Raw genomic sequence first — 57,671 nt, 5'->3', positions numbered from 1 at the left:
GATGGCTTTGGCGACGACCGAAACGGCTTCTGCTGTTGCATGCGCAACCAAGCGTAGCGCTTCAGCTTCACCTGAGGCGCGATTGATTTGTGCTTGACGCTCGCCTTCTGATTGATTGATATTGGCTTGCATATCACCTTGTGATTTTTGAATTGCAGCTTCTCTTTGTCCTGTAGCTAAGTTAATTTGTTCTTGTTTAACGCCTTCGGATTGGGCGATACGGGCGCGTTTTTCACGTTCTGCAGTAATTTGCTGTTGCATCGAATGCAAAATAGCTTGTGGCGGAGTCAGATCTTTGATTTCGTAACGGAGTACTTTGACCCCCCAACTCGTGGCAGCTTCATCTAGAGCCGCGACAACGGTGCGATTAATGTCGTCACGCTCTTCAAAGGTTTTATCCATTTCAAGCTTGCCGATGACCGAGCGCAGGGTCGTTTGCGCTAGCTGACTGATTGCCATTACAAAGTCTGACGTGCCGTAGGATGCCATTTTTGGGTCAACAACTTGAAAGTATAAAATGCCATCAACTTGAAGTTGTGTGTTGTCACGAGTAATACAAACTTGGCTGGGAATATCCAGTGGGATTTCTTTGAGGGAATGTTTATAGGCGACACGATCTACAAAAGGAATGACAAAATTTAACCCAGGGGCAAGTACTGCATGAAATCGGCCTAATCGTTCAATGATGAGGGCTGTTTGTTGCGGCACGATTTTGAATGTTTTGGCGATAAAAATAATAACGGCAATGAGCAGAATTAACGTGAATTGAAATGGCATAACGTTTCCCTTGGCTGATTAAAGTGGCTTCTTATTTGATATTTCTAGTGTTGCGCCGTGTTGTGCTGTGATGTACCAATGGTCATCATGGCCGCGTTGGCAATCATGAGCGAGAACGGCATCCCATTGGCTGCCTCGGTAGCGAACACGGGCATGATTTTCATCTTGCCAAGTTTCAATGCTGACGCGTTGGCCAATTTCATCATGGATATCATTGACGTCGTTTTGTAAGTGAGTCAGCTTCCAGTGGCGAATAAAAAATGCGCTCACTAATGCAAAGAGTGCGCTCGTGACTATTTGCAATGTAAGGGCTTAGCCGTTCCACCTCAATTATCGTTTTAATTCAGGCATGCTGCGCTTTTGATTTTTGGGAGCGCAGCATGGGACGGTGGATTGATGCTTTGCAATGGGTGCAACGTTGGCAGGCTAGCGGTTTAACTCAAGCCGAGTTTGTCCGAGTGCACCAGCTTAAACGCACTACTTTTTCCAGTTGGCTGCGCCGTAGCCGCCTCGAATCTGCCGACGCATCTTCAGCTGCAATCACCGAACCGCAGATCGCCCCGAAACCATCGGCGTCAAGCATCGTGCCCGCACAATGGCCCGCACCCGTTGCGGCGCAGTTGCAGTTGAATTTCCCCTCCGGCGTGACCCTGACTTTGCCAGCGGCGACCGATCCGGCTTGGGTCGCAGCTTTATTGCGCGCTTTGACATGATGCCGCCACTCACTTCGCTGCAATTGGTCGTCGAACCGGTCGATATGCGCCTTGGTATCGAGGGTTTGTCGGCCAAGATTCATGCCCGTTTGCAGCGTTCCCCCATCGAAGGTGTGGCGTATGCGTTTCGCAATCAGCGCAGTAATCGCTTGAAGGTGTTGCTGTGGGATCGCACCGGTGTGTGGTTGGCACAGCGGCGTTTGCATCAAGGTCGGTTTGTTTGGCCGCAAGCGGGCGATGTGATCTTTACGCTGGATGCGGCGCAGTGGCAATGGTTGGTGAGTGGGGTCGATTGGCAACGACTCGCGCCGCCACCGCTACCAGAATACGCCTACTAATTCACGATGAGGATGGATAAAATAGTTGTCGCAGTATTGCGCTATACAGCATGTAATATATAATTCTTATGGCAATACCCTGTAAAATCAACACATGGATCTCGCTCAAGAACTCGCCAATTTAGACCTACCCGCCGCAGTCCGCGCGGCGATTTTGGCGCAGTCGGTACTCCTTGCTCAGCATACTGAATTAGTCACTCAGCAAGATCAACAACTCAAACAATACGTCTCCGACATCCAAAATAAAACGCAAACCATCGAAGCGCTAACGATGGAATTGGCCTATCTGCGCCGCATGCGTTATGGCGCTAAGACCGAAGTGATGAATCGCGAGCAGCGAGATTTGTTTGAAGAAGCCCTCGATGCCGATATGGCGGCGCTGGAAGCCAAACTCGCCGCCGAGCAAGCCAACAACACCCCCGAGGTCAGCGATAAAAAGCCGCGCATTCGTGCAGGTCGCCAAGCCTTACCGGCGCATTTGCCGCGTACCGATATGGTTCACGAGCCTGAATCATGCAGTTGCGGCCAATGTGGTCAGGGTTTAGTTAAAGTCGGCGAAGACATTAGCGAGCAACTGCATGTGCAACCGGCGGTGTTTAGCGTGTTGCGCCACATTCGCCCGCAATACGCTTGCCGCAGCTGTCAAACGATGAGCGCCGCGCCGATTCCGCCGGCGATCATCAATGGCGGTTTACCCACTGCGGCCACTTTGGCGTGGGTGATGGTCAGCAAATACATTGATCATTTACCGCTGTATCGGCTACGGCAAATCGCCGAACGCAGCGGCGTGCCGTTAGCAGAAAGCACGCTGGCCAGTTGGGTCGGCACAGTCGGCTGGTGGTTGCAGCCGTTGGCGGATCGATTGCGTGAACGATTGAAAGGCGAAACGGTGCTGCATGCCGATGAAACGCCAGTCAAACAGCTTGATCCGGGCAAAGGCAAAACCAAAACCGCGTATTTATGGGGGTATCGCAACACGCCTTTGAGTGGCAGTGCGCCGATCATTTTGTTCGACTACCAAGGCGGTCGCTCGGGTCAACACGTCCGCGATTTCTTGGCCGATTGGCAAGGTCAATTGATGGTCGATGACTATGGCGGCTACAAAGCGCTGTTCAAAACCGGCGTGATTGAGCTGGGCTGCTGGGCGCACGCACGGCGCAAATTCTTCGAATTGCATCAAGCCAACGGCAGCCCGATTGCCGCAGAGGCGCTGCGCCGTATTGGCGAACTGTATGCACTAGAAGCGCAGGCCAAAGATTTAAACCCCGAACAACGCCGAGCGCTACGGCAGCAACAAGCGCAACCTAAACTGCTCGAATTCAAAATTTGGCTGGATGAAACCGGTAGCAAAGTTGCGCCCAATAGCGCACTCGCTAAAGCGATCATTTACAGCCAACGGCGTTGGACGGCGCTTGAACGCTACGCCCAAAGCGGCATTGCGCCAATCGATAACAATCCGGTCGAAAACAGCATTCGGCCGATTGCGATTGGCAAAAAGAACTGGTTATTTGCGGGGAGCGAGCGCGCCGGTCAACGCGCTGCCGCAATTCAAACGCTACTGGGCACCGCCAAACTCAACGACCTAGACCCGATGGCCTGGCTCACCGACACCCTAGAAAAGCTCCCCACTTGGCCGAACAGCCGCATCGACGAATTATTACCGCTAAGAGCGCTAGCAGAAACTTAAGCGTCAAGGCGGTGGAGCGGCTGAGCGCTTACTTTGCAATGGCAGGGGTAATTGGAAGGCAGCAGCCGCGGCGCCAGCAAGAAAACCAATTGCGATGGCGATCATATAAAAAGTACTTGAGAATATTTCGAGAATACAGAGTACTACAGCTAGTGTAAGCCATATGCTGGTCGAGCTCATGAACGGTGCCAGATAGGGATGGTTGAGCCTACAGAGTAGCGGAGCTTGGAGTAAGGTGCAAAAAAAGCGCACGTAAACGTGCGCTTTTGTGTAATTCCTTAATTAATTCAGGCGCTCAGTAGCTCACGACCACCAAGGTAAGGGCGAAGCACTGCAGGTACGGTAATTGATCCATCTGCATTTTGGTAGTTTTCAAGTACGGCGACTAAAGTGCGACCGACTGCCAGACCAGAGCCATTTAAGGTATGGACTAGTTCATTTTTGCCTTGCTCATTTTTAAAGCGTGTTTGCATGCGGCGAGCTTGAAATGCGCCCATATTTGAGCAGCTTGAGATTTCTCTAAAGGTATTTTGTGCAGGCAGCCAAACCTCTAAATCATAGGTTTTTTGGCTGCTAAAGCCCATATCTCCAGTGCAAAGTAATACTTTTCTGTAGGGTAGTTCGAGTAGTTGCAAGATTTTTTCTGCATGACCTACGAGTTCTTCAAGGGCATCATCAGAATGATCTGGATGAACAATTTGTACCATTTCTACTTTGTCAAATTGGTGCTGGCGAATCAAACCACGGACGTCACGGCCGTAAGAGCCAGCCTCTGAGCGAAAGCAAGGCGAGTGGGCGGTCAGTTTAATTGGTAGCTGCTCAGCTTTGAGCATATCGCCAGCGACGGTATTGGTTAAGGTAATCTCAGAGGTTGAGATCAGGTATTGGTCTACATTGCCGTCTTCATCACCACCGCGAGTGACTTTGAACATGTCCTCGGCAAATTTTGGGAGTTGACCCGTGCCAAAGAGCGCCGAATCGTTAACGATGTAGGGCGTGTACATTTCTTCGTAACCATGTTCATTGCTGTGCGTATTTAGCATGAATTGCGCGAGGGCGCGATGAAGTTTAGCAACTGAGCCACGAAGCAAACTAAAGCGACTACCAGATAATTTTGCGCCGGTTTCGAAATCGAGGCCCAATGGTGCACCTAAATCAACATGGTCTTTAATTTCGAAATTAAATGCGCGCGGCGTTCCCCAGCGACTCACTTCAACATTGTCGGTTTCATCTTTACCGGCGGGAACTGATTCATTGGGCAAGTTTGGAATCAATTGTAGTAATGTATTGAGTTGTTCAGCGAGTTGGGCGAAGGCCGACTCTGCTGCTTTTAGCTCGTCACCCAGACTCGCGACTTCTGCCATGATGATGCTGACGTCTTCACCTTTGGCTTTGGCCGCACCAATTTGCTTGGATGAGGCGTTGCGTTTGGCTTGCAAATCTTGCATTTGAGTTTGCAAGACTTTTCGCTCATCTTCTAGTTTTTGGAATGTGGCCGCGTCAAGTACGAACTTTCGTTCAGCTAAGCGAGCGGTGACTGCGGCGAGGTCGGTTCGTAAAAGTTGGATGTCGAGCATTTTATTTATCACTGAAATAGGGTTAGCTGATTTTACACCAAGGCATGCTTGGCTCGAAGCCTATTGCGTGATTTTGCTATATTTACGGTGTTTGGCTGTGTGTGCGATATATGTATTGATTATTTGTTATGCAATAAAAAAGCGGCGCCAGATTGTTACTGATGCCGCTTTGATTGTTATATGACGATTCAATGTGTTGAGAGGGGGTTAGCCTCGGCGACTTGATTCAAATAGAAACCAAGTACGCCGTTCTGCTTGATCAATCCATTCTTCGAGCATGCTAGCGGTAGCGGTATCGTTGTATTCATCACAAACGCTATGTGCTTCTCGCATGCGAGCGACTAGATTTTTACTGTCGTCACAAAGTTCGGCAAGCATATCCAGTGGTTGTACATATTCAGCATCGTTATCTAGAACGCGCTGAGTACGTGCAATATGCCCGATCGAAGTGAGTGTACGTCCGCCAACTTTTCGTACGCGCTCAGCAATTGGATCAGTCATTGCATAGAGTTCGTCACCTTGCTCGTCGAGCATTAGATGGCAATCACGAAAGTGTGGTCCACTTACATGCCAATGAAAATTTTTGGTTTTTAAATAAAGTGCAAAAACATCGGCCAAGATTAAGTTCATGGCCGCTGTGATGTCGCGGGTGGCATCTGCGCCAAGATCGGTCGGAGTTGCTAATGGCGCTACTAGTGCGCGTTCACCATTGCGTTCAGCTGTGCTCATAATATTTACCTTCCACTTTCATTTTTAGAAAAGTACTGACGCAAAATTTACGAATGAATCAGTACAAAGGATATAAAACGGCAAAACAATTTACAGTTCAGTACTTACACGTATTGAAATTTACAGCAGCGGACCCGTAGTTACTAGGCAACAATTAACAAGATCTAGGTCTTGTTTTCTAATGCTTGCATTTGCTTTTGTTGTTCAAAATTGAATGCACTACTTTATTGTTTCTTGCCTATTTCTAGAATGTTTTATGTGCAAATAAATATAGCCATGAATAGACGTTAAGCAAGTTTGAACAGAGTGAATGGGCCAATCTATGTATCGGATGGTTTTTTTGCGGTCCTATTTTGTTCTAACCAGATTGCATCAAGCTCAGCAAGATGCGCCATCTTGGTGCTTATTTTTTGTTCTAGGCCTCGCGGGCTAGGCTGATAAAATTGTATTTTTTCAAGGCCATCAGGTAGATAGGTTTCGCCTGCAGCATAGGCTTCATCTTCGTCATGTGCGTAGCGATATTCGTGGCCATGTCCTAGCTTTGCCATTAATGGGGTTGGTGCATTACGCAAGTGCAAAGGTACTTCGCGAGACTTGTCTTGCTTGACGAGTGACTTTGCTGCTTTGAAGGCGAGATAGCCTGCGTTGGATTTTGGTGCAACTGCTAAATAGATGACCGCCTGAGCGAGGGCTAATTCACCTTCTGGCGAGCCCAATCTTTCATATGTTGTGGCAGCATCGTTGGCAATTTGCATTGCACGAGGGTCGGCAAGTCCGATGTCTTCCCAAGCCATGCGTACAATCCGGCGCGCTAAGTATTTTGCATCTGCTCCACCGTCGAGCATTCGGCTTAGCCAGTAGAGTGCGCCATCAGGGTTAGAGCCCCTTACCGATTTATGTAAGGCTGAAATCTGATCATAAAAATGATCGCCGTTTTTATCGAAACGACGGCTGCCTATGCTAAGCACTTCGCTTAAAAATGCTGCGTCTATGTCTGTTCTGTTACAGGTGTGAGCGGCTTGGCTGGCTTGTTCAAATAAATTAAGTAAGCGTCGTCCATCGCCATCAGCAAGGTCAACTAGAACGGGAAGTGCATCTGCGCTGAGCGTGAGTGCGGGAGTAAGGTGTGATTGGGCTCTTTCTATGAGTTGCGTTAGTTCATGTGCATTGAGCGGATTTAAAACATAAACTTGGGCGCGAGAAAGTAATGCCGCATTGACTTCAAATGAGGGGTTTTCAGTTGTCGCACCAATGAAAGTGATCAGCCCCGACTCAACAAACGGTAAAAATGCATCTTGCTGCGATTTATTAAAGCGATGCACTTCGTCAACAAACAAAATAGTTTGACGGTTGATTTTCTGATTTCGTTCAGCTTCGTCCATTGCTAGGCGAATGTCTTTTACACCAGAAAAAACAGCAGAGAGTGCAATGAGTTCGCAATCGAAGGCGTCGGCCAATAAACGAGCCAAGGTGGTTTTTCCGACCCCAGGTGGCCCCCAAAAAATCATTGAGTGCGCTTTTCCTCCAGCGAGAGCAAGGGCAAGGGGTTTGCCTGGTGCGAGTAAGTGCTGTTGCCCAACAATGGCGTCAATTGACTTGGGGCGCAATATTTCAGCAAGGGGTTGTATCGGTTTGCGGGTAAAAAGATCACTCACGAATGATATCGCTCCCGTTGGGTGGGATGAAATTAAACTGTTTGCTATCTATCGCTTGGTTTCGAATGATTTGCTTGAGCTGTATTTTAGTGGTTTGACCAAAATGATCATCTAATTCTAATAGATTGAGATTGTTGTCGCTAAAGCCAATCCGAATTCGAGCAAAACTACTGTCATTTTGCTTAGGGATTAATTCAATCCAATCTAGTCCCGCACGGCTAGGTAAATTTTTGATATTGAAATTGGTTTCCAGTTTGTTGTCGCCTGCCAAAATTGCAGCAGGACTTGCCTCAAGGGCTTTGCTCACTGGTTTTATCGTTACTTGTGCTAAGTCGGCATCGTAGAGCCAAACTTGTTTACCATCGCTGATGATTTCTTGTGGATAGGGCTTTTCGTAGATCCAGCGAAACTTGCCTGGACGCAGTAAGCTAAGTTGCCCACTTGAGGTTTGGGTTTTATTGTTTTTAGAGATTACTTCTTGAGTAAAGCGAGCGTTTAGTGACATTGTACCGCTGAGGTATTGTTGTATTTTTGATACGTTATCAGCAAAAGCCGGTTTAGATGTAAGGAATAGAGTGATTATTCCCACTAAAACGAGCTGAAGTAGTTTGTTCATTATCGAATCGCTTATCCGTTTGAATAATAAAAAAGCCCCGCCGAGGCGGGGCTTAGTATTGTTGAATGCTAATTACTTAACAACAACTTGAGTGCCAGTGATTTCAACAACAACGCGACGATCTGGTGCCAAGCACTCGATCAATTTAGCGCGATTTTTTTGTTGGCAAGTGTCGCCAGTTACTGGATCAGCTTTACCTTTACCGATTGCAGTTACTTTGTCTGCTGGAGCGCCTTTGCTCAAGAGGTAGTCACGTACAGTGTTTGCACGTTTTTCAGATAGAACCATGTTGTATTTGTCTGAACCGATGCGGTCAGTGTAACCAACTACAGTCGCAGTACCATCTTTAGGATCCATTGCTTGAACTTCAGTAAACAGCGCATCCAATGCATCTTTACCAGCTGGTTTCAACGTAGATTTGTTGAAATCAAACAAGTAATCCGCTTTCAATTCGAAAGTTTTAGTTGTTTTAACTGGAGCTGGAACAACTGGAGCAACAGCAGCTTTAGGTGCAACTGGAGCCACGTAACCTTGGCAACCTTTAACACTCTTAGCTGCTTCTGCAGTCCAAGAGCCAGTTTGTACACAAGTACCATCAGAAATCTTTACAGCGCCTTCTGGGTTTGCTTCAGAAACGTTGGTGCTATTAGTTACGTAGATTTCAGTAGCAGCTTGAGCGCCAGCGGCAGCAAATGCAGCAACGATAGCGAATGATGTCAGAGTTTGCTTGATTGTCAGCATGTGGATTCCCCGTTTATAAATCAAAAATGAATGTAACTTACTATTGGTTATAGTAAACCATAATACTGTACCAGTACCTATTCTACTGTCTTAGGTAATTTTGACGCAAATAAAATGCTTGCGGTGGCGCAATCTTAAAGATTTTGTAATATTGCACAATGTAATACTGCATCATTTACGCAAAAATTGGATCAGAGGCATCCACGTGGTAAACTTGATGTTAACTATAGAATAGTTAAACGTGACTAGTCAGTGTTTATTTGTAACCAAGTTTCCAAAAGACAGTTAAAATTTCGCCACACTGAATTCAGATTTAGTGTTGGCTTTGATAGTCCCTACGTTTTTCACTAACCGGCCTTATCAATGCACGAACAATTCAGCTTTGCCAAAGAAACGATCCCCGTCAGCCTCGAAGAGGAAATGCGCCATTCCTATCTCGATTACGCCATGAGCGTTATCGTAGGACGAGCGCTGCCTGATGTACGCGATGGTTTAAAACCCGTTCACCGTCGTATTTTATTTGCGATGCACGAAAGTAGTAATGTGTGGAATCGCCCTTACGTTAAATGTGCTCGCGTGATTGGTGATGTGTTGGGTAAATATCACCCACATGGCGATTTTGCTGCCTATGAAGCATTGGTGCGGATGGCGCAAGGCTTCTCCTTGCGCTACACCTTGATCGATGGTCAGGGTAACTTCGGTTCGATTGATGGAGACCGCGCGGCGGCCTATCGATATACCGAATGTCGTTTGCAAAAAATATCAAGTGAACTTTTGGCCGATATCGATAAAGAAACCGTCGATTTCACGCCAAACTATGATGAAAAAGAACTTGAACCAACCGTTCTTCCTACGCGTATTCCTAATTTATTAGTGAATGGCTCGTCAGGGATTGCGGTGGGTATGGCGACCAATATTCCGCCGCACAATATCAATGAAGTAATCGATGCCAGTCTGGCCTTGCTCGATAATAGCGAGCTAACGATTGATGAGTTGATTGATTACATTCCAGCGCCAGACTTCCCAACTGCCGGTATTATTTACGGTATTCACGGCGTGCGTGAAGGCTATCGCACTGGCCGTGGCCGCGTCGTGATGCGTGCTCGGACCCATTTTGAAGAATGCGGTAAAAATGGTGATCGTCAAGCCATTATCGTCGATGAGCTACCGTACCAAGTCAATAAAGCGCGTCTATTAGAACGTATCGCCGAATTGGTTCGCGAAAAAACCATCGAAGGTATTTCTGACCTACGTGACGAGTCAGACAAATCGGGTATGCGAGTAGCGATTGAGCTCAAACGCGGTGAAATGGCCGATGTGGTGCTTAATAACCTCTACAAACACACCCAGCTGCAAGATAGCTTTGGTATCAATATGGTGGCGCTGGTTGATGGTCAGCCGCGGTTATTGAACTTAAAGCAAGTTTTAGAGTGCTTCTTAAAGCATCGCCGTGAAGTGGTGACTCGCCGTACCGTATTTGAACTGCGTAAAGCGCGTGATCGTGGTCATGTGCTTGAAGGTTTGGCGGTTGCATTGTCCAATGTGGACGAAATCATCGCGATGATTAAAGCCGCGCCAACGCCAGCGGAAGCCAAAACTGGCTTGATGAGCCGCGTTTGGAAATCGGGCTTAGTCGGTGAAATGCTGGCACGTGCTGATGCCAATGCATCACGCCCAGAAGGCCTACTCGAATGCTTCGGTTTGTCTGATGACGGTTACCGTCTTTCTGATGTGCAAGCGCAAGCGATTTTGGAGCTGCGTTTACAGCGTTTAACTGGGCTTGAGCAAGACAAAATCATTTCTGAATATAAAGAAGTGGTTGAAAAAATCCTTGATTTACTCGATATCTTGGCGCGCTCAGAGCGTGTGACTGAAATCATTCGCAATGAAATGCTGGAAGTTAAAGCCAATTATGGCGATGCCCGTCGCTCAGAAATTATCGCGCATGGCGAAGATATCTGTTTGGAAGACTTAATTACCCCGCAAGACATGGTGGTGACGCTGACGCATGGTGGCTATATGAAAGCCACTGCGGTAGATGAATATCGCTCACAAAAACGCGGTGGTCGTGGCAAGCAAGCGGCAGCAACCAAAGACGATGATTTTATTGACAGTCTATTTGTTGCCAACACGCATGATTACATCTTGTGCTTTAGCTCACGCGGTCGCGTGTATTGGCTCAAAGTCTATGAATTGCCACAAGGTGGTCGTACCAGCCGTGGCAAGCCGATTGTGAACCTGTTGCCACTAGAAGAGGGCGAAAAAATCAACGCCATCTTGCCAGTTAAAGAGTTCGTAGAAGATCAATATATCTTTATGGCAACGGCTGACGGTACGGTGAAGAAAACCTCATTGGCTGACTTCTCTCGTCCGAAACGTAATGGCATTATTGCTATCAACCTGGATGAAGGTAACTACTTGGTTGGTGTGGCGCTTACGCACGGTGAAGATCAAGTGATGTTGTTCTCTGATGCCGGTAAATCGGTGCGCTTTGCCGAGGGTGATGTTCGCGCCATGGGCCGAACTGCCGCTGGTGTGCGTGGGATGCGATTGGCTGAAGGACAAAAAGTCATTTCGCTCTTAGTCGCTAATTCAGACGAGCAGATGGTGTTGACGGCCAGTGATGGTGGTTATGGTAAACGCACTCCGGTGGGCGACTTCCGTCATACCAGCCGAGGTACGCAAGGCGTGATTGCGATGGACTTGACCGACAAAACCGGCTTGAAACTGGTTGCCGCAAGTCTGGTTGAAGAATCGGATGACGTCATGTTAATCACCACGGGTGGCGTATTGATCCGCACTAAGGTCAATCAAATTCGTGAAACGGGCCGCTCGGCACAAGGCGTTCGTTTGATTAATCTGGATGAAGGTGAGCATTTATCTGGCTTAGAAAAAGTCGCCGAAGTGGATGAACCAGAAGGTGATGAATCTGAGTTGATTGAAGAGGGTGCTGACGCAATAGAAGGTATTGCAGCAGATGCTGCAGTGGCACCAACCGACGTAGTCGATATTGATCCAGCAACCCCTAGCGAATAAAGGCCAGCGATGAACGGACTGTGGTTACCTGTTGCAGTACCTGAGTTTTTTGACCAAGTTGCGCCATGGTTTATGGCGTTACCGCATTGCAAAACATTAGGCTTGGAATTGGTTACCGCAGGACGCGGTAAAGTAACGCTGAAATTGCCATTTAAAGACACGCTGATCGGCAACCCCGAAACGCGCGTTTTGCATGGCGGCGTGGTCACTTCTTTGATTGATACCGCCAGTGGCATTTCGCTATATACCTTGCTCGATCAACCAGAGGCTGCAGCAACGCTCGATTTACGTATCGATTACCTGCGGCCAGCTAAGCCCGACTTACCGCTGTATTGCACTGCAGAATGCTATCGCCTGACTGAGTCGATTGCATTCATGCGGGCAACGGCGTATCAGGCCGACCCTGATAAGCCGATTGCGCATTCAGTGTCTACTTTTGCGCGGATGGCAATCACCAAGGAGTCTGCATAATGGCTGAGGGTATTGCTTGCTTCGATAGTCTAAATAAAGCCTTGGATCAAATACCCTATGCCAAATTGCTAGGGATTCAAGCCATTGAAAAAAATGGACAGCCTGAGTTTTATCTTCCCTTTGTTGAACACAATATCGGCAATGTGCTTTTACCTGCCATTCATGGCGGTGTCATCGGTGGCTTTTTAGAAAACGCCGCCGTACTTCATTTAATGTGGGCGCAAGAAAGCGATGGCATTCCCCGCGTTATCGACTTTTCGATTGATTATTTGCGTTCGGCCAAAGCACTGGATTTACACGCGCGTTGCGAAATTGTTCGCCAAGGCAAGCGGGTGGCCAATGTATTAATGACCGCATGGCAAGAGGATGAATCCAAACCTGTCGCCACGGCGCGGGCGCATTTCTTGTTGAGCTAATCGGCTAACACTCACCACGAGTCTTTTCAAAGTTCAGCGCAAAATATCTTGGTGTGCTTATTTGGGCTGGCAGCAGAATACAAAACCGCGACGATGTTCCAATGAAGTGATTTGGTTTTGCCGCGCTTTTGCTAGCCTCAATCATTTCGTTATTCATGTTTTAAGAGAATACCCATGACGCAAGTGTTTAATTTTTCCTCTGGCCCTGCGGTTTTACCGCATGAAGTGCTGCTGCAAGTCCAAGCCGAAATGCTCGATTGGCATGGTTCGGGCATGAGCGTGATGGAAATGAGCCATCGCGGGCCTGAATTTGGGCAAATTTTGGCTGAAGCCGAAGCGGATTTGCGTACGCTGATGGCGATTCCTGAAAACTACAAAGTACTGTTTTTACAAGGCGGGGCGCATTTGCAATTTGCGATGTTGCCGCTCAATTTCGCTCCTGTTGGCAGTACGGTGGATTTTGTAAATACGGGTCATTGGTCAAAAGTGGCGATTAAAGAAGTGAGCCGCTACGCCAACGTGAATATTGTCGCCAGCAGTGAAGATAAAAACTTTAGCTATGTGCCAGATGAATCGTCTTGGCAGCGCACGCCGGATGCCGCGTTTTTGCATTACTGCAGCAATGAAACCATCGGCGGCGTTGAGTTCAATCACATTCCGCAAGCCAATGGCGTGCCGCTGATTTGTGATATGTCGAGCAATATTTTGTCGCGTCCGTTCGATGTGAGCCAGTTCGGAATGATTTATGCTGGCGCGCAAAAAAACATGGGACCATCCGGTGTGGCGGTGAGTATCGTTCGCAGCGACTTGCTGGGCAAGGCGCGCAGCGATACACCTACGATGCTCAATTACAAATCGTATGCCGATAACGGCTCGATGTATAACACGCCACCGTCGTTTGGTATTTACGTGGCGGGCTTGGTCTACAAGCACGTGTTGCAGCAGGGTGGCGTGGCGGCGATGGAGGCGAAAAACATCGAGAAAGCCAATGTGATTTACGCGGCGATTGATGCATCCAATGGCTTCTACCATTGCCCAACGGCGTTGGCGAATCGTTCGCGAATGAATATCCCGTTTACTTTGGCCGATCAACAGCTCGATCAAGCCTTCCTCGAAGGGGCCGAAGCACGGCATTTATTACAGCTTAAAGGGCATCGCTCGGTGGGCGGCATGCGTGCTTCGATTTATAACGCCATGCCATTGGCCGGCTGCCAAGCGTTGGCCGACTATATGAATGAATTTGCAAAGATGAAGGGTTAATCGATGGCGGGTCCAGGTTCTGGCGGCAATGTACTTGCCGCATTAGCCAGTTTTTTTATTCCCGGCTTGGGGCAGTTGTTACAAGGTCGGGTATTAAAGGCGGCGCTGATGTTTGTTGCAGCGGCGATACTTTGGTTTATTTTGCTCGGTTGGATCATTCATTTTTGGTCGATTATTGACGCCGCACGCTTTAAACCTGAATAAAATGCCAGCTAAAGCGCGGCGCGCTGAAGGCTTTAAATCACTCTTACTGAGCTTTAGACATGTCAGATCATTTGTTAAAACAACACCGTGATGCAATTGATGCGATTGATCAGCAAATTCTCGCTTTGATCAATCAACGTGCCCAGCATGCCCGCACAATAGGCGAAATTAAAGGCAGCGGCGTGGTTTACCGCCCAGAACGCGAAGCGCAAGTGCTCACGCGCATTAAAGAAACCAATCCGGGGCCGTTGTCGGGTGAAACCTGCGCACGCTTATTCCGTGAAATCATGTCGGCGTGCTTGGCACTTGAACGCCCATTAACCATCGCCTTTTTGGGGCCAGAGGGCACATTTACTCAAGCGGCAGCGATTAAGCACTTTGGCCATGCGGCATCCACCTTGGCATGCGCTTCAATTGACGAAGCGTTTCGCGTGGTTGAAGCGCGCGGTGCGGATTATGTCGTTGCGCCAGTGGAAAACTCGACCGAAGGTGCTGTCGGCCGCACGCTGGATTTAATGGTGACTACACCACTGCAAATCTGTGGTGAGGTGGTGCTACGGATTCATCATCATTTCTTGCGACAAACGCCCGATATGGTGAGCATTAAGCGGGTGTATTCGCACGCACAAAGCTTGGCGCAATGCCATGAATGGCTTAATAAACATTTGGGTGATGAGGTCGAGCGTATTTCGGTGGCCAGTAATGCCGAAGGTGCGCGTTTAGCCAGCTTAGACCCAAGCAGCGCGGCGATTGCGGGTGATTCGGCTGCGGAGAAGTTCGCCCTGAATAAACTCGCTGTCAATATTGAAGACGAACCGAATAACACCACCCGATTCTTGGTGCTGGGTTATCAGCAAGCTGCGCGCTCAGGTAAAGACAAAACATCGTTGGTGATTTCAGCGCCTAATCGTCCTGGTGCTTTGCATACCTTGGTGGAGCCGCTAGCCAGAAATGGCGTTTCGATGAGTAAATTTGAATCGCGCCCAAGTCGAACCGGCCTGTGGGAATATGTATTTTTTGCCGATGTCGATGGCTTTATCGATGACGTGCCATTGCAAGCGGCGTTAAAAGATTTGCAAGACGTAGCGGCATTTGTCAAAGTCTTGGGCTCATACCCGCAAGCTGTCATTTAATGGTGATGTTGGCGTCGTAGTGTAGTACCGTCAATTTCAATCCGCTAAGTAGGTATGTCATGAAATCAGTCGTCGTTTTTTGTGGTGCGCGCTTTGGTAGCAAAGAAGTCTATCGTCACCAAGCGCAACAACTAGGTCGCGGCTTGGCCGAACGTGGCTTAACCTTAGTGTATGGCGGCGGTCATGTTGGCTTAATGGGCGCTGTCGCTGAGGCGTGTTTAGATGCCGGTGGTCAGGTGATCGGCGTGATTCCGCAGTTTATGGTTGAGCGTGAGCTGGGGTATGGCGCGTGCAGCCAATTAGAAGTTGTCGATTCGATGCATACCCGCAAGGCGCGAATGGCGGAATTAGCCGATGGCTTTATTGCCATGCCGGGCGGATTTGGTACGTTTGATGAGTTATTTGAGATTTTAACTTGGGGGCAAATCGGTCTGCACGAAAAACCTGTTGGTCTACTCAATACCGCGAATTATTTTGCGCCATTGCAAACCATGGTGGCACAAGCGGTAGAAGAGGGCTTTGTGAGTGGCAGTGATGCGGCTCAATTGCTGTGCGCCAATGATCCCATCGAGCTGATTGAGTTATTGCAAAGTAAACCTTCTCGTCGCGCAGGTGAATGGTGGAAAACTTAACGCATGCTTTACCCAGTGATGCCAAGCGGGCTGCGGCACTGATTTATCAGTCAGATGCGCCTTTTTATGACTATTGGTTTGCCTTGCCGCCTGAATTGGTGGTGCTCAATTTAGCGCAACTTTGGCAAGCTGAAACCGGCAGTTACAGCTATCGAAACGCGCAAGTGTTGCGTAATAGCGACGATGAGCTGATTGCCTTGGTGTTTCATTATTCGGCAGGTTTTGGTGCGCAATTGCAAGTGAGTGATGCGTTTGAATTAGGTACTTTAGCGCTCGACTTACAAATTTTGCAGGATCGCCAATCGCAGCTGGATTTTTTATTCCCACATGTACCTAAAAACGCGTGGTATTTGCGCACGATTGCTGTGCATCCGGATTGTCGTCGCCAGCACTTAGGCGAGCGCATGTTGGCGCAAGTTTGTATGGCGGCTCGCCAAGCGGGTTATTTTAGCCTGCATTTGGATGTCGACAGCGCCAATACGGCAGCGGTGCGCTTTTATCAGCGCTATGGCTTTGAAGTATTAGTTGAATCGACGGTGCAGCGCTTGGCGATGTTTAAGCTACCGGCGAGCTTTCGAATGATAAAAAAATTAAACCTCGGCCATGAGCTTGCCACGGCCGATAGCTTGAACGACTAAGGATGACGATGTTGACGCTTGCCCCCGAATATATCCGCGCGATTGCGCCGTATCAACCTGGTAAACCGGTTGCTGAACTGGCGCGTGAAATGGGGCTTGATCCCGCCCAAATCGTTAAACTAGCATCGAACGAGAACCCACTGGGCATGGGGCCTAAAGCCCGCGCGGCAGTTGAACAAGCAATCGCTGACTTAGCGCGCTATCCCGATGGCAATGGCTTTGAGCTCAAAGCTAAAATCGCCGAAAAATACCACGTAGCCAGCGAGCAAATTGTGTTGGGCAATGGCTCGAACGACGTGCTGGAATTGATCTCACATGCCTTTTTGCAGGCGGGTGATACTGCGGTGTACTCCGAATACGCATTCGCCGTCTATCCTTTGGCCACACAGGCCATGGGGGCGACAGGACTGTGCGTCAAGGCGCTTGATTACGGCCATGATTTAGACGCCATGCGCGCTGCCATTTTGCCCAGCACTAAAATCGTTTGGATTGCTAATCCGAACAATCCCACGGGTACCTTGGCGCGCCCGGGTGATTTGATTGAATTTTTAGAGTTATGCCCAAGCCATGTGCTGGTGGTGCTCGACGAAGCGTATACCGAGTTTTTACCCGCCGCCAAACGTAGTGATTCGATTGAATGGCTAAAAAAATTCCCGAATTTAATCGTCGTTAGAACCTTCTCCAAAGCCTTTGGTTTGGCGGGTTTACGCGTTGGTTTTGCGCTAGCCAGCCCTGAAATCATTGATATGCTCAATCGCGTTCGCCAAGCGTTTAACGTTAATAGTTTGGCACAAGCCGCAGCGACTGCTGCGCTGGACGACGAGGCTTTTTTACAAGAGTCGGTTCGGATCAATAACCAAGGTATGCAGCAAATCACTGCTGCATTTCGCCAAATGGACATTAGCTTTATTGAGTCAGCCGGTAACTTTGTGACTTTCCATTGTGGCGACGCGCGGATGCTCAATCAATTTATGCTCGAACGTGGGGTGATTGTGCGGCCATTGGCGGGCTACGGCATGCCCAATAGCCTACGGGTGTCGATTGGCTTGCCCGCTGAAAATGCGCGTTTTATTGAAGTCCTGCAGCAAGCAATGAATGATTGATGGGGTATAGCCAGCTAGCTATCAAATTTTATGGCTTAGCTGGTAATACCTATGAATTTAACGCATCGGTTTAAAAACAACGCAGTCAGTCATCAATCGCGGCGGCGTTGGCGCAGAGAGTTTGGACAAGTTGTAATCAAACTGCCGACCGAACATCGCCTCGGTTATAATGGCGACAAAATAAATTACCTCGGGAGAGCACCATGTTCGGCAAAGATAATTGCTACGTTTCTGAATACACCCATTTTATTGAAGATGTTTTGGCAAAAAATCCAGAGCTCAAACAAGGCCAAATCGACGGCCGCGCTTTATTGTGGGATAAAGAACCCATCAATTTGGATGAACGCAGTCGAATTGATGCATCGACAGTGAATAAATAAATCGTTCGAGCGCAATAACAAAACCGCCTAATTTAGGCGGTTTTGTTATTGGGTAATACAGGCTTAGCAGCTTGGTAATAGAGTGTTTTTGACCCGAAGCAGATGCTCAATGAAATAGGTAGGTACGATTAGCGTAGCGTAATCGTACGCATGCCATTCCTCCGATTACGCTGCGCTAATCGGAGCTACGGTGCTGATGTTAAGTAGTTAAGAGAAATGCTTTTGACTCGTCATAGAGTTTGCTCAGCCAGCATTGCATTCGCTGGCAAGCCAGCTCCTACAAGTTCCAATCCCTTATTCGTGACCACTTAGTAGAGTAAATTTGGATTTTTAGATAAGTAGTCTCTTGCCCATATTGCAACTCTGTATCCACGTTTTTGATCGGATTTAATTTCGCCAGTGTCATGTAATATTTTACAAGATAGTAACCAATCAATACTTGGATTTGAAGGAGCCAAAAAGATCTGACGTTCATTGTTTGTAATGAAATTATTAAGAATTAGTTTGTCAGCTGGCTTTAGATTTCTTAGTATTTTTTCTAAACGTTGTAGCTGAAATTTTTCAGTAGTTATAGAGATAATCCATTCGCATAAATTAGATATTAAACTGAAAATAGATGCCGTAATTAGTACGGAATAAACAAGCAAACATTCAGTTTTATATTTTTTTACCCAGTTTGAAAGAGTTGAGTCTATTTCAAAATGTGCAATAATGAAAATTATGCTAGCTAATAGTAGTAAAAATTGAAATATTTTCTTAATTAAATTTAGGTTTAGATGATTCATGATTGTTCTGGTATAAAAGTCAGGTTAAAGGGAAAGATTAAATAAATATTTATTGAGCACACGTTGTCATATGACTTTACTTTTTAAATCGAAGTATTTTTCCAGTAGGTTGGGCTAAATGAAATGCAGCCCAACGTTTACCGCGATTGTTGGACTTGGCAAGTTCAGCGCCAACAAATTCAATTTCCGCTTCGGCCGATTACTGGCTATCCCTTATCCGCAATTTAACGCCATCAACCAACGCTAAATAAGAAATAGCCAAAAGATTTTATTTTTTAAACGCGCCCAGTATTTTTCCAACGATGGTCACAACGAGTAATGTCACTGCCCCAGCGATGACACCGGCAATCGCATTTAAAAATGACGGTGCTAATGCGGCCAGTACGCCGCCAATGACGGGGAGGGTACTGGTGCTGTGGGCTGCGGCTTCGATGAGGTGGTGAATGACCGGAATGCCGTGGGTGATAATGCCACCGCCGACCATAAACATTGCTAACGTGCCGACTACGGCTAACACGCGCATTAAGACCGGTGCGCCGGCGAGCAATAAGCGACCGATGCTGCGGCTAATTGCGTTGGCGTTGGGTTTTTGGCTGAGATAAAGGCCAGCATCGTCCATTTTCACTATGGCGGCGACCAAACCATACACGCCGACGGTCATGATGATGGCGATGCCGGTGAGCACGGCGACTTTGCTGCTAAAGCTGACGGCGGCCACAGTGCCAAGGGTGATGACGATGATTTCTGCTGAAAGCACAAAGTCGGTGCGAATTGCACCTTGGATTTTTTCTTTCTCAAACGCGACCAAATCGATTGCAGGGTTGTTCACTGCATCGCTCAATGCCTGATGCTCGGCGGCGTCTTCAGCGTGCGTGTGCAAAAAAGGGTGGGCGATTTTTTCAAAGCCTTCAAAGCACAAATACAATCCACCCAGCATTAACAGCGGCATAATCAATGGAATATTGATGCCATTGGCGCGCAATTGGTCTTCGATAAAGCTAATTAATAGTGCAGCAGGCACCAAAATCAGTTTGTTTTTGAATGAGCCTTTGGCCACCGCCCAAACGACGGGCAGTTCGCGCTCGGCGCGCACACCAGAGACTTGTTCGGCATTGAGCGCGAGATCGTCACCTAATACGCCGGCGGTTTTTTTAGCGGCGACTTTGGTCATCAGCGCCACGTCATCGAGCACTGCGGCGATGTCATCGAGTAATACTAAAAGGCTAGTTCCGGCCATGGTTTAATCCAGCTGTAATTTGAGCGTTAATATACCCGAAGTTGGCGTAATTCTCGATTGACTGATCTGATTTTGGCCAAAAAAAAGCCAGCGCGAACGCTGGCGATGGGAAGTGCGGCATGCTTAGCAGCAGAATAAGCCTTTGCTGCTAAATTGGGCGCGCACGCGCTCGACCATTTCTTGGCTTGGCGGGCGAGTGTCGGTCAGTTCGTATTTCATGCCCAGATCAACCCATTTGTTTTCGCCCATTTTATGAAAGGGCAAAATTTCCACGCGTTCAATCAAGCCCGGTGCTCGGGTATTGAGATCACTTAAGTAATTGGCTAGGCCGGCAACATCTTGCTCATCGTCGCTAATGCCGGGTACCAAGACATAGCGAATCCACAGTTTCTTTTTGAGGTGAATCATGCGTTCCGCAAATTCCAGTGTGGGCTGTAGCGGCTTGCCTGTGAGTGCTTCGTATTTAATTGGATCAAATTGTTTGATGTCGAGTAGTACTAAGTCGATATTGTCGAAGTATTCATCCGGTAAGTGCGCCGCCAAAAAGCCTTGGGTATCGAGTGCCGTATGCACTTTAAGCTCGTTTTTGACTCGGCGGAAAATCTCGCCAACAAAATGGGCTTGCATCAAAGGCTCGCCGCCAGAAATAGTCAGACCACCCGCGATGCGTAAAAAGCTGGCGTATTTGGCAATCTCAGCAACGATGGCATCGACAGTGTATTGCTTGCCGTTGTGTAATTTCCATGTGTCAGGATTGTGGCAGTACAAGCAGCGAAATTGGCAGCCGCTAACAAATAGCGCAAAGCGCATCCCCGGGCCATCAACGGCGGCGCCGGTTTCAATTGAATGGATATAGCCGTATTGATTGCCGTCGGCATCAAAGGCGGCAGGGACGATTTCGCCTGCAGGTTTGTCGAGTGCCATGATGATTTCCAGTGGTTTTTTTAGTTTTAAGGTTTTTATCGATTACATGTAAAAACGGACCGCAGGCGATGCCTTGCGATCCGTGTTTGCGCTAGATTTCAATCAGCATTTATCGTGGAAAGTGCGATTGATTACGTCTAGCTGCTGCTCGCGAGTCAGTTTAACAAAGTTCACTGCATAACCCGATACGCGCACGGTTAGTTGTGGGTATTTGTCTGGGTTGGCCATTGCATCTTCGAGTGTTTCTTTGTTTAAAACATTCATGTTCAAATGAAATAATTGAGCCATTATTGCCGTCCTCTTAGGTATGTGCTTGTAGCTATGATTAGCTGATGCTTGCATGGCAATACCCTTTAGGATGTTGTCATGATTCATAACTGCAAGAATGTGAATTAAAAGTAGCGTGCCTGCGTGATGTTGATTTTAAGTGCTACTCAAATCAGCATCACCAGGCGGCGCTACGCATTCTTAGCACTTAGCGTGGAAAGTCCGGTTGATCACGTCCATTTGCTGTTCGCGAGTCAATTTAACAAAGTTCACCGCATAGCCTGAAACACGAATCGTCAATTGCGGGTAGTTTTCTGGATGTTCAACCGCATCGAGCAAGGTGTCTTTATCCAATACATTCATGTTCAAGTGGAACAATTGGTCCATTTGTTCATCAATCGCATCGGTGGTCATGCAAGTTGAGCATTCTTCGCCGTGTGGGCCAAACAAACCGTCAATCGATGCTGCCAAGGTTTTAACGCGGTCTGCTGCGTTGTGGCCTAAAGCGTCTGGTGTCATTGATGCAGTCCAAGACACACCGTCCAGTGCTGATTCGTATGGAATTTTCGATACAGAGAAACCTGCAGCGATAAAGCCATTGGTATCACGACCATTCATCGGGTTTGCACCTGGCGAGAATGGGGCACCTGAACGACGACCGTCAGGGGTGTTACCAGTTTTTTTGCCGTAAACCACGTTCGAAGTGATGGTCAATACCGATTGAGTTGGCATTGAATCACGGTAGAACACCGGTTGCGCTTTGATTTTTTCCATAAACGCAGTCGACAACCAAACAGCGATATCATCAGCGCGATCATCGTTGTTACCGTAAGCTGGGTATTCGCCTTCGATTACATAATCCACGGCTAAACCAGCTTCGTTACGTTTGATATGCACTTTAGCGTGTTTCACTGCTGACAATGAGTCAGCTGCTACGGATAGACCCGCGATACCGCAAGCCATTGTGCGCAAGATGTCACGATCATGCAGGGCCATTTCAATACGCTCGTAAGCATATTTGTCGTGCATGTAATGGATTGAGTTCAGCGCAGTCACATAAGTTTTTGCCAACCAATCGAGCATTACATCGTATTTGCTCATCAATTCGTCGTATTCAAGTACGTCGCCAGTAATTGGGGTGAAGCCTTTAGCCACCACTTTACCGGTTTTTTCGTCCACGCCGCCGTTGATCGCGTACAACATGGCTTTAGCCAAGTTCACACGAGCGCCAAAGAATTGCATTTGCTTACCAACGCGCATCGCTGAAACGCAGCAGGCAATCGCGTAATCGTCGCCCCATTTTGGTTTCATCAAATCGTCGTTTTCGTATTGGATCGCAGACGTGTCGATCGATACTTTCGCGCAGAATTCTTTAAAGCCTTGTGGGAAGGCAGTTGACCACAATACGGTCAAGTTAGGTTCTGGTGCTGGGCCAAGGTTGTACAGTGTGTTCAATACACGGAAGCTGGTTTTGCTAACCAAAGTGCGGCCATCTTCACCAGTACCACCGATTGATTCAGTCACCCAAGTTGGGTCGCCAGAGAATAGATCATCGTATTCTGGGGTGCGCAAGAAACGCACGATACGCAATTTCATCACCAGATGGTCGATCAATTCTTGCGCTTGAGCTTCAGTCAATGTGCCTTCAGCAAGATCGCGCTCGAAGTAAACGTCAAGGAAGGTCGAGATACGACCGATCGACATTGCAGCGCCATTTTGCTCTTTTACTGCAGCCAAGTAGCCGAAGTACAACCTTTGCACCGCTTCTTGAGCTGTGTTGGCTGGCTGAGCGATATCAAAGCCATATTTCTTGGCCATGATTTTGAGTTCGTTCAGTGCTTTGATTTGTTCTGATAATTCTTCACGCAAGCGAACAACGCTTTCAGTGAATGGAACGTTGTCGAGTTCAGTTTTTTCGCGTTTTTTGTCGGCAATCAAGAAATCAACACCGTACAAAGCTACACGGCGATAGTCACCAATAATACGGCCACGGCCATAGGCGTCTGGCAAACCAGTAATCACGCCCGAGCTACGGCAAGCCATGATTTCTGGTGTGTAAACGTCAAATACCGCGTTGTTGTGGTCTTTACGATATTTAGTAAAGATCTCTTTGATTTCTGGGTTCATTTCAAAATGGTAAGCCTTGAGGCCGTTTTCAACCATTTTCAAGCCGCCATTTGGCATAATAGCGCGGCGTAAAGGCGCATCAGTTTGCAAACCAACGATGGTTTCCAAATCTTTATTGATGTAACCAGCGCCGTGGGCGGTGATGGTTGAACCAAATTGTGCAGAAACTTCGAGCACACCGCGTTTGCGCTCTTCTTTGAGCAAGACTGATAGTTCAGTCCACAATTGAGTCGTGCGTTCAGTCGGGCCGGCTAGGAAAGAATCATCACCCACATATGGTGTGTAGTTCGCTTGGATAAATTCACGAACCAATACTTTATTCTGCCATTCGCCAGCGCTAAAACCGCGCCAAGCTGTCAATTGCAAGTTGTCTTGAGGTGCATTCATTTGGGTGAGACTCCTTTGTGGCGATGTCTGTTGGACCATCTTTAAGCCGAATTTTCAGTTGCTAACTGAAAAGAATGTCGCTGTTGCCAGATAGGGCAAACAGCAGCAAGTTTTATTAAGGCATCGTAACAATAATGCAATTTCAAAAATTGATTTAGATCAGTTTTAAAAATATGTTATTGAATATTTTCAACTACATAAGACAATGACTTTATTGTTGCGACGCAGTAAAGTTTGCATTGCAAACCTCACTTTCATGACAATATCTTATGCCTTTGAGGCGCCGAATGGAATGTAAAAATTGGCAAAATGGACTGATGGGTGATGTAAAAATTTGACGTAGGTCAAGTTTAAAAGATAAACAAGACGTAGAAATTTTTTGAAAAAATGCTTAGAAATTTTATGGGTGGTATGTCTCGCTAGCGCATTATTTATATGTACTAGCGAGGTATACCTAGAAGCGTGGTTCGGCCGACTGTGGACCAAGCCAGTTACGCAAATCATTCAGTAATTCATCGCGCAAAATGACTCGCCACGCATGGCCTAGCGTCATTTGACATTGCGCGTTGCTATTTTGGTAGTCAACCTCGACCGCGCAGCCGTGATCGGCCGCATGCGGTTGCAAAATTTGCTTGAGCTTGTCGGCGTCGCCTTGTTGCCCCAAATTGATTTTGAGTGCACGCGCAAAGTGGCTACGCGCCTCAGCTAAGTCAAATACCCGATCGGCAATAATCCGTTGCCCGCCCGAAAAACGATCTTCCGACACCTTCGCTTCGATGACTAATAAAGTGTCTTCTTTGAGCTTGGTGCGATTGGCTTCAAACGACTCGGAATACAACGTGAGTTCCACTTTGGCATGGCCATCATCGAGTTGCAAAAAACACATCCGGCCGCGATCGCCATTTTTAATTCGCATGCCAGCCACAATCCCAGCAATAAATTGCGGCTCGCGCTGGTTATTGAGTCGATCGAGTCGGGTGCGAATCAAGCCTTTAATCGGTCTGGCGTGCGCATCAAATGGGTGGCCAGAAAGATAAAATCCGAGTGCTGATTTTTCTTCTGCCAGTTTGATTTTGTCGTCCCACAGCGGCGCATCAAGGTGTTCGATTTGCGGTGCGGCAGCGGGTTCTAGCATGTCGAACAAGCTAATCTGATTGGCATTGGCGATTTCAGCTTCGGCCACGGCCATCGCTTGCTCAACATTGGCCATAATGCGCGCGCGATTCGGTTCGAGCGCATCAAAAGCGCCGCCACGAATCAAGGCTTCGAGAACGCGTTTATTGACTTCTTTTTTGTCGGTTCGGCTGCATAAATCGTAAATATCTTTAAATGGCCCGTTGGCAGTGCGCTCGGCGACAATCATATTCACCGCGCTTTCGCCAACGCCTTTAATCGCGCCTAAGGCATAACGAATTTGTTTTTTACCTACCGGCACGAAGCGATAAAAACTTTCGTTAATATCGGGCGGCAAGATTTCAAGCTTGTTTTTTTTGTTTAAGCAATCGTCGTAAAACACTTTGAGCTGGTCAGTATTGTCCAACTCGGACGACATCGTTGCCGCCATAAAGGCCGCAGTATGATGCGCTTTGAGCCAAGCCGTGTGGTATGACACCACGGCATACGCCGCGGTATGCGACTTATTAAAGCCGTACTCGGCAAACTTGGTCATCAAGTCAAACAAGGTTTCGGCGAGCTTTGGATCGTAGCCTTGCTTGGCGGCCCCTTCGGCAATGGTTTCCCTATGCTTAGCCATTTCTTCAGGCTTTTTCTTACCCATTGCACGGCGCAGCATATCGGCGCCACCGAGCGTGTAGCCGCCGATAATCTGCGAAATCTGCATCACCTGCTCTTGGTACACGATGACGCCGTAAGTCGGCTCCAAGCATTTTTCAAGGTCAGGATGGAAGTAATCGGGCGCTTCGAGCCCTTTTTTACGATTAATAAAGGTGTCGACCATGCCCGAGCCGAGTGGCCCCGGACGATATAGCGCCAATACCGCAATAATGTCTTCAAAACGATCGGGCGCAAGCTTTTCGAGCAAGCGCTTCATACCGTCCGACTCGACCTGAAACACGCCGGTGGTATTGGCGTCGCGGAACACCTGATATGCGGCTTGATCGTTAAAGCCCAGACTCATTAAGTCCAGATATTCGCCGGTTTGGTTTTTGATGTATTGCAGTGCAAGTTCGATAATCGTGAGATTTCGCAAACCCAAAAAGTCGAACTTTACCAAGCCAACGGCTTCAACGTCGTCTTTGTCGAGCATCGACACCGGCGAGGCATCATCGCCCGACGCTTGATACACCGGGCAAAAATCAGTGATTTTATTCGGTGCAATCAATACGCCACCGGCATGCATACCGATATTGCGCGTTAAGCCTTCGAGTTTTTTTGCTAGCTCCCACAGCTCTTTAAGTTCTTCTTCGCGCTCAACGCGCTCAGCGAGTTCTGGCACCATTTCCAGCGCATCGTCCAAACTGTATTGCTTGCCGGGCGCAGCAGGAATCAGTTTGGATACGCCGTCACAAAACATATACGGCAAATCGAGCACACGACCAACGTCGCGTACCACCGCTTTGGCGGCCATCGTACCAAAAGTCGCAATTTGGCTCACGGCATCTGCGCCGTATTTTTCACGCACGTATTCAATCACGCGCCAGCGATTTTCTTGGCAGAAGTCGATATCAAAGTCGGGCATTGAAACGCGTTCTGGATTCAAAAAGCGCTCAAAAAGTAGCGCATACGCGGTTGGATCAATATCAGTAATACCCAGGCTGTACGCCACCAAGGAGCCTGCACCCGAACCACGGCCCGGCCCGACTGGGCAGCCGTTGACTTTGCCCCAGGCGATAAAGTCGGCAACGATCAAAAAGTAGCCGGGGAAACCCATATTAATAATGGTGTCGGTTTCAATTTTGAGTCGCTCGTAATAACGAGGACGTTCTGCTTCGCGTGTTGCTTCGTCGGGGTATAGCTGTGCAAGGCGCATCTCTAAGCCGCGCTTAGCCTCATACACCAAGAAATCATCCAGCGTCATGCCTTCAGGCGTTGGGAAGGGCGGTAAGACGTTTTTACCCAGCACGATTTCAATATTGCAGCGCTGTGCAATCGTCACCGTATTGGCGAGCGCTTCGGGCACATCGGCAAACAATTCCTGCATTTGCGCCGTGGTTTTAAAGTATTGTTCTTCGGTGAAATCTTTCGGGCGACGTTTGTCGTTCATGACAAAGCCCGCCGAAATACAAGTGCGCGCTTCGTGCGCTTTAAAATCGTCCGGATCCATAAATTGGATCGGGTGCGTTGCGACTACTGGCAGATTGAGCTCTCCGGCCAAATCGAGCTGGCGCTGCAAGCTGGTTTCGCAAGCGGCGGTGCCGGTGCGTTGAATTTCGAGGTAAAAACTATCCGGGAACTGCGCCGCCCACCACTGAGCAGCGGTGCTGGCGAGCTCTGGATTGTTCGCCAAAAACTGCTGGCCGATTTCGCCCAGCTCGGCGCCAGATAGTGCAATTAACCCGCTATTGTCCCCGCTGGTAAACCATTCTTTTTTAAGCTCGCCCCGGCCGCGATATTGATTGTCGCGAAAAGCCATCGTGATTAGCTCGCACAAACGGCCATAGCCAGCGCGATTTTTACAAATCAGCAGCGTGCGAAATGGTTTGTCGCGGTTATCTGGGTTTTCGATCCACGCATCCAAGCCGATAATCGGTTTAATCCCCGCATTGCGGCAGGCTTTGTAATGCTTCACCAGACCAAATAGATTCATTAAATCCGACATGCCAAGCGCCGGCATTTTGTCGGCTTTGGCGCGTTTAACGGCGTCATCCAGACGAACGATGCCGTCAGAAACTGAAAACTCGGAATGGAGGCGAAGATGGATATAGGCAGGTGCGTTCATTCGCGCATTTTATCATTTCTTGCGCTGATTCAGGCTGCTACCCTTCATTAAGCGTGAATAAGGCCGATAAAATAACCGTTATGGCAAAAAAGGGGTGTTGTAATGAGTGACAGCATGGTGAATGCAGCCAGTAGTGCCAGCGCCAACAATCCAGTTCCATTGGTGATGCTGCGCAAAAGTTTGGATCTGCAGGCGCAAAGTACGCTCAGCTTGCTGCAAGCGATTCCGCAGCCAGCGACCGTTAATCCTGCGCATTTGGGGCAAAATGTAGATGTAAAAGCTTAGGGTATATCTGTCTAAGCGAATTAATGAATAGGCTCTGTGCCTATACATAAAAAAAGCCATTCCGAGATTCGGAATGGCTTTTTGTTTGTCGGGGAAGGCGACGTGCAACTTAAGGCAGTATCAGTGCAAAAGTGCTATGGCAAAACGTTAACGCCACCGGCAGTACTTTCGTCCGACAAGACGAGGCAACGCAGCCAGAATACTTTTGCCCATTTACTCAAAATGCATCATGCCGTCTTTGGCGTCGACATGAATGGTGTCTTTCGCGGCAAAATCACCATTGAGTAGCCGTTTGGCCAAAACGTTTTCCAGCTCACTTTGGATGGCGCGTTTTAATGGCCTTGCGCCATACACCGGATCAAAGCCCGCTTCGGCGATCAAATCAAGCGCAGCATCGGACACCGTGAGGCCGATTTCCATTTGTGCCAAACGCTGGCTGAGCTTATCGAGCTGAATGCGCGCGATGTGGCGAATTTGTGCTTGGCCCAAACCATGGAACACCACCACTTCGTCGATTCGGTTAATAAACTCAGGGCGGAAATGCGTTTTAACCTCAGCCATCACCGCCATTTTAATGATTTGATAGTCCGCATCGGCCAAGCGCTGGATATGATCGCTCCCCAAGTTGGACGTCATAATCACCACGGTATTTCTAAAGTCTACCGTGCGACCTTGTCCATCAGTTAAGCGGCCATCATCCAATACTTGCAGCAAAATATTAAATACGTCGGGATGCGCTTTTTCGACCTCGTCGAGCAAAATCACGCTATACGGTTTACGCCGTACCAGCTCGGTGAGGTAGCCGCCTTCCTCGTAGCCGACATAGCCCGGTGGCGCACCAATCAAACGCGCTACCGAGTGTTTCTCCATAAATTCGCTCATATCGATGCGTATCATATGGTCTTCGGAATCAAATAAATAATTCGCCAGCGTTTTGCACAGCTCGGTTTTACCCACGCCAGTTGGCCCCAAAAATAGGAATGAGCCATAAGGGCGATTCGGGTCGCCAAGGCCAGCGCGTGAACGACGGATCGCATCAGACACCAAGCGCACCGCTTCGTCTTGGCCGACCACGCGTTGGTGCAAGACGGCTTCCATATGCAGCAGTTTTTCACGTTCGCCTTGCAGCATTTTGCTCACCGGAATACCGGTAGCGCGGCTAACGACTTCGGCGATTTCTTCAGCGCCAACTTGGGTGCGTAATAGCCGAGTTTTACCTGCGGTTTCGCTGGCGTTTTCGCTGGTTTCTGCCGCTTTGAGCTTGGCTTCGAGCTGCGGCAATTCACCGTATTGCAATTCGGATGCTTTATCCCACTCGCCGGCGCGGCGAGCGGTTTCCATTGCGGTTTTAACGTGCTCGATTTCTTCGCGAATCGCTTGAGTGCCCAGCACGCTGGCTTTTTCGGCTTTCCAAATTTCATCGAGATCAGAATAGTCTTTGCCCAATTGCGCAATTTCTTCCTCGATGAGCGCCAAGCGTTTTTTACTGGCCTCGTCTTTTTCGCGTTTAACCGCTTCACGCTCGATTTTGAGCTGAATAATCCGCCGATCGAGTTTGTCCATCACTTCGGGCTTAGAGTCGATCTCCATCTTGATTTTGGCCGCAGCTTCGTCGATCAAGTCGATGGCTTTATCTGGCAAGAAGCGGTCGGTGATGTAGCGGTGCGACAATTCCGCCGCCTCCACAATCGCCGGATCGGTGATTTCAACACCGTGATGGATTTCGTACTTTTCTTGCAAGCCGCGCAAAATCGCAATGGTGGCTTCAACACTCGGTTCGCCCACCAGTACTTTTTGGAAACGCCGCTCAAGTGCCGCGTCTTTTTCAATGTATTTGCGGTATTCATCCAGCGTCGTCGCGCCAAGGCAATGCAATTCGCCGCGCGCTAGGGCGGGCTTGAGCATATTGCCAGCATCCATCGCGCCTTCGGCTTTACCGGCGCCAACCAGCGTATGTAATTCATCAATAAAGACGATAACTTGGCCGGCTTCTTTTTCCAGTTCACCGAGCACCGCTTTGAGGCGTTCTTCAAATTCACCCCGGTATTTAGCGCCAGCCAAGAGAGAAGCTAGATCCAAAGCCAATACCCGCTTACCTTTAAGCGATTCTGGTACTTCGCCATTGATAATGCGCTGCGCCAAGCCTTCAACAATCGCGGTTTTACCCACGCCCGGCTCACCAATGAGGACCGGGTTGTTTTTGGTACGGCGTTGCAACACTTGGATTGCGCGGCGGATTTCATCGTCGCGACCAATCACTGGATCAAGCTTGCCTTGCCGAGCGCGTTCAGTTAAATCAAGGCAGTATTTATTCAGTGCTTCACGCTGTTGATCGGCCTCGGGATTATCCACACCGTTGCCGCCGCGAACGGCATCCACGGCCGCTTGAATCGCTGCTTTATTGCCGCCATGGTCTTTGAGCAGGCGAGCGGCTTCGCCTTTGTCGTCACACAGCGCGAGCAAAAATAAATCGCTAGAAATAAATTGATCGCCGCGTTGCATCGCTGCTTTATCGGTTTGATTCAATAAGCGAGTCAGGTCTTTGCCAACGGTGAGATCGCTATCGCCACCGGATACTTTGGCGATACGCGCAAGCGAGCCATCGAGCGCGCTGTGTAGCGGTTGCACATTAACACCGGCGCGTGCCAGTAGTGCGGCGGTACCTGAATCGGTGTCATTCAGTAGCGCCAGCAGTAAATGTTGTGGTTCGATATAAGCATTGTCGTTCAGGTTGGCGATGCTTTGTGCATCAGCCAATGCCTGTTGGAATTTGGTGGTGAGTTTGTCAAAACGCATCTTTCAATCTCCAAAAAAGTGAAACGGTATACGAGTTAAATTGCAGCGCTTGTAATTTAATCAATAGGAAGCACTGCGGAAATATTGACAAATTAGCGATGTTTTACCCTAAGTGCGCTGTTGCTGCGGGTCTGTGCGAAACGGTACTGAAGAATTTATTTAGATCGATTGTTTTTCTGACTTTGTTATAGCCCGAGTGTGCCGTTTGCAAAGCCAGAGGCTGCGATTGCATGGCGTAGTCGGCAGCGGGCATAAAAAAACCGCCAGCAAGCTGGCGGTTGTTGAGTGCTAACCCAGATTAAGTTCGCACACAATCCATATAGTAGCGCGTTACGCCGCTAGTGGTTTCAGCGACTAGACCGTGGATATAAGTCTCAAAGCCGGGGAATTTCTGGTTGAAATCACGAGCGAATTTTAAGTAATCAACGATGGTTTTGTTGAATACTTCACCTGGAATCAATAGCGGAATGCCTGGCGGATATGGCGTGAGCATCACCGCAGTAATGCGGCCTTCCAAGTCGTCAATCGCTACGCGATCAAGTTCACGATGCGCCATTTTGGCAAATGCTTTGGCGGGTTTCATCGCCGGCACCATATCGGACAAATACATCTCGGTGGTTAAGCGAGCAACGCCGTGCTCTTTATAAATACCGTGGATTTGCTGGCAAAGATCACGCAGGCCAATGCGCTCGTATTGCGGATATTTAGCAATGAACTCGGGCAAGATGCGCCACAGCGGGGCATTTTTATCAAAGTCGTCTTTAAACTGCTGCAAGGCCGCCAGTAGCGTATTCCAGCGGCCTTTGGTAATGCCGATGGTAAACATAATAAAGAAGGAGTATAGCCCGCACTTCTCAACCACCACGCCGTGTTCAGCCAGATACTTGGTCACAATACTGGCTGGAATCCCTTGCGCGTCAAAGTCACCATTTAAATCCAAGCCCGGCGTTAAGATGGTGGCTTTGATTGGGTCGAGCATATTAAAGCCATCGGCAATTTCGCCAAAGCCGTGCCAATTATCGCCCGCTTTAAGCATCCAAGCGTCACGATGATCTAGACCTTCGTCGGTTAAATCGTCTGGACCCCAGACTGAGAACCACCAATCTTCACCGTATTCTTCATCGACTTTGCGCATGGCACGGCGAAAATCGAGTGCTTCCATTAAGGATTCTTCGACCAGCGCAGTACCGCCCGGCGCTTCCATCATTGCTGCCGCCACATCGCACGACGCAATAATTGAATATTGCGGGCTGGTTGAGGTATGCATCAAATACGCTTCGTTAAATAAATCGCGATCAAGCTGACGGTTTTCTGGGTCTTGCACCAAAATTTGCGACGCTTGGCTTAAGCCAGCCAGCAATTTGTGCGTGGATTGCGTTGAAAACACCATTGATTCTTTACAGCGCGGACGGTCTTCGCCAATCGCGTGATAGTCGCCATAAAACTCGTGAAAAGCCGCGTGTGGCAACCACGCTTCATCAAAATGCAGCGTATCGATTTCACCGTCGAGCATGCCTTTGATGTCTTCAACGTTATACATAATGCCGTCGTAAGTCGATTGCGTGATCGTCAAAATACGCGGTTTAAAGTTTGGATTTTCTAGCAGTTTTTCTCGCGCAAATGGGTTGTCCATCATTTTTTTGCGGATATTTTCTGGCGTGAATTCAGATTTTGGAATCGGGCCAATAATGCCGTAATGATTGCGCGTTGGCATCAAAAACACCGGTACTGCGCCCATCATCATGATCGAATGCAAAATCGATTTGTGGCAGTTGCGATCCACGACCACTACATCACCCGGCGCAACAGTAGAGTGCCAAACGATTTTGTTCGACGTTGACGTGCCGTTGGTGACAAAGAACAAATGGTCGGCATTAAAAATGCGCGCCGCATTGCGTTCAGACGCGGCAATCGGCCCGGTATGATCGAGCAATTGGCCGAGTTCTTCTACTGCATTGCAAACGTCGGCGCGCAACATGTTTTCACCAAAAAACTGGTGGAACATTTGCCCAACGGGGGATTTTAAAAACGCCACGCCACCCGAATGCCCCGGGCAGTGCCAAGAGTAAGAGCCGTCTTGTGCGTAATGGGTTAGCGCGCGGAAAAAAGGCGGCGCGAGGGTATCGAGATAGGATTTCGCTTCGCGAATAATATGTCGCGCCACGAACTCGGGCGTGTCTTCGTGCATATGAATAAAACCATGCAATTCACGTAAGACATCATTGGGAATATGCCGCGCAGTGCGCGTTTCACCGTAAATATAAATCGGGATATCTGGATTGCGGCGGCGAATCTCGGCGACAAAGCTGCGTAAGCTGGTTAAAGCTTCATGAGTTTCTTCAGCCGAGCCCGAGCCAAATTCTTCGTCGTCAATCGACAAAATAAAGCCAGCGGCACGACTTTGCTGCTGCGCAAAAGAGGTGAGGTCGCCATAACTGGTATAGCCCACCACATCCACACCCTCGGCCTCAATCGCCGCAGCCAGTTCACGAATACCGGAACCACTGGTGTTCTCGGTGCGAAAATCTTCGTCGATGATGACGAGAGGGAAGTAAAAGCGCATGTCAGTCCTTCGCTAAAAGTAAAAACGCCCCTGTCTGGGGGCAGGGGCGTAGTTTATATGATTTCTTGTGAATTTTATTAATATTCAGCGCTATAAAACCTGCCAATCTGTTGAAATACCATCCGTTGTTGATGTTGTTGGGGTGGTTACTTTTTCGGGTTGATTTGCTGTGGTCGCGGAGTGAATCGTTTTGCTTTTATAAATACGGCCAGAAAAGCTAACTAAATCATTAATTACATAAGGAGTTGCAACTAACCAAGGGGGCGCTGGCTCAGGACGAATTGAAGTCATTGTGACAATGTTTTGCATTTGTCCATTGCTGCCTTGCCAACTGACATCAATTTGAGCAGCAAAAGGGAGGCTACTTAAGTGTAAGTCGGGTGTTGCGGGAAAAAGACTACGTCGAATTGTGAAAGTTGTGGTCTTGTTTGTATAAATTGCGCATTTTGTTGCTGGTGTGTTTGGATCGCAATTGCCGAAGCTAATTGGCGTGGCGCCAGGAATTCCAGCATAACTAGTAGGTAGAGTGCGTAACTGAGGGTTTCGCACGATTTGCCGTAAATTATCGGCGACACCCTCAGCAAGTCGAATGGCGATTTGTCGGTCAGCGGCACTGCTTGTGCCTTGTATTAAAATTGCATTTAATTTGGCAAGAAATAAAGAGGATAAACCTAAAATAATGACTGCAATCATCACTTCGATTAAGCTGAAACCACGCTGATTTGTTTTCATCTTCTTCATTCGCCTTAAAAATCGATCCAAGAGTTTGAGCTTATTGTGGTGCCCTTAGGGTCGACTGGATTTAGTACTAGGGGTTTGTAGAAAACGTGAATTGCGCCTTTTGCATCGTGAGTTCCTGTTAAAGATCGTGCAGATGCAGGGCCGTATATTGAATCGGTAATTCCATCATTAAATAGTTGAGTAATGTCAGAGTCGTTTTTGTGGTTTGGAAATTGGTGAAAACCATTTAAATAAGTAGCTGAATTTCCAACGTCCCATTTGGATTCAATTGCAAGCGATCCTGTTATTGTCATTGCGCCATTTTGAAAAACGTTTGTAGCATAAACGAAGCCACTAGCAACGAGCGAACCAGTTACATTCCCTTCTACAATAACGATTGCTTTGCTTGATCCACTAATGGTGCAATTGTTGGCGTCGCCAGAAATCCAAATGACTTCATTATCTGTGACTGTTATTGGTCCAGTGCAATTGGGTAGTACTCTATTTGCTTTATTGTTTTTATAATCTGATTTACTTGAATTAAATATTTTTTCAAAAAGGTTGGTTTGCAAGCTTGTATCTTGCAATGGAGAGCAAGCACCACCTGCTGAACAGGTATAGACTGCTGAACCTTGATAATTATATGTGTCACCAAAAGCTACAGCACAAAGAGGTTTTGGGTCGGTTAGATACGTAGTGCCAACGTTAATTGAGCCACTGGAATCTGCGTAACCACCAATGGTGACTGCGGTATTGGGTAAATTTAAGCCACCAGCAATTGGAATTGTTCTCCTAATTTTAGCGTAGCTGTCGCTGTTATTGCCATTGTTTGTTAGTCCGGACTCTGAACCTGTCAATCCTTCGCTTGTAATGTAAAGTTTATTATTACTTAATTTTGCTTGCACGCGGTAAGCTAATTGGGGATTTACATTCGACAATGCTCCCAATAGTGGGAGCTCAGCCTTAAAATATTTGTCTGGAGCAAATTGTTGTTTGCTGCTATCAGAATAGGCGCTTGTAATTTCGTAGGGCATGTTTGAAGTTGCGGGAGCGCAACTGGCTGCTGAAGTCACAGAGTTTGTTTTTAAAATTACACCATCGCTTCCTGTCGAGTTAATTAAATCGATATCGGATTTTATTTGAGCATAAAAAGCATTAATACCCGCTTCCGCCGCTTGGTTCGCCATAATTCCTTGTGTATTGTTTATTACTGAACGTTGCAGTAATAAGCCACTGCGGTTGACATAAATTGTTGCAACGCCTGCAATTAAGGCCAACATAATTGTAACTAGTAATGCTGCAATTCCAATTTGTTTTGATCGGTTGTTGTAGTTAATTTTATTCATTTTATTTTTAGCCTAATTGAATTTGAATGGTCGATTGCGTAACTGCACCATTTCACTTGATTCAATAATTTTTGGATTCGCTGAGGTACTTGTCGGAAGGGTTCCTGAAATGCTTATTTTTACTTGATCGATTACTTCTGCTGCTGAATTAGCTACTGCAGCATTCGCTGCAAGGGCTTGGGCTGATGTAATACTTGCACCGTCGGCAATGCGAATCCAGCCGGAGCTGTATTCAAATTTAAGGGCGTCCGTACCTAGTTGAATGCTTTTTCCTGAAACTAATGGTGTCCAAGTCCCATTTGCCGAATCGCAACTTGTTGGCGCTGTTGTCGCAGTGGCTGAAGTAAGGAAGTCGATGCGGTTATTGGTGCTATCTAGGCGTATTCCTCTGATTTCATCGTTGCTAATCAGTCCATTTCCAGGTGGCAATAGAGGATCTGCATTGGTGTCGCTGTCATAGCGATAAACGATGCATGTTGTGCCGCCAAAGGTCCATATTTTACGGAAGGTTGTTGTAGATTTTGCGTTTTCGGCAATTTCTTCTACTGGCGTCATTACTGGGGAGCGATATCCAGAACGTCGAATTTCACGTGTTACTGTCGTTAAAATAGTTTGGAGTTCTTGCTGTGCTGCAGTGTTTTGTAATGTGTCTTTGCTACTACTTAAGCTTGCCAAAGCCATAGTTGCAGCTGCAGTGAGTAGTGCTAAGCTAATTGCCATTGCGACTAAAATTTCAATGAGTGAAATACCACTTTGATTTAATAGCGATTTTTTTAGCATGGAAGGTATCCGCCGATAGCTGGTTTTCCTGTTGGTATGCATATGGTGGTTAATCCAGTAACGCTAACTTGAGTATTTAATTGATAATTGCCAGATTCAAAGGTGACATATTGAACGGATGTATCTGTAGTAGCATTTGAAAAATTCAAAATTGGGTTTGCTGGATTGATTCGTGTGTTATTTAAATTGTTATTGGTTCCCGCTGCATTTTTAATTGCTTTTACTTTTGTTTCTTTGTAATTGCTAGAGAGCATATTTCGTAAATCACAAGGGTTTAATGCGGTGCAAGTTGCTTGTTGATCGCTACTCATAAGAGACCAGTTGGTGTCGCTAATACGTGTTGTTTGCAGAAAAATATTGGCATTACGTTTAATGGCTTCACTACGAGAAAATTGTATTAATGCAGCAAATTCATTAGCTACGCCAATTACACGTTTTCTTTGCATCCATTCCGTAAAGCTGGGAACGGCAATTGAAAGTAATATGCCTAATATTAAAAGTGTGATCATTAATTCTATTAAAGTAAAACCACGATTTTTAAAACATTTCATTTATTTACTCCAGCAGCTGGTTGGAGTAGCAGTTGTATTGCCATTGCTTATTGTCATCGTGAGTGTTTTGCAATTTGTATCTGAATTTTGTTGTTTTGTGCTATCGGCAACGGCGTTAATGCAATAGTTTGTACCGGTTGGTGTGCCTGTAGCATCTGTATTTGCCGCACAAGTTGTGCCTATTGTGAGTTTGTAATAAGTATTTTCACTCGTCATGTTTAGGCTGTTTGCGTCGCTTACTAAGGCTAAGCCGTTAGTGCTGCCAAAATTGTTGGTGTAAAGCGCGTTATTTGCCCGCCATTTTTCTTGCGCTTGCTGGATTTTGCTAATGGTCACTGTCGCATCAGTTCTGCGGCTTTTTTTGATGTATTCGCTGTAGCTGGGTACGGCGATGGCGGCCAGAATGCCGATGATGGCAATGACGATGAGCAGTTCAATCAAGGTAAAACCGCGGCTGCGATAAGAGAGCATGGTGTTTCCGATCAGATTGGATTTGTTATTGTGCTTTGATGGTACGGAGTTTTGCTTACGCGGGACAAGACCACTTTTCTTGTGTGGGAAGAGCGGTCTTATCTTGGCGATGAACGGTAGTTTGTTGTTGCTTACGGTTAACAACTCAACTAAGTGTTGATTTTTTTGTGCGCTGCACGATTCAGGCGGTCGTGAATAGCGAGCCATTCTGCGCCTTCTGGCGGGGTGACGAGCAAAAGTTGATCATAACCTTGACGGTCTAGCTGGCGCAGTGTGGCGTAGAGTTGCTGGGCGTAGTCGGCAGGATTATTCGGCATTGCATGCTCGATATACGCTGCATGGTCTTGAATATGCGAAGTGAGTAATACCACTTTCTTACCATTGGCGCTTTCTGTGGCTGCCAATTGCTGCATGCTAGCTAAGGGGCCGGTAATGAGCGGAGTACGTGGCGCGTAGTGTGAATCGAGCAAACCCGATACCCGTTGTTTGGCGGTGCTGCTGGTGCTGTGATGCTCAATTGCGTGCCCCAATACGGCTTCGATGGCGGCGCGTGAAATGCCACCCGGACGCAGTAGTTTGGCTTGATCACCCACTAGGCTAACGATGGTGGATTCAACGCCAACATCACAGGCGCCGCCATCCAAAATTAAACGCACTTGCTCAGTGCTAAATTCATGGCGTACATGCTCAGCGGTGGTGGGGCTAACGTGGCCAAATTGATTGGCGCTGGGCGCAGCGAGGCCGCCGCCAAATTGTACTAGTAATTCATGGGTAATCGGGTGCGCTGGCGCGCGCAGTCCGACAGTGTCTTGCCCGCCGGTAACGGCATCACTGACATGCGCTTGGCGCTCTAAAATCAGCGTTAACGGGCCGGGCCAAAATGCTTCGGCCAGTTGATACGCGCTATCGGGAATGTTCTGCGCCCAGTCCGCCAATTGCGCTACGCCGGCAATATGCACAATGACTGGGTGATCATTGGGGCGGCCTTTGGCGGCAAATATTTTGGCTACTGCGGCATCTTGACTGGCGTCGGCCGCCAAACCGTAGACGGTTTCCGTTGGGATGCCGACGAGTTCACCGGCACGGAGTAAGGCTAGGGCGGCTGAAAGATCGGCTGGAGAGGGCGCTAAGGTCATTTTGGTCTGGCTACATACTTTGGAATACGCTGATTATATCATTGCCCTTCATTCACGGTTTGCTTTAGCTCGGACTCGGTGAGATGGCGTTAATCGGCGCTGCTTCATGGCGCTCATTCGCGGTGCTTTTAACTGCTTGGCTGTCATCAGGCGATTGCTGACGCAAAAGCACAATGAGCCGGCGCTGCTCGATCAATGGTGGGATGTCGCTGGCTAGATTAATCGGGCGCTCTTCAGGTTTAAAGTCACTGGCTGGGCAGATGCCTGCCCAAGTATTACGGCCATTGTTTTTTGCGAGGTAAAGGCAGTAATCGGCAAGGCTGGCGGCGTATTCCCAACTACAGGCTTCGGGATGCTGAGCTATCCATGGGAAAAAAGCAAAGCCAACTGAGCAGGTGAGGCGAATGGGTTGGGCAGCATCAATATTAAAATGGTGATTTTCGACATCGGCTCGAATTCGCTCGACCAAAATCGGAAATTTATGCCGACTGACGTTGCTGGCCACAATTAAAAATTCTTCTCCACCCCAGCGCACCACGGTATCGCTATCGCGAGCGGCTTTTTGCAAAATTTGGGCAATTTGTTGCAACACCAGATCGCCCGCATGGTGGCCAAATTCATCGTTCACCCGCTTAAAATGATCAACATCAATCATTAATAAGGCCAAATCTTGGTTGGCGTGCTGATCGGGTTGATTTTTATGCTGATTAGCGCGATGCGCTTTCAAGGTACTGGCGCTCATGCCCTGCATCGTTGTTTCGAGAAAACGGCGGTTTTTGAGTTGGGTGAGTGAGTCAGTGTTACTTTGATCAAATAGCAAGGCATTGGCTTTATTGAGCTCTTGGGTGCGGGCTGCCACCATAATTTGCCGTAGTGGGCCGCCCACCCAGCGCGCCAGCCAAATGGCTAAGCCACCGGCAAGTCCAAATGTACCAACGACAAAAATAAAGATCATTTTCTCCATTTGATTGGCCATCAGGTGCTCTTGTTTCACGCGCTCGCTCAGCGACAGCACTTGCTGTTGAGTCATTTGTCTGAGGGCGTTAAGTACTTGATTGTATTTTTCTGCGGCATCACTAAGCGACAGATCTACAGCGTCGCGCCGAGCGGCTGGCGTGTCTTCAGACAAAATTTTGAGCACATCGCGCGAGGCATTGGCCCATGCGGCTAATGCTTTTTCAAACGCTGGCGGTGGGGCAATTTTGGCTTTATTTAAGGTGATGTATTGCTGCCAGAGCACATCGAGTTGGGCAAGGTGTTCGGCGTGTTTTTTTAGTGTTTCTTGTGCAGTGGGCGTTGCGGTTTGCATAAATAGTAGGCTGCGTTCAGCCAAAATAACTTGATGCATTTCGCTTTGCGCTTGCTCTAGTTTGAGTAGTGCCGGTACGTCTTGGGTGGCAACGGTTTGAAAGGTGGTGGTCATTCTCGCGAATGCCCAAATACCAACGCCACCGATCAGGCCCGTTAGCATGGCCAATGCGCCAAAGCTGATCATCAGTCTGGCCAATACCGAAAATCGATCTGTGCTGGTACTCATCATCGTCCCTTAATTGGCGAGCTTTTCGAGCTGTGACAAATTGATGCCGACCACTAATACGCCGATGGGTTTGCCGGCACTCAGTACTGGCACTGAGATTTGGATGGCGTAGGTTTGGGTAGACTCATCAAATTCAGGCTTGCCTTGCCATGCTTTTCCGGTGGTAAACGGTACGTCAAACTTGGCTTGCCCTTGATGGATATAGCTCGAGGTTTTTTCGATAAAGGCGACTTTTTCGCCCTTATCGGCCGACAAAAAAGCTTCGCTGATGGCGAGTTTGCTTTTGGCTTGCATCGATTTGAGGTATTGCGCTGCGGCATTGGTTTGAAACTCATTAATCAGCGCATCGCTGCGCCGAATGAGTTTCCATTTGGCGTTATCCATGCCGGGGATTGGGCCAATTTGGTTTTGTTTTTCCACCGCATGCTCAATGATTGGATTGGCAGCCCATGTGGCAATCAGGGTTTTTTGTTTATCGAGCTGACTTTGAATTGCCGGCGTCATCATGAATTCATTGGCATAGAGGCTGGCAGTGAACAATAGAAAAAGCATGCATAGCATAGATGCCGCTAATAATCTTACGTTTTTCATAACACCACCTTTCCGTTAGCTGGTTTTTGCCGCTTGATTCAAGGTTAGTGCATGTCTCTGGATTTTGCTCGAAGGCTTGCTGTTCAGCAAAGTGGCGTGGATTGAATAGAGACGAGTGAAAGGCAGGGGGAATTATTTATTTGCAGCGAGTTGGGTGGGTATATTTGGCTGAGTGAATATCTATAAAGTATTCAAGCAGATACCCATCAACAAAGTGATGCTCAGATGTCGTTAAGATGGATTTAAGTGCCAGCGGCACAGCTGCACAATGAATGCGCTCGTTAACAGATCATGGACTAGATGTTAATCAGGGCTGGTGCTGTAGCACCAACCCTGATGATTGTGCGGATTTGCCGTTCGCGGCGTGGCTTAGTAAATCGGCAATGCCATAAAGATTTTGATAATGATGGCGTTCAGAATATCGATAAAGAAAGCGCCGACCATGGGCACGACTATAAACGCTAAATGTGATGGACCAAAGCGATGCGTTACCGCTTGCATATTGGCAATCGCCGTTGGGGTAGCACCCAGACCAAAGCCGCAATGACCCGCCGCCAACACCACGGCATCATAATTTGATCCCATCACGCGGAACGTCACAAAGACTGCGTAAGCGGCCATGGCCATCGCTTGCACCGCGAGCAAAATCACCATCGGTAGCGCTAAATTCGCCAATTCCCACAGACGCAAACTCATTAAGGCCATCGCTAAAAATAGCGCCAAGCTGACGTTACCCAACACCGAAACTTCACGTTCAAACACTTGGTACCAGCCAAGGCCAGACAAAACATTACGCAGCACGACGCCGGTAAATAAAACGCAAACAAAGGTCGGTAATTCAAACGCAGTGCCCGATATTAGCCCAGCCAAAAATTGCCCGCCCGCCAAGCTCAAAGCAATTAAGGCCAGTGATTCAATAAATGAATTCACAGTAATCAGGCGCGTGGCTTGTGGTTCTTCAAAGCCGGTTGGCGCTTGATCTTGATTGTGCTCGGCGCCGGGTACTTTGACTTTACGCAGCAAAAATTTGGCCACTGGGCCGCCAATTAGGCCGCCTAATACCAAGCCAAACGTGGCACATGCCATTGCCAATTCGGTGGCACCTTGAATGCCAAACTGCTCGCTAAACACCGAGCTCCATGCCGCTCCCGTGCCGTGACCACCCGACAGCGTGACTGAGCCAGCCAGCAGTCCTAAATGACCATCCAGCCCCAGTAAATTGGCCAAGCTAATGCCGATGATGTTTTGCATTAGGAGCAAGCCAGCGACGACGCACAAAAATTTAAGCATCACGCTGCCGCCCGCTTTGAGGCTGGCTAAATTGGCCGACAAACCAATGGTGGCAAAAAAGGCCAACATTAAAGGCGTTTGCAATGAGGTATCAAATTTAACGGTCACGCCAGCGACTTGCTGCGCAAATAGCATCAATAACGCCACCACCAAACCACCGGCAACAGGCTCGGGAATAGTGAAAGCTTTTAGCGGCGCTGTTTTTTCGACCAGAATTCGACCAAATAGTAAAACAAGTGAGGCAGCAACTAAGGTGCCGTAGCCACTAATCGTAATCATAAGGTTTTCCTAAGTAATGCCCATGTGGAATGTGGCGCTGTAAGAATAAGGGCGGCACAATTGTGTCGCCTATTACCGGTAATTACAATGTGGCACGGTGTTAACTATTTCGCTTTACAATTCAAGCGCTAACAGTTCAGCAACGGTTTGCCGACGGCGAATTTGCCGGATTGCATCGCCATCGATCAACACTTCAGCGATCAGCGGGCGGGTATTGTAATTGGACGACATGCTGGCACCATAAGCGCCGGTGTCGTGAAAAACCACCCAATCGCCGATTTGAGCGCTAGGCAGTAAACGCGGCTCAACCACGCCGCCTTCGGCTTGGGTAAACACGTCCCCTGACTCACACAAAGGGCCGGCCAAGACGGTGGGGCGCAGTGCGCCATCGGCTGGCGTACCATCAGCACGCAAAATGCTGATTTCATGATAACTGCCATACATCGCAGGGCGCATCAGATCAGAGAAACCAGCGTCGACCAAGACAAAATGATTGCTACCCACGTCTTTTTTGGCGCGTACTTCGGCAATTAACTGTCCACTTTCTGCAACTAAAAACCGACCCGGCTCGATTTCTAAATGCACTGGATGCCCTAAAAAGGCGGCAATCTCTTGGCGTGCGGCGTCCCATAAATGAAAGTAATGCGCGGTATCAATCGGCTCGCCGCCGACTTGGTAAGGAATCGATAAACCGCCGCCGGCTGAAATCGCCCGAATATCGCGGCCGGACTGCTTTACTTGCGCCACCATCGCCGCGCAAACGTCTTGCAAATGGCTGTAATCCACGCCAGAACCAATATGCATATGCAGACCAACTAAATCGAGTTGGTACTTTTCGATCAAGGCCAATGCTTCGGGTAGTTGCTCATGCCAAATACCGTGCTTGCTTTGCTCGCCACCGGTATTGGTTTTTTGGCTATGGCCGTGGCCAAACCCAGGGTTGATTCGTAACCAAACGCGGTGTCCTGGATGCGCCTCGCCCAGTTGCTCTAGCATTTGTGGGCTACCGCAATTGACTTGAATATCTAGTTCAACCACGCGGGCCAAGGTGGCGCGATCGAGTAAATCGGCGGTGAACACAATATCGTCGGCATCGACACCGGTGGCAAAGCCGGCCGCAATCGCACGCTCGATTTCACCAAGCGAGACCGAGTCGACTTTCACGCCTTGCTCACGCATCAATTTTAAAATGTGAATGTTTGAGTTGGCTTTTTGCGCAAAACGAATGGTGTCAAACGCTTTGAGCTGGCCAATGCGCTGGCGAATCGTCGCCGCGTTGTAAGTCCATGTTGGGGTAGAAAATTCGGCGGCAATGCTGCAAATTTGTTCGGCGTTCAGCGCTTTCATGGGTTTTCCAGTGGGTTTAGCAAGACATAAACAGCAACAAAGTCGCACAAATGGGCGGCAACTCAGCGCTTTGGTTGGCATTTTTATGCTGGCTATTCAATCAGATTGCTAAATCGTGGTAAAACGATTAATTCTATGCCCCCACCATTTTTGCTTATGTTTGATTACAAATTACTCGAAGCACTGGATATGGTTTTGCGTTGTGGTAGCTTTGATGCAGCGGCCAAACGTTTGCATTTAACGCCGTCGGCGATTTCGCAGCGCATTCGTCAGCTCGAAGAGCGCCATGGCGAAGTGTTGCTGCGGCGTGAAACGCCACTCAGTGCCACGGCCAGCGGAGAAAAACTCCTCGCGCATGTGCGGCAAGTTCGCTTGCTGGAGGCCGATTTGGCGACGCAATTTGACGCGAGTAATCACGATGTTGCATGGACCAATTTACGCGTGGGTATTACCGCCGATAGTTTGGCAATAGGCTTGATTGCGGCGATCGCGCCTAATTTAGTGCCGGCAAAATTATTGCTCGATTGCGTGGTGGAGGATGAAGCCTATACGCTCGATTTATTGCGCTCGGGTGATGTGATTGGATGTATTAGCACACAGCCTTTGCCTGTTGCTGGCTGTGTGGCAATACCCTTGGGTGAATTGCCCTATATTGGCGTAGCCAATGCGGTGTTTGTTGCGCAATATTTTTCTGGCGGGGTGAATGCACAGAGTTTGGCTGGCGCACCAGCGGCGGTGTTTGGGCAAAAAGAGAGCTTGCATCGGCGCTTACTGCGCGAACGCTTTGCATTGCTCGACGCGCAATTTCCTTGTTATGTGATCCCCGAAAGCCATGCGCTGTATGCCGCGGCCAAGTCGGGGCTGGCGTATGCGATTGTGCCGCGAGCGCAAGCGGCAGCAGAGCTCACAGCTGGAACGATGTGCGAGATCGCTGAATTGGCGACGAGTGTGCCACTATATTGGCATCATTGGGCGCGGCAAACTCGGCCCGCTTTGGCATTGACGCAAGCGATTGAGCAATTTGCTGCAAGTCATTTTTGTCGCTGATCGGTAGCGTGCAACCTTGCGCTGATGATTGAGGCGAGGGCGGGGTTTTTTGATGGCAGCCGCTGGCGTTGATTTTATTTTTACGGAGTGAATGTGATGCATGAACCTTTAATCGTTTTTTTGGATCGAGCCAGTTTGCCCGTGCGCTTAAAACCGCTGGCCATGTCACATCATTGGCAAGAGTATCCGCAAACGCTGGCCCATGAGGTGGTAGCTAGGCTGGCGGGGGCGACGGTTGCCATTAGTAATAAAGTGCCCATTAATCGCGAAATGATGGTGGCTTTGCCCGATTTAAAACTTATCGCGGTGGCGGCGACCGGGTATAACCAGATCGACGTGTCGGCGGCGAAAGAATTGAATATTGCAGTATGCAATATTCGTGATTACGCCATTCATGGTGTGGCCGAGCATACGCTGATGTTGATGTTGGCTTTGCGGCGACAATTACTGTCGTATCGGCAGCAGGTACTGGCTGGGGCGTGGCAGGCGGCCAGTGGCTTTTGTGTTTTTGGCGCGCCACTGCATGATTTGGCTGGGAGTCGTTTGTGTTTGATCGGTTCGGGCGCGCTCGGACAGGCGACGGCCGTATTGGCGCGCGCTTTTGGCATGCAGGTGTTTTTTGTTGAGCATCGCGGAGCGGCTAATGTTCGACCGGGTTATTTGGCATGGGATGAGGCGTTGGCAACGGCGGATATTTTAAGTTTGCATTGCCCGCTCAATGACGCCACGCGTGGCATGATTGCCGCACCGGAATTGGCGGCGATGAAAAATACCAGCTTACTGATTAACACGGCACGTGGTGGTTTAGTCGATGAGGCGGATTTGCTAACGGCGCTACAAACCGGAAAAATTGCCGGTGCGGGTTTGGATGTGTTGGTGACTGAGCCACCGACTGCGGGCAATGCACTACTGGATGTCGCACTGCCCAATTTATTGATTACGCCGCATGTGGCATGGGCCAGCGTGGAAACCATGCAAACTTTGGCTGATCAATTAATCGATAATATCGGTGGTTTTTTGCAAGGCCAAGCACGCAATTTACTGTAAACGCATGTGGGCGTCTGTGCCACAGCACGGGTGGCACAGCTTTAGATGCGTTCTCGCCACGCGGCAATTTTGCGAAATATCCAGCTTTGTGGTTGCTCAGCACCGGTGCGAGCGTATTCCATTAAGCTGACTTCACTGCACATGGCTTGGTGAGATTGCTGGGCGTGATGGTCGCCAATAAACAGCAATTCATCACCAAAGCGCAATGTGTCTTCGGCTTTAGGCAATAAAATATCTTTTTCGCCATGGCGACGTAATAGCGCGATGCATTGCAATGGCCGACCGTGATCAATCACGCTGTGATAAAAATGTTTGATCTGTAATGCCGGTAACGGACGCGCCAAAAAGGCCTGCACCGCAGCGGGGTTTTTTGCATTTAACCGCACCGTCCAGTGCTCAGGCACAATGCCTTGGCAGAGATTTTCGATGTCGAGCGTCAATTGGCTTGCCCATTCGTCTTCTTTGGTGACTAAAGCCAAAACAAACTGAGCCAATAGCGGATTGGCCATGGCGCGCAATGCTTCATGCGCGACGACTTCACTGCGAATTGAAATAAAATTCGGCGCAAAGGCTTTAAACAATAAATGATTGGTGGCTAAGTTTTGCCGCGCAACAATAAATAGCGCGGGGTTAATCGCCCGTGCGGTGGCCAGCGAAGAGAGATTATTGGCGTCGTCATCGTGGCAGACAAATAAGCCCACGGCGTGCTCAATACCGGCGGTTTTGAGTGAAGCTGCATCAACCCCTAAGGCCTTGTGGTAGATCTGAGGGTCGAGCTCAGGCTGTGGATCGGGGTCGATAATGTGAACGCTAATGCCTTCTTGCGATAACGCTTTATGAATCGAGCGCCCAAAGCGCCCATAACCAACAATCACCCAATGCCCCTTGGGCGGTTTAATACTTGGTGGGAAAGGGTTGCCAGGAAAGTCCGACAAGATTTTACGTAAGTGCGAAACGGCTGGCGCATGCATTGCCAATTGAAACTGCTGGCCCACCGCTTCAAACATATTAATGACTTTATTGGTGCCAAATGACGCCATATTGTCGCTGACTTCTTGATTTTTGCTGCGGCAAATTGAGAGTAATTTGGGGCGTAAAACAAAGGCAGTAATGGCAATCGACAAATTGGTTTTTTCATCGCCAGTAATACCCAGCACACCAATGCAGCGTGGGTGCGATAGCCCCGCGATTTTGAGTAACTCAGGATTGGCAGCGTCGCCAGCGTAAAATGGCGCATCAAAATGATAGTCGGCCAGAGCGACATCATTAATTCGTTCTTCGCGTAGATCAATAACCACAAAACGAATATCTTGCGTGTCGAGCACTTGGCAAAGAATGCGCCCAGTTTGCCCATAGCCGCAGATTAGATAAAACGGCTCGTTCATGCGCTTTACTTTGCTGCTAAAGCGAGTGTATTGGATCGCTTTGGTGAGTGCTTGATCACGCGTAAGTGCAAAAATCGAGCTTAAAGCATAAGCCCAGCCAATCACCGCGAGGTAGATACACACTAAAACCCACATCCTTTGCGCGCTGGTAAAGGCATAAGGAATCTCACCAAAACCAATGGTGGTGGCGGTGTAGCTGATAAAGTAAATCGCATGAAAAAAATCCATGCGATACGGCTGGCCAGCATCATCCATCCCTGGAATGAGCACCAGACCAAATACCGAAACGGCGTAAATCAAAATCAGCGTGATGATGGGCGTGCGTAAACGCCGCAGCATTAAAAAGAAGATATTGGGCATGGCAGGCTTAACGACGATGTTGCAAGGTTTCACCAATTAATAAAATGACAGAAACCAAGTTGGCCGCCAAAGCACCGGCAGACAGCGACACAATGGTGGTGGTAATCGCTGGCGTCATCCCGATTTGGGTAATGTAGAGCGCTTTCCACCAGACGAAACTCGCGGCAATAAGCTGTAAATCAGCTACCAAGCTGGTGGCTAAATGTAGCGCGCCGACTTGGGTGCGATCACCAAATTTAATCACTGTGGCGATTAAATTGACGATGATGGCAGCAAACAGCTCATTCACATCGTGCTGGTGGGCGATATCAATTTGGCCGATGACAAAACCAAAATTGAGCGTAAACGCCAGTAAAATAAAGAAGCCAAAGATGACTTTTTCTAAATTCATGGTGAGATTCCAATCAAGTAAATCGTGAGCCGATTATTGGCTTAGTGCGTGATGCAGATTTTATCAGGGCCTTAGGGCCGAAAATTAAGCTCAAACGCGCCGCCTTGGTACGGTGCGCGCATCATGCTTTGCTTCCCTCATTGGGTCAAATCATTCGCCGTAAAAGCGCGATGTAATTATTACAGTTGCTTGGCGCTGGTGCTGGCGAGTTCGTGGTGAAGCATCATTTTGAATTTTATCCCCAGAAGTCGTGGATAAAATTCAGCTCCAGCTGTGGGTAAGTCACTTAAGTCGTTGAAAATTAGTGTCTCTTATAAAGTGGCTAAGCCTATGTGAAAAAATAGGCCATTTCATGGCTTTATGCTCAACTGGCGTGAGTTTTTGCGTGCATAAGCTGTGGATAAGCGGCTTATCTTAATGATTTGTTTGAATAAATAAGGGCTGACTTTTTTTTAAGCAGGTTTTTGCTGGATGTCTGGCGGGCAATGGCCGATTCGGGGCGAGTAAAACAATCGCAATGCCTTACCAGTGAGAGCAAGTTCGTCGCAGAGGCAAAAAAGAAATGGCAGATCAAGATGGCGTAATGCAATGCTGGAGAGCGCGAAGGGTTGGCAGGAAAAAATGAACGGCTTAGTTTCAAGCCGATCGTTAAGCCTAGGCTTATTATTTTTTGTCGCTGGATTTTGCCGCCGGCATAAAGCCAGCTACCGGCACTGTGGCTGATTTTTCTTTCTTCGGTTTTTTAGTTTCTTTATTACTGCGCGCTTGACCCTTGGCCATGATGTTGCTCCGGTTTGATGATTGAGTAGGTAATGTTGAATGCAACCTGCACGGTGCGTCGCGCACGAGGTTCGTTTCATCATAGGCGCATCAAGCGTGGCTTTGGGATTTAATTACGCGATGTGCCTTAATCATCAGTCTGGGTATGTTGCTGAAACTCAAATTGAATAAAATTAAGCGCTATATACCCCGAATGTGATGCGGGGGTTATTTGGCGCCACCAAGTAATTGAGTCAGTTGGCGGTAGCGTTTGTAATAGCTCTCTTGCTGTTGAGTTTTTTCGGTTTGAGCGAGTTTTTTATTTAAGGTGAGTTTGAATAAGTCATGAAACAGTTGCAAATCAGTGACTTGGCGTAAGCTGCGATTGTCCGCTGGCATAAACCCTGCCAATTGGTCGGCATAATATAAGCGCTGTTTGGCTTGCGCGGTATTACTTCCTGTTTTGCCGTACTGAGTAAAAAACTGTTTGATGTTGTTTTTGAGCGGGGTAGGTAAGTCTTGCCGTTGGATTAGCGGGTCAAAAGCAAATTCAGGCGATTGCCAAATAATGCGCATTTTTGCGTGATCGCGTGGGTACTTTTCTTTGAGCTGCTCTAAGTCAAATGAATTACTAACGGCGACATCGACTTGCTGGGTCGCCAGCGCAATAAAGGATTGTTCGACATTGCCATACACAATGCGTTTGAAATAATTTTCTGGGATGATGTTTTTTTGTAAAAACAAATGGTATTGCGGAATGTAATATTCAGCGGTGCTGCCATTGATACCTGAGGCATAGTTTAGTTGCTGCGGATGTTGCAGTAATTGCTCGGCATTTTTGATCGGGCTGTTGCTGCGAACTAACATCACGCTGCGATACGTTGCCTGATTGCCGCTTTGCACTAAGGACGCAAAAACTTCGGCCTTGGCATTTTCTACTGCATCGAGTGCCAATTTGTTATCAACGCGGGCCACTTGGATTTCATTATTTTTTATTTTATTCAATAACACCGCTCTATCATTGCCCACCCACGCTTTGACCGGTTGACCGATGGCGGCGGACAGATCATTCAGAATCGGCTGCCAGTCTTCTAGCGTTTGTTCGTCATTGCGCGAGGTGAGTAAGCCGATGGTGATATCGGCTTGCGCGGGGAGCGCCAAACAGCAAAATAGTAAGCAAAGAAGGCGAAATGGCATAACAAATAATCCCGAGCGGCGAAGGGACTACATGATAAGGATGGTGTGTGACGGTAATATGACATGTTTGTAAGTAATCACGAGTCAGTAATCCGCAGTCGCTACACGTTGTTTGGGTATTGCCAAATGTTTGGCGAGTACCGAAAAAAGCCATCTTGCGCTGGATCTTTGCGGAGTAAAGCGGTTTTGATTTAGCTTGAATGAGTTGTGGTTTCGACCTTGGCGTGCGAACAAGGTATAATCAGCGCCTTCTGGTTGGTCGCGTATGAATAATTATGCCTATTTATGCTTATCGCTGTACTGAGTGTGGTCATCAAGACGAACACTTACAAAAAATGTCCGCTGATGTATTAACGCAATGCCCAGCTTGCCAAGCCGAAAAATACACTCGGTGTGTGACTGCGGCGGGTTTTCAACTGAAAGGCTCGGGCTGGTATCAAACTGATTTTAAAGGCGGTTCTGGCACCACCGGTTCGAATTCTTAATCGATTTTAACTTGAGTAAAATTGTGACCTCATTATTTAAGCGCTACTTTTTTACTGGTTTATTGATTTGGATTCCTTTAGTGATCACATTGTGGGTGCTCAATCTATTGATTGGCACTATGGATCAGCTAGGGGCATTTGTACCAAATCAAGTTCGTCCTGATTATTGGATTTTGCAAGCAATGGCGCAGTTATTTCCTCATTTAAGAGGGGAAGAAAACATTCCTGGATTTGGGGTGATTTTAACGGTGCTGGTGCTGTTGTTAACGGGGATTTTTGCTGCCAATATTTTGGGCCGTCGCTTATTGGAAGTTGGCGAGTCGATTTTGAAGCGCATTCCAATCGTTCGCTCGATTTATATGAGCGTGAAGCAAGTTTCAGACACTTTGTTTTCTGATTCAGGCAATGCGTTTCGCAAGGCAGTCTTGGTGCAGTTTCCCCATCAAGGAACATGGTCAGTCGGTTTTGTGACCGGTATTCCCAGTGGCGAAATTAGTGACAAACTCGGTGGCGAATTAATTTCGGTGTTTGTACCCACCACGCCCAATCCGACATCGGGCTTTTTGTTTATGGCCAAAGCCAGTGATGTTAAAGAGCTGGATATGAGTGTTGATGAGGCGCTGAAATACGTGATCTCGCTGGGTGTAGTGATGCCCAGTACTAAGCCCTTAATTTATCCGCAGGCGCAGGCTTTATCTAGCGAGCCAGCTGCCGCGGTAAAAGGCTAATTAAAAAATAATGTGGCTGTGCCACAAGCGGGCTTGTCCGTTTTATTGATTGTTTGTGTTATTTATTTGAGGAAGTTCTTTGATGCGTACCGATTATTGCGGTTTGATTGATGGTCGTTATCTGGGCCAAACTGTCACGATTAAGGGCTGGGCCCATCGTCGTCGTGACCATGGTGGCGTGATTTTTATCGATTTGCGCGACCGTGAAGGTTTGGTGCAAGTGGTGTTTGATCCGGATATCCCAGAAGCTTTTGCGATTGCCGATGCAACGCGCAATGAATACGTATTGGAAATCACCGGTGAAGTGCGCGCGCGTCCAGAAGGCACGACTAACGCCAAAATGATCACTGGCCAAATCGAAATTTTGGCAAAAAGCATTACCGTGCTAAACCAAGCGGCAACGCCACCGTTCCAGATCGACGATGAAAATCTCTCTGAAAACGTGCGTTTAACTAACCGCGTGATCGATTTGCGTCGCCCTGTGATGCAAAAAAATATGCGTTTGCGTTACCGCGTAGCGATGTTAATCCGTAACTACCTCGATGGTTTGGGCTTTATCGACATTGAAACGCCAATGTTGACTCGTTCAACGCCAGAAGGCGCACGTGATTACCTCGTGCCAAGCCGCGTGCACGATGGTCAATTCTTTGCCTTGCCGCAATCGCCACAATTGTTCAAGCAATTGTTGATGGTCGCCGGTTTCGATCGCTACTACCAAATCGTTAAATGCTTCCGCGATGAAGACTTGCGCGCGGATCGTCAGCCTGAATTCACCCAGATTGATATCGAAACTTCGTTCTTGAACGAAGACGAAATCATGGACATCACCGAATCAATGGCCAAGCACGTATTTAAAGAAGCCATCGGTGTTGAATTGGGCGACTTCCCACGTATGGCGTATGACGACGCAATGCGTTTGTACGGCTCAGACAAGCCTGATTTGCGCGTATCGTTGCAGTTCACAGAACTGACCGATTTGATGAAAGCCGAAGAATTCAAAGTCTTCCGCGGCGCAGCCGATATGGAAAACGGCCGCGTAGTCGGCTTACGGATTCCAGGTGGCGCAAGCATCAGTCGTAAAGAAATCGATGACTACACCAAGTTTGTGGCGATCTATGGCGCGAAAGGCTTGGCGTACATCAAAGTCAACGATGTAACGAACCTGAGCAACGGTGAAGGTTCTGGCTTGCAATCGCCAATCGTTAAAAACTTGAGCGAAGCTTGCTTGCAAGAAATCATCACCCGCACTGGCGCAACCACTGGCGATTTGATTTTCTTTGGCGCAGACAAAGAAAAAGTGGTTAACGAAGCCATCGGCGCATTGCGCTTGAAAGTCGGTCACGAAAAAGGCGAAGCAGCGGGTTACTTCACTCGCGGCTGGAAACCATTGTGGGTGGTTGACTTCCCAATGTTCGAACGCGACGACGACGCAGGCCGCTGGAATGCTTGCCACCATCCGTTCACTAGCCCGAAAATTGAGCACATCGAGTTCCTTAAATCAGATCCGGGCAAATGCAAAGCCCGCGCTTACGATATGGTCCTCAACGGTTGGGAAATGGGCGGCGGTTCAGTTCGTATCCACCGCGCCGATATGCAATCAACCGTATTTGAAGCTCTCGGTATCGGCGAAGAAGAAGCACAAAACAAATTTGGCTTCTTGCTCGACAATCTACAATTCGGTGCACCTCCGCATGGCGGCTTAGCCTTTGGTTTGGATCGTTTGGTGACATTGATGACCGGCGCCGAATCAATCCGCGACGTGATTGCCTTCCCGAAAACGCAACGCGCGCAGTGCTTGTTAACCAATGCACCGAACGAAGTGGACGAGAAACAACTCCGCGAATTGCACATTCGTTTGCGTAACACTCAGCAAGCCAATTTAGCGTAATTGCTCATTAGCTTGGATTAAAAAAAGGCGACTTCGGTCGCCTTTTTTGTTGGGTATTGACTGGAAGGCATTCGAGGTCATCGGCTGTATTTATATACCCATTGGTTTGGTCGGGCGGATTGGTGTGTAGGGCGGGTTAGCCGAAGGCGTAACCCGCCGATTAGGTTCCGGCAGCGCACATTGTGATTCGCGATGCATCGATTGAGTAAGTTGGGCTAAGCCCGCGCAGCCCAACAATCGCGCGATTAACGTTGGTTTTAATTCGATGCGCTGTTTCAATCAAAGTCGCGCTAATGCCGCGCGGCACCCACCTTTCTTTGCTTCGCCAAAGAAAGTGTGGGCCAAAGAAAACAAGCCGAAGGCGCAGTTTCTGCGAAGCTAAAGGCGACCCGGGTATCTGCGCGGGCTACGCCCGTACCTTCGCTGCGGACAATCGAGGCGGTTGCGATCAAAACTCGGCCTGCGGCCTCAAACAATGATCGCAAAAACCCCGCCCCGCTTGTTCCTCGCTCAGCTTGCTACACGGGATCTCGCGCAGCTCAGCGAGGTTTGAAATAAAGTCGACGTATTGCCTTCTAAGTAATGTAAATAAATAGCTACATTTAAGTGTGTTGATGGGGTTGTCTTTTTAGGTAAGAATTTGGCTTGATTGGTGTAATATATGAAGATGCTTACAAAATATAATCCTCAGTGGAGTGGGAAGATATGCGTTTTTTGGGTCGTTTAATTTGTGCTGGTTTACTGGGATTTGGGGTTGTGACTGGCGCGCAAGCGGCAGATGGGCCTTGTAAATTCCAAGGCTCTTTAATTTATTTTGGTAAGTTAAGTGATAACAGTAAATCATTTTGGTTATCCAATTTTCAATTTACGCCAACCCGATTACGGGCAGGCGAGAGCTTGCAATTGGTCGATGAATTTGTATCTGGCCCTTTCAAACTGCGGTTTTCAGAATCAAGCCTTGTTGGACAAGGCAGTGCCTTTCGCCATAGTTTATTTGATGAATCGGGGGATGTGGGAGCAGGCTCTGGTGGTGGGTGCTTAATCCAAAGCCAAGAGCAAGTGGGCGGCGCTATTTTCCCTGTCGCACCAACACCAGCGCCAACGGCAGTACCGACGCCAGTACCGACGCCAGTACCGACCACTGCGCCAACGCCAGTACCGACCATTGCGCCAACCGCAACACCAACCGCAACACCAACACCTATCGTTACGCCCAATCCACCGGGACCAACCGATCCTTTTCCAACGCCTGATCAGGTGATTGATAATACGGCTAGTGCGTATTTATTAAGTACCATTGTCAGTGTTCAAAACATTTCACTGCGGATTGTTGATAATTTGTTGCAGCGAAGTTCAGGTGTAGCCAGTGCTTCCGAAGAAGCCCTCGATCGCTGGGTGGGTTGGATTAGTTATCAACACGTTAAATTTGATGATGATCGATTTGGTCGCTCAGGAAATGGGGGAGTCAATATTGGCCAATTTGGTATGGATCGTATGCTTAATCCAAATACAACGGTTGGCTTGGTCGTTACGATTAATGATTTAGATTCTGAGACCTTCTCAGGTAGCCAAATGGCTGATGCCAAGGCTTGGAGTATTGGCCCCTATCTTGGTTATCGGATTAATGAGCAATGGATTGCTGATGCATGGTTAGGCTATGAACACCGCCAAATCGATAGCAATATCTCGAATCAATTACATGCTCGCGCTAAGGATGATGTGTGGTTTGCTTCTCTGAACACCACTGGGCTGTTTAAATTTGGTAATGAGGTTCGCATCGAGCCAAAAGCGTCGGTTTATTATGGCGTAGGTCGGCGTGATGACTACCAAGCAAGCCTAAAATTACCGCAATTCCCTGTCTATCGATTAACCATTGATGGTCGAAATAAAAATACCGGCATTGCAGGCGTTTCTGCGGAATTGAATAAAGATTTCACCGCGTCCGATCGTTGGGTGCTGACGCCTTTTGCTCAATTTGGTGCAAATTATGTCTTTAAAGATCCTGATAGTAACCGTGTATTGGGCGATAACTTGAGGATGAATAAAGTAGATCCGTGGTATCTGCGTGGTAGTTTGGGGGTAAAAGCGAAAAATGCAGATCAATCAACGCTCAACCTTGGTGTGACGCAAATTCACAGTGAAGGCCTTGATGCTTGGGAGTTGAATCTGTCGCTTGCGTATAAATTCCATTAAACCTATGGCTGTGCTAGCACCGTAGATACCGTCTTGCCGGTCAAGCATTTTGATACTCAGCTTGATACTTTTTCTGGGTTCTCAGCACGCCGAAGCACAGGTGAACTAATTTGCGCATGCAAGCACCGAGCGCCGACATTTTGCTCTTGCCTCGGGCAAGCAAACGCTCAAATAAGGCTTTGACGTGGGGGTTGTATTTGGTGGCGACGATGGCAGCCATGTAGAGCACGGCACGAACCTTTGCAGGACCAGCTTTAGACCGTTTGGCGCGCCCAAGAATCGATGACCCCGATTGCCGCTCGACGGGCACCAAGCCCAAATAGGCCGACAATTGTTCGGCCGTATTGAATTGATGCGTATGCATCACCGCCAATAATTGCGTGCCACTTTGTGGGCCGATTGCTGGGATGGTTTGCAGTAAATTGAGGTCGTTTTTCAGGCCAGGATGACGGTCGATATGGTCGTCGATTTGGCTTTGTAGCTTTTTGAGCTGAGCATTTAGAAAGACAATACTGTCGTTAATCGATTGATGAATCAGCTCGGTCGTCACCGTAGATTCAGCTTTTTCTTGCCGATTTTTTTCGCGGAGTAAGTCTTGCAAAATCGCTTCGCGGCGAGCCAGAAGTCCTTTTAGAATGCGGGCTTCAGGCGGAGGTGGTAGCCACGCAGCAGGCTTAATCATTGCGCAATAACGCGCCAGAACTTGGCTATCAACGCCATCGGTTTTGGTACGCACCGCGAGGCCTTGGCCGAAATGCTTCACTTGTGCGGGATTGGCAATCGAGACGCAAACGCCTGCATCATGCAGTAGTGTGGCGGCCAGTTCGTGATACACGCCAGTGGCCTCCATCGTGACGTGCAGCTGGTCATGCGGAATGTGATTTTTAGTCAGCCAAGCTAGCAAATCAGCAAGGCCTTTGGCGGTATTGGGTACGACCTTGGCCTTGCCTTTGAGTGGGTCAAGTTGAGTTAACAAGTAACAATCGAGTTTAGCTTTAGCAACATCAATACCGAGATAAAACATGAAGATTCTTCCTGTAAAAATGCCTAATTCGCCCACTTGCCTTGTGCATACAGGGTCAAAGCCCTTGGCTACCGTTCAGTGTCTGATTTGGCGAAAGAAGTGAGGACGAAGGGTTTAATCTACATGGCAAGGTCGATGCCTTAAGGGTGGGCTCAAACTCACTTCGCCTCATGTGGTAGTAGCTAACCACCACGGAGAGAAAGATACAAGGGTGGAATAAGCTCCAGCGCATTCCACCGCATCAAAATGCATCAAGGTGGAATGCACTTCGTTTATTCCACCCTACGTATACTTTCTGCTGGTATCTGACATCGGGTCGTTGTCTTGAGTCATGCTCACATAAGCTTTTGACGTGACCAAGTATTGGCTGGGGTGTTGGCTGTTATGTCAAGGTTTAAAATCAGCGTTAACCGTGGGTGAGGATGCTCAATTTAGCCATGGGATGTTGACTGTACTGCGGCTGTATATGGGGCGCATTTCAATTGCCTATCTTGAGGGTGAGTTAGATTTTGTTATATCCCGCATGATGAAAAATACCATATAACTGTGGGTATTTTATTGTGGGCCTTTATTTGTAAGGTTTTTAGTTAGATACCCATGGTATTGCTATGTTGTTCTGGTGTGCGTGTGTTGATGGTTTTTAAACTGTGAATCAAGGTGTAGACTGATTTTTTACTGCGTATCGCAGTGAGCTTGGGTGGTTCTAAAACTTGGCGCTATTGATTTTGTATTGTGTGAGTTTTTGCGTCGCCCTTCTGTATTGCAAAGCGCACAATAGCGCGTTTATGAAAGCGGGTTGCAACCGCTATTTCTACCAACCTAGCAATCACAGTGAAGCTATGAACCACCAACAAATTGATACCATTCACAATGCCGCCAAATCTGGGCATGTCGAGCTCGTTCGACTGGGCATTGCCTTACTCTTTATTGTCGGCATTGTGCTGTATACCGCTTCACGTGGCACCACGCCGAGCATCATGCTGATTGTGGCTTCGGTTGTTGGTGCTTATATGGCCATCAATATTGGGGCGAATGACGTTGCGAATAATGTGGGTCCTGCGGTCGGCTCTAAAGCGCTGACGATGGGTGGGGCGTTAATTATTGCCGGGATTTTTGAGGCGACAGGGGCGATTGTGGCGGGGGGCGATGTGGTGTCGACCATTCGTAGTGGCATTATTGACCCGAGTTTGATTCCTGATAAACAAACCTTTATCTGGATTATGTTGGCGGCTTTGTTAGCGGGGGCATTGTGGCTCAATATTGCCACGGTGGTGGGAGCGCCAGTTTCAACAACGCATTCCATCGTGGGGGCCGTTTTGGGCGCGGGCGTTGCGGCTGGCGGCATGGGGATTGCCGATTGGGGGCAAGTGGGAACGATTGCCATCAGTTGGGTGATTTCGCCTTTGCTCGGTGGTATTTTTGCAGCGATTTTTTTGTATCTGATTAAACGAACGATCACTTACCAAACCAATATGATCGCCGCAGCGGCGAAAATGATTCCAGTGTTGGTGGGGTTGATGGCGTGGACTTTTAGCACTTATTTAATGCTCAAAGGCTTGAATAAAATTTGGAAAGTTGATTTTTGGTTTGCTGTTGGGGTTGGCTTTGCGATCGGCGCTGTTGTTTGTGCGATTTTGGCGCCGGTGATTCGGTCGCGAATTAAGGATGTGGCCAATAATAAGCAAAGCGTGAATCGTTTCTTTACCATTCCTTTGATTTTTGCTGCCGCTTTGTTGAGCTTTGC

50 protein-coding genes (2 of these 50 running past the window's edge) are annotated in these 57,671 nt (G+C 48.2%); 21 read left to right on the top strand and 29 right to left on the bottom strand.

Features of this window, described 5'->3' with window-relative positions; translation table 11 throughout:
* Both K4H25_RS12840 and K4H25_RS17200 read right to left on the bottom strand, forming a co-directional pair.
* Positions 1–777, bottom strand: partial view of an SPFH domain-containing protein gene (locus K4H25_RS12840; protein ID WP_173531912.1) — the 5' portion only. The gene continues 183 nt to the left of window position 1, outside the view; 777 of the gene's 960 nt are visible here — the first part of the coding sequence; its start codon is at positions 775–777; its stop codon lies beyond the left edge, outside the window.
* 44 nt (positions 778–821) lie between these two features.
* Positions 822–983, bottom strand: a complete 162-nt coding sequence (locus K4H25_RS17200) for a hypothetical protein (protein ID WP_255587636.1) — start codon at positions 981–983, stop codon at positions 822–824.
* A 174-nt stretch (positions 984–1,157) separates the two neighbouring features.
* On the opposite strand from K4H25_RS17200, the gene tnpA reads away from it, so the two are divergent.
* The 3 genes from tnpA (at position 1,158) to tnpC (ending at position 3,515) form a co-directional block, all read left to right on the top strand.
* Entirely contained in the window at positions 1,158–1,490 is a 333-nt protein-coding gene (gene tnpA / locus K4H25_RS12830) for an IS66 family insertion sequence element accessory protein TnpA (protein WP_221020870.1), read from the top strand.
* Entirely contained in the window at positions 1,487–1,828 is a 342-nt protein-coding gene (gene tnpB, locus K4H25_RS12825; RefSeq protein WP_221020869.1) for an IS66 family insertion sequence element accessory protein TnpB, read from the top strand. The genes tnpA and tnpB overlap by 4 nt, the downstream gene beginning before the upstream one ends.
* Positions 1,829–1,922: 94 nt before the next feature.
* Positions 1,923–3,515: an IS66 family transposase gene (tnpC, locus tag K4H25_RS12820; protein ID WP_221020868.1), complete on the top strand. Its 1,593-nt coding sequence runs from the start codon at positions 1,923–1,925 to the stop codon at positions 3,513–3,515.
* A gap of 287 nt (positions 3,516–3,802) precedes the next feature.
* Here tnpC and serS read toward each other — a convergent pair whose 3' ends face one another.
* From serS to K4H25_RS12795, 5 genes are all read right to left on the bottom strand, one after another.
* On the bottom strand, positions 3,803–5,092 hold the full coding sequence (gene serS, locus K4H25_RS12815) for a serine--tRNA ligase (RefSeq protein ID WP_221020867.1): 1,290 nt from the start codon (positions 5,090–5,092) through the stop codon (positions 3,803–3,805).
* A 207-nt stretch (positions 5,093–5,299) separates the two neighbouring features.
* Complete coding sequence (locus K4H25_RS12810; protein WP_173531909.1) at positions 5,300–5,821, bottom strand: Dps family protein; 522 nt, start codon at positions 5,819–5,821, stop codon at positions 5,300–5,302.
* Between the two features lie 320 nt (positions 5,822–6,141).
* Positions 6,142–7,476 (bottom strand): replication-associated recombination protein A, encoded by a 1,335-nt coding sequence (locus K4H25_RS12805; RefSeq protein ID WP_221020866.1) that lies wholly within the window; start codon positions 7,474–7,476, stop codon positions 6,142–6,144.
* A complete protein-coding gene (lolA, locus tag K4H25_RS12800) occupies positions 7,469–8,092 on the bottom strand; it encodes an outer membrane lipoprotein periplasmic chaperone LolA (protein WP_221020865.1) in 624 nt (207 codons plus the stop codon). The genes K4H25_RS12805 and lolA overlap by 8 nt, the downstream gene beginning before the upstream one ends.
* Positions 8,093–8,164: 72 nt before the next feature.
* Positions 8,165–8,833, bottom strand: a complete 669-nt coding sequence (locus K4H25_RS12795) for an OmpA family protein (protein ID WP_221020864.1) — start codon at positions 8,831–8,833, stop codon at positions 8,165–8,167.
* A gap of 363 nt (positions 8,834–9,196) precedes the next feature.
* Between K4H25_RS12795 and gyrA the strand changes: the two genes are divergently transcribed.
* The 10 genes from gyrA (at position 9,197) to K4H25_RS12745 (ending at position 18,106) form a co-directional block, all read left to right on the top strand.
* Positions 9,197–11,869, top strand: coding sequence for a DNA gyrase subunit A (gene gyrA, locus K4H25_RS12790; protein WP_221020863.1), 2,673 nt, complete (start codon positions 9,197–9,199; stop codon positions 11,867–11,869).
* A 9-nt stretch (positions 11,870–11,878) separates the two neighbouring features.
* Complete coding sequence (locus K4H25_RS12785; protein ID WP_173531904.1) at positions 11,879–12,340, top strand: PaaI family thioesterase; 462 nt, start codon at positions 11,879–11,881, stop codon at positions 12,338–12,340.
* Complete coding sequence (locus tag K4H25_RS12780; RefSeq protein ID WP_221020862.1) at positions 12,340–12,756, top strand: PaaI family thioesterase; 417 nt, start codon at positions 12,340–12,342, stop codon at positions 12,754–12,756. The genes K4H25_RS12785 and K4H25_RS12780 overlap by 1 nt, the downstream gene beginning before the upstream one ends.
* Positions 12,757–12,930: 174 nt before the next feature.
* Positions 12,931–14,016: a 3-phosphoserine/phosphohydroxythreonine transaminase gene (gene serC, locus K4H25_RS12775; RefSeq protein WP_221020861.1), complete on the top strand. Its 1,086-nt coding sequence runs from the start codon at positions 12,931–12,933 to the stop codon at positions 14,014–14,016.
* Between the two features lie 3 nt (positions 14,017–14,019).
* Positions 14,020–14,220 carry a DUF6677 family protein gene (locus tag K4H25_RS12770; RefSeq protein WP_221020860.1) on the top strand — a complete coding sequence of 67 codons (201 nt, stop codon included), beginning with the start codon at positions 14,020–14,022 and terminating at the stop codon, positions 14,218–14,220.
* Between the two features lie 59 nt (positions 14,221–14,279).
* Positions 14,280–15,353 carry a prephenate dehydratase gene (gene pheA / locus K4H25_RS12765; protein WP_221020859.1) on the top strand — a complete coding sequence of 358 codons (1,074 nt, stop codon included), beginning with the start codon at positions 14,280–14,282 and terminating at the stop codon, positions 15,351–15,353.
* Between the two features lie 59 nt (positions 15,354–15,412).
* Positions 15,413–15,985 (top strand): LOG family protein, encoded by a 573-nt coding sequence (locus K4H25_RS12760; protein WP_221020858.1) that lies wholly within the window; start codon positions 15,413–15,415, stop codon positions 15,983–15,985.
* Positions 15,970–16,623, top strand: a complete 654-nt coding sequence (locus K4H25_RS12755; protein ID WP_221020857.1) for a GNAT family N-acetyltransferase — start codon at positions 15,970–15,972, stop codon at positions 16,621–16,623. The genes K4H25_RS12760 and K4H25_RS12755 overlap by 16 nt, the downstream gene beginning before the upstream one ends.
* Before the next feature lie 8 nt (positions 16,624–16,631).
* Positions 16,632–17,726 carry a histidinol-phosphate transaminase gene (gene hisC, locus K4H25_RS12750; RefSeq protein ID WP_255587634.1) on the top strand — a complete coding sequence of 365 codons (1,095 nt, stop codon included), beginning with the start codon at positions 16,632–16,634 and terminating at the stop codon, positions 17,724–17,726.
* Positions 17,727–17,929: 203 nt separating this feature from the next.
* On the top strand, positions 17,930–18,106 hold the full coding sequence (locus K4H25_RS12745; RefSeq protein WP_173531898.1) for a DUF3460 family protein: 177 nt from the start codon (positions 17,930–17,932) through the stop codon (positions 18,104–18,106).
* Between the two features lie 308 nt (positions 18,107–18,414).
* On the opposite strand, the gene K4H25_RS12740 is transcribed toward K4H25_RS12745, so the two are convergent.
* The 6 genes from K4H25_RS12740 to dnaE form a co-directional block, all read right to left on the bottom strand.
* On the bottom strand, positions 18,415–18,891 hold the full coding sequence (locus K4H25_RS12740) for a super-infection exclusion protein B (protein ID WP_221020855.1): 477 nt from the start codon (positions 18,889–18,891) through the stop codon (positions 18,415–18,417).
* A 268-nt stretch (positions 18,892–19,159) separates the two neighbouring features.
* Positions 19,160–20,128: a DUF808 domain-containing protein gene (locus K4H25_RS12735; RefSeq protein ID WP_221020854.1), complete on the bottom strand. Its 969-nt coding sequence runs from the start codon at positions 20,126–20,128 to the stop codon at positions 19,160–19,162.
* A gap of 123 nt (positions 20,129–20,251) precedes the next feature.
* Positions 20,252–21,052 (bottom strand): pyruvate formate-lyase-activating protein, encoded by an 801-nt coding sequence (gene pflA / locus K4H25_RS12730; RefSeq protein ID WP_255587633.1) that lies wholly within the window; start codon positions 21,050–21,052, stop codon positions 20,252–20,254.
* A 102-nt stretch (positions 21,053–21,154) separates the two neighbouring features.
* On the bottom strand, positions 21,155–21,394 hold the full coding sequence (locus tag K4H25_RS12725) for a glycine radical domain-containing protein (RefSeq protein WP_221020853.1): 240 nt from the start codon (positions 21,392–21,394) through the stop codon (positions 21,155–21,157).
* A 126-nt stretch (positions 21,395–21,520) separates the two neighbouring features.
* Entirely contained in the window at positions 21,521–23,833 is a 2,313-nt protein-coding gene (pflB, locus tag K4H25_RS12720) for a formate C-acetyltransferase (protein WP_221020852.1), read from the bottom strand.
* Between the two features lie 454 nt (positions 23,834–24,287).
* Complete coding sequence (gene dnaE / locus K4H25_RS12715; RefSeq protein WP_221020851.1) at positions 24,288–27,731, bottom strand: DNA polymerase III subunit alpha; 3,444 nt, start codon at positions 27,729–27,731, stop codon at positions 24,288–24,290.
* Between the two features lie 102 nt (positions 27,732–27,833).
* Here dnaE and K4H25_RS12710 point away from each other — a divergent pair, with 102 nt between their 5' ends.
* Entirely contained in the window at positions 27,834–28,016 is a 183-nt protein-coding gene (locus tag K4H25_RS12710) for a YjfB family protein (RefSeq protein ID WP_255587630.1), read from the top strand.
* 213 nt (positions 28,017–28,229) lie between these two features.
* On the opposite strand, the gene clpB is transcribed toward K4H25_RS12710, so the two are convergent.
* The 12 genes from clpB to lysA form a co-directional block, all read right to left on the bottom strand.
* Complete coding sequence (gene clpB / locus K4H25_RS12705) at positions 28,230–30,812, bottom strand: ATP-dependent chaperone ClpB (RefSeq protein ID WP_221020850.1); 2,583 nt, start codon at positions 30,810–30,812, stop codon at positions 28,230–28,232.
* 298 nt (positions 30,813–31,110) lie between these two features.
* Entirely contained in the window at positions 31,111–33,375 is a 2,265-nt protein-coding gene (locus K4H25_RS12700) for an arginine/lysine/ornithine decarboxylase (RefSeq protein WP_221020849.1), read from the bottom strand.
* A gap of 90 nt (positions 33,376–33,465) precedes the next feature.
* Positions 33,466–34,107, bottom strand: a complete 642-nt coding sequence (locus K4H25_RS12695; RefSeq protein WP_221020848.1) for a prepilin-type N-terminal cleavage/methylation domain-containing protein — start codon at positions 34,105–34,107, stop codon at positions 33,466–33,468.
* Between the two features lie 14 nt (positions 34,108–34,121).
* Complete coding sequence (locus tag K4H25_RS12690) at positions 34,122–35,441, bottom strand: hypothetical protein (protein WP_221020847.1); 1,320 nt, start codon at positions 35,439–35,441, stop codon at positions 34,122–34,124.
* Positions 35,442–35,453: 12 nt separating this feature from the next.
* The gene (locus tag K4H25_RS12685) at positions 35,454–36,221 is read right to left on the bottom strand and encodes a prepilin-type N-terminal cleavage/methylation domain-containing protein (protein ID WP_221020846.1); all 768 of its coding nucleotides are present in this window, start codon (positions 36,219–36,221) and stop codon (positions 35,454–35,456) included.
* The gene (locus tag K4H25_RS12680; RefSeq protein WP_221020845.1) at positions 36,215–36,772 is read right to left on the bottom strand and encodes a pilus assembly FimT family protein; all 558 of its coding nucleotides are present in this window, start codon (positions 36,770–36,772) and stop codon (positions 36,215–36,217) included. Before K4H25_RS12680 ends, K4H25_RS12685 begins: the two co-directional genes overlap by 7 nt.
* The gene (locus tag K4H25_RS17065) at positions 36,773–37,450 is read right to left on the bottom strand and encodes a type IV pilin protein (RefSeq protein ID WP_308443212.1); all 678 of its coding nucleotides are present in this window, start codon (positions 37,448–37,450) and stop codon (positions 36,773–36,775) included.
* The gene (locus K4H25_RS12670; RefSeq protein WP_221020844.1) at positions 37,393–38,379 is read right to left on the bottom strand and encodes an L-threonylcarbamoyladenylate synthase; all 987 of its coding nucleotides are present in this window, start codon (positions 38,377–38,379) and stop codon (positions 37,393–37,395) included. Before K4H25_RS12670 ends, K4H25_RS17065 begins: the two co-directional genes overlap by 58 nt.
* Positions 38,380–38,443: 64 nt before the next feature.
* Entirely contained in the window at positions 38,444–39,919 is a 1,476-nt protein-coding gene (locus tag K4H25_RS12665; RefSeq protein WP_221020843.1) for a GGDEF domain-containing protein, read from the bottom strand.
* A 6-nt stretch (positions 39,920–39,925) separates the two neighbouring features.
* Positions 39,926–40,507, bottom strand: coding sequence for a PDC sensor domain-containing protein (locus K4H25_RS12660; RefSeq protein ID WP_221020842.1), 582 nt, complete (start codon positions 40,505–40,507; stop codon positions 39,926–39,928).
* Positions 40,508–40,876: 369 nt separating this feature from the next.
* On the bottom strand, positions 40,877–42,076 hold the full coding sequence (gene gltS / locus K4H25_RS12655) for a sodium/glutamate symporter (RefSeq protein ID WP_221020841.1): 1,200 nt from the start codon (positions 42,074–42,076) through the stop codon (positions 40,877–40,879).
* Positions 42,077–42,190: 114 nt separating this feature from the next.
* Positions 42,191–43,423, bottom strand: coding sequence for a diaminopimelate decarboxylase (gene lysA / locus K4H25_RS12650; protein ID WP_221020840.1), 1,233 nt, complete (start codon positions 43,421–43,423; stop codon positions 42,191–42,193).
* Positions 43,424–43,558: 135 nt separating this feature from the next.
* Here lysA and K4H25_RS12645 point away from each other — a divergent pair, with 135 nt between their 5' ends.
* Positions 43,559–44,470: a LysR family transcriptional regulator ArgP gene (locus K4H25_RS12645; RefSeq protein ID WP_221020839.1), complete on the top strand. Its 912-nt coding sequence runs from the start codon at positions 43,559–43,561 to the stop codon at positions 44,468–44,470.
* Between the two features lie 96 nt (positions 44,471–44,566).
* The gene (locus K4H25_RS12640; protein WP_221020838.1) at positions 44,567–45,517 is read left to right on the top strand and encodes a D-2-hydroxyacid dehydrogenase; all 951 of its coding nucleotides are present in this window, start codon (positions 44,567–44,569) and stop codon (positions 45,515–45,517) included.
* Positions 45,518–45,558: 41 nt separating this feature from the next.
* Here K4H25_RS12640 and K4H25_RS12635 read toward each other — a convergent pair whose 3' ends face one another.
* The 3 genes from K4H25_RS12635 to phnD form a co-directional block, all read right to left on the bottom strand.
* Entirely contained in the window at positions 45,559–47,262 is a 1,704-nt protein-coding gene (locus tag K4H25_RS12635; protein WP_221020837.1) for a potassium channel family protein, read from the bottom strand.
* Between the two features lie 7 nt (positions 47,263–47,269).
* Positions 47,270–47,653 (bottom strand): DUF6394 family protein, encoded by a 384-nt coding sequence (locus K4H25_RS12630; protein WP_221020836.1) that lies wholly within the window; start codon positions 47,651–47,653, stop codon positions 47,270–47,272.
* A gap of 987 nt (positions 47,654–48,640) precedes the next feature.
* The gene (gene phnD, locus K4H25_RS12625) at positions 48,641–49,609 is read right to left on the bottom strand and encodes a phosphate/phosphite/phosphonate ABC transporter substrate-binding protein (RefSeq protein ID WP_221020835.1); all 969 of its coding nucleotides are present in this window, start codon (positions 49,607–49,609) and stop codon (positions 48,641–48,643) included.
* Positions 49,610–49,884: 275 nt separating this feature from the next.
* Here phnD and K4H25_RS12620 point away from each other — a divergent pair, with 275 nt between their 5' ends.
* From K4H25_RS12620 to K4H25_RS12605, 4 genes are all read left to right on the top strand, one after another.
* A complete protein-coding gene (locus tag K4H25_RS12620; RefSeq protein WP_221020834.1) occupies positions 49,885–50,094 on the top strand; it encodes an FmdB family zinc ribbon protein in 210 nt (69 codons plus the stop codon).
* Positions 50,095–50,114: 20 nt separating this feature from the next.
* Positions 50,115–50,822 (top strand): DUF502 domain-containing protein, encoded by a 708-nt coding sequence (locus tag K4H25_RS12615; RefSeq protein ID WP_374706357.1) that lies wholly within the window; start codon positions 50,115–50,117, stop codon positions 50,820–50,822.
* An 82-nt stretch (positions 50,823–50,904) separates the two neighbouring features.
* A complete protein-coding gene (gene aspS / locus K4H25_RS12610) occupies positions 50,905–52,710 on the top strand; it encodes an aspartate--tRNA ligase (RefSeq protein ID WP_221020833.1) in 1,806 nt (601 codons plus the stop codon).
* A gap of 705 nt (positions 52,711–53,415) precedes the next feature.
* A complete protein-coding gene (locus K4H25_RS12605) occupies positions 53,416–54,903 on the top strand; it encodes an autotransporter outer membrane beta-barrel domain-containing protein (RefSeq protein WP_221020832.1) in 1,488 nt (495 codons plus the stop codon).
* A gap of 40 nt (positions 54,904–54,943) precedes the next feature.
* Here K4H25_RS12605 and K4H25_RS12600 read toward each other — a convergent pair whose 3' ends face one another.
* Positions 54,944–55,927: an IS110 family RNA-guided transposase gene (locus K4H25_RS12600; RefSeq protein ID WP_221020831.1), complete on the bottom strand. Its 984-nt coding sequence runs from the start codon at positions 55,925–55,927 to the stop codon at positions 54,944–54,946.
* A gap of 839 nt (positions 55,928–56,766) precedes the next feature.
* On the opposite strand from K4H25_RS12600, the gene K4H25_RS12595 reads away from it, so the two are divergent.
* On the top strand, positions 56,767–57,671 hold the 5' portion of the coding sequence (locus K4H25_RS12595; protein ID WP_221020830.1) for an inorganic phosphate transporter. 679 nt of this gene lie beyond the right edge of the window; the window shows 905 of its 1,584 coding nt (coding positions 1–905); the start codon lies at positions 56,767–56,769; its stop codon lies off the right edge, out of view.

The sequence above is a fragment of the Deefgea piscis genome, from assembly GCF_019665785.1.
In the GTDB taxonomy this organism is placed as follows: Bacteria; Pseudomonadota; Gammaproteobacteria; order Burkholderiales; family Chitinibacteraceae; genus Deefgea.
Note: the sequence above shows the minus strand (reverse complement) of the source record. Positions and strands in the feature narration are given on the sequence as shown.

Coding starts and splice junctions, on each gene's coding strand:
- aspS (WP_221020833.1), top strand. CDS start 50,905: ATGCGTACCGATTATTGCGGTTTGATTGATGGTCGTTATCTGGGCCAA.
- K4H25_RS12725 (WP_221020853.1), bottom strand. CDS start 21,394: ATGCAAGCATCAGCTAATCATAGCTACAAGCACATACCTAAGAGGACG.
- K4H25_RS12745 (WP_173531898.1), top strand. CDS start 17,930: ATGTTCGGCAAAGATAATTGCTACGTTTCTGAATACACCCATTTTATT.
- lolA (WP_221020865.1), bottom strand. CDS start 8,092: ATGAACAAACTACTTCAGCTCGTTTTAGTGGGAATAATCACTCTATTC.
- K4H25_RS12670 (WP_221020844.1), bottom strand. CDS start 38,379: ATGACCTTAGCGCCCTCTCCAGCCGATCTTTCAGCCGCCCTAGCCTTA.
- K4H25_RS12700 (WP_221020849.1), bottom strand. CDS start 33,375: ATGCGCTTTTACTTCCCTCTCGTCATCATCGACGAAGATTTTCGCACC.
- pflB (WP_221020852.1), bottom strand. CDS start 23,833: ATGAATGCACCTCAAGACAACTTGCAATTGACAGCTTGGCGCGGTTTT.
- K4H25_RS12770 (WP_221020860.1), top strand. CDS start 14,020: ATGGCGGGTCCAGGTTCTGGCGGCAATGTACTTGCCGCATTAGCCAGT.
- K4H25_RS12665 (WP_221020843.1), bottom strand. CDS start 39,919: ATGATGAGTACCAGCACAGATCGATTTTCGGTATTGGCCAGACTGATG.
- K4H25_RS12760 (WP_221020858.1), top strand. CDS start 15,413: ATGAAATCAGTCGTCGTTTTTTGTGGTGCGCGCTTTGGTAGCAAAGAA.
- K4H25_RS12780 (WP_221020862.1), top strand. CDS start 12,340: ATGGCTGAGGGTATTGCTTGCTTCGATAGTCTAAATAAAGCCTTGGAT.
- gltS (WP_221020841.1), bottom strand. CDS start 42,076: ATGATTACGATTAGTGGCTACGGCACCTTAGTTGCTGCCTCACTTGTT.
- K4H25_RS17200 (WP_255587636.1), bottom strand. CDS start 983: ATGATGAAATTGGCCAACGCGTCAGCATTGAAACTTGGCAAGATGAAA.
- K4H25_RS12740 (WP_221020855.1), bottom strand. CDS start 18,891: ATGAATCATCTAAACCTAAATTTAATTAAGAAAATATTTCAATTTTTA.
- lysA (WP_221020840.1), bottom strand. CDS start 43,423: ATGAAAGCGCTGAACGCCGAACAAATTTGCAGCATTGCCGCCGAATTT.
- pheA (WP_221020859.1), top strand. CDS start 14,280: ATGTCAGATCATTTGTTAAAACAACACCGTGATGCAATTGATGCGATT.
- phnD (WP_221020835.1), bottom strand. CDS start 49,609: ATGCCATTTCGCCTTCTTTGCTTACTATTTTGCTGTTTGGCGCTCCCC.
- K4H25_RS12755 (WP_221020857.1), top strand. CDS start 15,970: ATGGTGGAAAACTTAACGCATGCTTTACCCAGTGATGCCAAGCGGGCT.
- K4H25_RS17065 (WP_308443212.1), bottom strand. CDS start 37,450: ATGGCTCGCTATTCACGACCGCCTGAATCGTGCAGCGCACAAAAAAAT.
- K4H25_RS12640 (WP_221020838.1), top strand. CDS start 44,567: ATGCATGAACCTTTAATCGTTTTTTTGGATCGAGCCAGTTTGCCCGTG.
- K4H25_RS12605 (WP_221020832.1), top strand. CDS start 53,416: ATGCGTTTTTTGGGTCGTTTAATTTGTGCTGGTTTACTGGGATTTGGG.
- K4H25_RS12660 (WP_221020842.1), bottom strand. CDS start 40,507: ATGAAAAACGTAAGATTATTAGCGGCATCTATGCTATGCATGCTTTTT.
- K4H25_RS12685 (WP_221020846.1), bottom strand. CDS start 36,221: ATGCTAAAAAAATCGCTATTAAATCAAAGTGGTATTTCACTCATTGAA.
- K4H25_RS12690 (WP_221020847.1), bottom strand. CDS start 35,441: ATGAATAAAATTAACTACAACAACCGATCAAAACAAATTGGAATTGCA.
- serC (WP_221020861.1), top strand. CDS start 12,931: ATGACGCAAGTGTTTAATTTTTCCTCTGGCCCTGCGGTTTTACCGCAT.
- pflA (WP_255587633.1), bottom strand. CDS start 21,052: ATGGCACTCGACAAACCTGCAGGCGAAATCGTCCCTGCCGCCTTTGAT.
- tnpB (WP_221020869.1), top strand. CDS start 1,487: ATGATGCCGCCACTCACTTCGCTGCAATTGGTCGTCGAACCGGTCGAT.
- tnpC (WP_221020868.1), top strand. CDS start 1,923: ATGGATCTCGCTCAAGAACTCGCCAATTTAGACCTACCCGCCGCAGTC.
- K4H25_RS12600 (WP_221020831.1), bottom strand. CDS start 55,927: ATGTTTTATCTCGGTATTGATGTTGCTAAAGCTAAACTCGATTGTTAC.
- clpB (WP_221020850.1), bottom strand. CDS start 30,812: ATGCGTTTTGACAAACTCACCACCAAATTCCAACAGGCATTGGCTGAT.
- tnpA (WP_221020870.1), top strand. CDS start 1,158: ATGGGACGGTGGATTGATGCTTTGCAATGGGTGCAACGTTGGCAGGCT.
- K4H25_RS12735 (WP_221020854.1), bottom strand. CDS start 20,128: ATGGCCGGAACTAGCCTTTTAGTATTACTCGATGACATCGCCGCAGTG.
- hisC (WP_255587634.1), top strand. CDS start 16,632: ATGTTGACGCTTGCCCCCGAATATATCCGCGCGATTGCGCCGTATCAA.
- K4H25_RS12785 (WP_173531904.1), top strand. CDS start 11,879: ATGAACGGACTGTGGTTACCTGTTGCAGTACCTGAGTTTTTTGACCAA.
- K4H25_RS12620 (WP_221020834.1), top strand. CDS start 49,885: ATGCCTATTTATGCTTATCGCTGTACTGAGTGTGGTCATCAAGACGAA.
- gyrA (WP_221020863.1), top strand. CDS start 9,197: ATGCACGAACAATTCAGCTTTGCCAAAGAAACGATCCCCGTCAGCCTC.
- K4H25_RS12680 (WP_221020845.1), bottom strand. CDS start 36,772: ATGAAATGTTTTAAAAATCGTGGTTTTACTTTAATAGAATTAATGATC.
- K4H25_RS12710 (WP_255587630.1), top strand. CDS start 27,834: ATGAGTGACAGCATGGTGAATGCAGCCAGTAGTGCCAGCGCCAACAAT.
- K4H25_RS12695 (WP_221020848.1), bottom strand. CDS start 34,107: ATGAAAACAAATCAGCGTGGTTTCAGCTTAATCGAAGTGATGATTGCA.
- dnaE (WP_221020851.1), bottom strand. CDS start 27,731: ATGAACGCACCTGCCTATATCCATCTTCGCCTCCATTCCGAGTTTTCA.
- K4H25_RS12645 (WP_221020839.1), top strand. CDS start 43,559: ATGCCCCCACCATTTTTGCTTATGTTTGATTACAAATTACTCGAAGCA.
- K4H25_RS12635 (WP_221020837.1), bottom strand. CDS start 47,262: ATGCCCAATATCTTCTTTTTAATGCTGCGGCGTTTACGCACGCCCATC.
- serS (WP_221020867.1), bottom strand. CDS start 5,092: ATGCTCGACATCCAACTTTTACGAACCGACCTCGCCGCAGTCACCGCT.
- K4H25_RS12810 (WP_173531909.1), bottom strand. CDS start 5,821: ATGAGCACAGCTGAACGCAATGGTGAACGCGCACTAGTAGCGCCATTA.
- K4H25_RS12795 (WP_221020864.1), bottom strand. CDS start 8,833: ATGCTGACAATCAAGCAAACTCTGACATCATTCGCTATCGTTGCTGCA.
- K4H25_RS12630 (WP_221020836.1), bottom strand. CDS start 47,653: ATGAATTTAGAAAAAGTCATCTTTGGCTTCTTTATTTTACTGGCGTTT.